Below are 55,630 nucleotides of genomic sequence, written 5' to 3' on the forward strand. Positions count from 1 at the left end.
GCCGCCGACCAGGGCAAGGGCGGCGGCAACCGCCAGCAGGCGTCGGGAAGGGAGCGTGCGCGTCACTATGGAAATCCGGCGGCCGTGAGGCTCGTAAAGCTAGCAGAAAGACTCCAGATCAGGCAGACGCAAGAGCCACAATACGTAAGAGGATCCAGTCATGAACGAACCCGGCATGGTCAGGAGCGAAGCGGAGTGGCGTGCCGGGCTCAGCCCCGAGCAGTACGCGGTGTGCCGCTGCTCGGTCACCGAGCCACCGTTCAGCGGCAAGTGGTACCACCATCATGCCGCCGGTACCTATGTCTGCGCGGCCTGCCGCAGCGTGCTGTTCGGCTCGGACAGCAAGTACGATTCCGGCTTCGGCTGGCCCAGCTTCTGGCAGCCGCTGATTCCTGCCGCGGCGGCCAGCCGCGACGATGACAGCCACGGCATGCGCCGCATCGAGGTGCGCTGCGCGCATTGCGACTCGCACCTGGGTCACGTATTCCCCGATGGTCCCAAGCCCACCGGGCTGCGCTACTGCATCAATTCACTGGCGCTGGATTTCGTGCCGGCGTAGGAGCGGCTTCAGCCGCGACCAGTGTTGCGGAAGGTCGCGGCTGAAGCCGCTCCTACTCCATCAATGCCTCGACGTGCGCTGCCGCGCTGGACGCCAGCGCAGCGAGGTCGTAGCCGCCCTCCAGCGTGGACACCACCCGGCCGGCCGCGTGCTGGTTGGCCACCTCGACCAGCCTGGCAGTGATCCAGGCATAGTCCTCGCTGCCCAGGCACAGGTCGGCCAGGGGATCGTTCTGGTGGGCATCGAAGCCGGCCGAGACTAGCAGCAGCTGCGGCCTGAAGGCGCGGATGCGCGGCAGCAGGTCGCCTTCCCACAGTTCGCGAAACAGGTAGGGGCCGTCGCCGGCCGAAAGCGGCCGGTTGAAGATGTTGCCCGCACCGCGGTCGTCCGGGCTGCCGGTACCCGGATACAGGGGCATCTGGTGGCTGGAGGCGAACAGCACGCGCGGTTCGCGCCAGAAGATGTCCTGGGTGCCGTTGCCGTGGTGCACGTCGAAGTCGGCGATCGCCACGCGCTTCAGGCCATGCGCCGCCAGCGCATGCGCCGCGGCCACCGCCACGTTGTTGAACAGGCAGAAACCCATGGCCTGTTCACGCGTGGCGTGATGGCCGGGCGGCCGCACTGCGCAGAAGGCGCGGCGCACATGGCCGTCGCCGAGCACCGCATCCACCGCCGCCGCCACGGCACCGGCGGCGCGCAGCGCGGCCTCGGCGGAGCCGGGCGACAGCACGGTGTCCTCGTCCAGCCGCCGCATCTCGCCGACCGGCACGGCGGCAAGCATGTTTTCGACATGGGCGACGGTGTGCACGCGCAGCAGTTGCTCGCGACTGGCGCGCGGCGCTTCCACACGGTCCAGCGTGGCGTAGCGGTCATGGTCCAGCGCGCGCAGCACGGCGGCGAGGCGTGCCGCCGATTCGGGATGGCCGGGGCCGTTGTCGTGCCGAAGACAGGCCGGATGGGTGTACAGCCGCAGCATGGGATGCCCTGATCAGTTCAGCGCAGGCATCATGATGCCCGGAAGGCGGCTTCAGCCGGCGGCGGGCTTGCGCCGCCGCTCGTGCTGCCAGAGCACCTCGCCGTGGCCGCCGGCGCGCGCCAGCACGCGGCACAGCACGAACAGCAGGTCGGAGAGGCGGTTGAGGTAGCGCTGCGTCTGCGGCCGCACCTCGGGCTCCGCATGGCGCAGCGTGATGACCTCGCGCTCGGCGCGGCGGCACACGGTGCGCGCCAGATGGCAGCAGGACGCCGCCATGCCGCCGCCGGGCAGGATGAAATCCTTCAGCGGCGGCAGCGGTTCGTTGAAGGTGTCCAGCACGTCTTCCAGCCGGGTGACATCGGCGTCCTCGATCATCGCCATGCCGGGGATGCACAGCTCGCCGCCCAGGTCGAACAGCTCGTGCTGCACCTGGGTCAGCGCTTCGCGCACCGCTTCGTCCACGCCCGCGCAGGCCAGCACCATGCCGATCGCGCTGTTGAGCTCGTCCACGGTGCCGTAGGCGGCTACGCGCGGCGAGTCCTTCGGCACGCGCGAGCCGTCACCGAGGCCGGTCGAGCCGTCATCCCCAGTGCGGGTGTAGATCTTGGAGAGGCGGTTGCCCACGTCCAGGTTCAGTGCTGGGTCTGGCCGCCGCGCTGCGAGGCGCGCGACAGCTGGGTCGCCAGCGCGTGCAGCACCGCACCCAGCGCCACATAGGCGGCGGTGCCGGTCAGGAACGGCAGGTACCAGTCGCCGAGGTTGGCGAACCACGCGGCGAAGCTGCGCGGTGCCGGCACACTGGCGCTGATCCAGTAGAAGCTGCCGTTGGAGATCAGGTAGCACAGGCCTTCGGCGACCAGCAGCGCGGCGACCGCGAGGCCCAGCGTGGCGAGGCTCAGGCCCTGCTGGCGCTTCGCCAGCCAGCTGCCGCCCAGCCACAGCACGCCGTAGGACGGCAGCAGGAACCAGTAGGCGGGCGACACGCAGTAATGGCTCCAGAAGTCGATGCCCTGGCCGGTGATCACCAGGTAATCCATCAGCACCGCCTCGGCCATCAGCAGCGGAAAGGCCCAGCGACCCTGGCCACGCAGCCAGAAGCCGGCGAGGAAGAACACGCCCCACGAGGCATCCCACAGCGCGTGGTGCAGCAGCGAGGGATGAATGCGGGTGACGCCCATCACCAGGGCCAGACCCAGGAAGATGGCCAGGCGTCGGGTCGTTGTCGTTGCCATGTGTGCTCCGTACGGTTCAGCTGGATTCAGACGCCCAGTTTAGCCCAACGTGACGGGCCCGATGCGTCGACGTCACGCTGGCGCGTATCATCCGGCGCATGAATTCCCCTGCACCCCCTGCCCATGCCGGCGTGCTGATCGTCGGCGGCGGCCTGGTCGGCGCCAGTCTTGCCATCGCGCTGGACGCCGCCGGCATCGCCGCCACCCTGGTCGAGGCCGCCGCACCGCGTATCGACGCCCAGCCCAGCTACGACGAGCGCAACCTCGCGCTGGCCCGCGCCACCGTCAACGGCCTGACCGCGATCGGCGTGTGGCCGCATGCGGCCGCGCAGGCCACGCCGATCCGGCATATCCACGTCAGCCGCGCCGGCGAATTCGGCAGCACACGCATCGATGCGGCGAAGCATGGCGTCGACGCGCTGGGCTGGACCCTGCCCGCGCGCGAGCTGGGCGCGGCCTTGCTGCGTCGGCTGGACGCCTGCACCCGGCTGACCCGCTTCGCACCCGCGAGGCTCGAGTCGCTGGAAGCCCTGGCCGATGGCTGGCGCGCCCGTATCCACACCGCCGAGGGCGAGCGAGTGGTGGAAGCCGCGCTGGTGGTGGGTGCGGACGGCACCGAGTCCTTCGTGCGCGGCCAGCTCGGCATCGGTGCCGAGCGCCACGACTACGAACAGACCCTGTTCGTCGCCACGGTGACGCCGGAACGCGGACACGCTGGCCGCGCCTGGGAGCGCTTCTCCGATCAGGGCCCGGTGGCCTTGCTTCCGCTGGCCGAGCGTCGCTGCGGGCTGGTGCTCACCGTGCCCGCGGAAGAGGCCGACGAAGTCGCCGCGCTGGACGATGCCGGCTTCGTCGCGCTGGCGCAGCAGCGTTTCGGCTGGCGGCTGGGCCGTCTTTCGCGGCCCGGCAAGCGCCATCCCTACGCCATCCATCGCGTAGCCGCGCAACGGCTCGCCGGCCCGCGTGCGGTGCTGGTGGGCAACGCGGCGCAGACCGTGCACCCGATCGGCGCGCAGGGCTTCAACCTTGGCCTGCGCGACGCGTTGACGCTCGCCGAACTGGTAGCTGTCGCGGAGGATCCAGGTGCGACCGAATTGTTGGAACGCTACGCCGCGCGCCGCGCCCCCGATCGCGAAGGCACCATGACGATGAGCCACAGCCTGGTGCGCCTCGCCTGTCTCGAACAACCGATGCTTGCACCGCTGCGCTCGCTGGCCTTGCTCGCCCACGACCGCCTGTCGCCGCTGCAACGCAAGCTGGCACGGCACGGCATGGGCTTCCGTGGCGAACCGCCACGCGCAGTGCTGGAGCGCCTGCCATGAGCGGTTCGCGCCACGCGCTGCGCCGCGGCCCCGCGCTGGACGTCGCCGTGGTCGGCGGCGGCATGGTGGGCGCGGCGGCGGCACTGGCGCTGGCCCGGGCCGGCTTCGCCACCGCCTTGCTGGAGGCACGCGCGCCGCAACCATGGCATGCCGTCGACGAGGTGGACCTGCGCGTGGTGGGGTTGGCGCCTTCGTCTGTCGCCTTGCTGCATGACTTGGGTGTCTGGACGTCCATACGGGAATCGCGTTCCGGCCCCTACGCGCACATGCATGTGTGGGATGGCGAAAACGGCGCAGCCCTCGATTTCGATGCCGTCGACGAGGGGCGCGATCTGCTCGGCCATATCGTCGAGAACAATCTGGTGCAGTGGGCGCTGTGGCAGGCGCTGGAAGCTGCCGGCGTGCGCCGGCTTTGTCCGGCTGAAGTGCGCGGGCTGGATGTGCGGGAGGATCGCGTGACACTGGACCTGGCCGATGGCGAAAGCCTGTCCGCGCGCCTCGTGGTGGCCGCCGACGGTGCGGCCTCGCCACTGCGCGCAATGGCCGGCATCGCTGTCCATGGCCGCGACTACGCGCAGCGCGCAGTGGTGGCGCACGTGGTTACCGAGCGGCCGCACGAGCGGACGGCGTGGCAGCGTTTCCTGCCTGATGGCCCATTGGCGTTGCTGCCGCTGGCCGATGGCCGCAGCTCCATCGTCTGGTCGCTGCCCGAGGCCGAAGCGCAGCGCGTGCTGGCGCTGGACGACGCGGCCTTCATGCGTGAGCTTGGCACCGCCAGCGATTTCCGGCTGGGGCGCATCGTGTCCACCACGAAGCGTGCCGCCTTCCCGCTCAGGCTGCAGCTGGCCGAAACCTACCAGGCCGAACGCCTCGTGCTGCTGGGCGATGCCGCGCATGCGGTGCATCCCCTGGCCGGGCAAGGTGTGAACCTTGGATTGCGCGACGTGACCGAGTTGCGCGACGTGCTGGTCGCCGCGCGCGATGCAGGCCGCGATTTTGCCGCCGCCCATGTGCTGCGCCGCTACGCGCGCCGTCGTCGCAGCGCCGACACGCTGGACGCACGCGGTTTCGATGCGCTGGCACGCATCTACGCCTGGCAGGCGCCACCACTGGTCGCAGCGCGCGGCCTCGGCGTGCGCTTGCTCGACAAGCTCGCGCCACTCAAGCGGCGCCTCGCGGAGCACGCATCCGGGCTTTGAATCTCGTTCCCCTGCCAGGCAGGGGAGCATCCATCGGGAGGGTCAGTCATGCGCATCGTTCGATTCTGCAGTGCCGTGTTGCTTTCGGCGTTCGCCTTCGCCGCCCAGGCGAAGATGGTGCATCGTCCGGTCGAATGGACGCTGGGCGGCACGCGCTTCCACAGCGTGCTGGTGTACGACGACGCGAGCAGCGCGAAGCGCCCGGGCCTGGTGATGGTGCCGAACTGGTTCGGCGTGAACGACGAGGCGATCAAGAAGGCCGAGATGATCGCGGGCAAGGACTACGTGATCCTGCTTACCGACATGTACGGCGCCAACGTGCGTCCGCAGCTGGACAACGCCGACCAGGCACAGGCGGCCGTCAAGCCGCTGTACGCAAGCCGTGCGTTGATGCGGTCACGCATCAACGCAGCGTTGGCACAGCTCAAGGCGCAGGCGAAGGATGCGCCGATCGACACCGCGAGACTCGCCGCGATCGGCTTCTGCTTTGGCGGCGCGGCGGTGCTCGACCTCGCCCGCAGTGGTGCGGATGTCGCGGCCGTGGTGTCCTTCCATGGCGACCTGTCCACTGACGATGCATCGATGGCGAAGCACATCAAGGCCCGCGTGCTGGCGATGAACGGCGCCGACGACACGTGGACGATGAAGGATGCCGACAAGTTCATGGATGAGATGCGCCAGAGCCCGGCCGACTGGCAATTCGTGGTGCTGGGCCACGCGGTGCATTGCTTCACCGAGGTGGGTGAGAACTCGCCGGGCTGCAAGTACGACGCAAAGGTGGCCGCACGCTCCTACGCGTTGATGCATGCGTGGTTGCGGGAGGCGTTTGCGGGACGCGATTGATCGCGCACGATTTCCCCTCTCCCACTTGCGGACGCGGGGAAGGGCCATGGATGGCCCTGCTTTGAGGAGCGAGGAAGAGGGGTAGGGGTACAGGGTTCTTTGCTCTTCACTCGTGAGTTTCAAAGCGATTTCGCACCGCTGTCGCGGCGCGAGTTACTTCTCCTTTGCTTGTCCAAAGGAGAGGTAACCAAGAGGAAACGACACCCCGGTTGGCGCTTGCCGTCCATCCATGGACGGCAAGTCCGTGAGTCGGGTCCGGGCTTTTCGAGCGGGCTCCTGCCCGCGCGAAAAGGCGAGCCCATCCATGGGCTCGCCCGCTACGCGGCCTATTCGTCCCCCCTCACCGCCGCCCAGGGGCCCCGGAAGAGAGCAGGCGCGCATCGTGCGCGCCAGAAGCAACAGCAGATCGCCGCGCATTGCGCGGCGATCTTTTCGAGAAGTGGCGTATTGACAGGCGCTCGAAACTGTCTTGGAGCAGTGTGGTCAAGCGGGCTGACCGTGTTGCCGCGAGGGCTCAGCGTCCGCTGACGCGCTCCGCCGCAAACTCATCCGGCGGCACCACCGGTGCATCCGGACGTGCGTGGGCCTCCAGCTCGGCCGCTTCCACCGACGGCGTGCGCCAGCCCGACTTCACGCCCCATAGGTAGAACACGAAGCCGATCACCGCGACCACCACCAGATCCCAGCCGTAGGGCAGGTAGCCCTTGCCGCCGAAGGTGGTGCTGCCGGCCCAGGAGACGAGGGCGATCGAGGGCAGGTAGGCGACCAGCCACCAGGCGCCTTTCATCTGGCGGCCGAAGTCGTGCCAGCCGGACTTGGCCTGGTAGTAGAAGTAGATCGGCAGCGCGACGACCATCAGCAGGATGATCTCGCCGGTCAGCGGCCACTTGGCCCAGTACAGCAGCTCGGTGGACATCACGAAGGCGATGCCGGCGACCACCGGCAGGCCGGCGAGGCGCAGCGGGCGGTGCAGGCCGGGCGCGGTGCGGCGCAGCGTCATCACGCTGACCGGGCCGGTGAGGTAGGAGATGATCGTGGCCACCGAGATCACCGCGGCCAGCGTGCCCCAGCCGCGGAAGAAGAACAGGAACAGGAAGGACACCGCGAGGTTCACCCACATCGCCGGGCGCGGCACGCCCCACTTCGGGTGGACGTGGCCGAGGATCTTCGGCAGCGTGCCGTTGCGCTCCATGCCGTAGAGCATGCGCGCGGTGGTGGCGGTATAGGTCATGCCGGTACCGCTGGGGCTGATCACCGCGTCGACGAACAGCAGCGTGGCCAGCCATTGCAGGCCGAGGATGATCGCGAGGTCGGCGAACGGCGAGCTGAAGTTGATGCCGTGCCAGCCCACGTTGGCCAGCATCTCGCGTGGCACCGCGCCGATGAAGGACACCTGCAGCAGCACGTAGATCGCCGTGGCCAGCACGATCGAGCAGACGATCGCGAACGGGATGCTCTTGCCGGGGTTGTGCGCCTCGCCGGCGAGGTTCACCGGGCTCTGGAAGCCGTTGAAGCTGAACACGATGCCGGCGATCGCCACCGCCGTGAGCACCGACGCGAAGTCGATCGCATGCACCTCGCCGTGGATGCCGACGCTGAAGTTCTCGGGATGGAAGCCGCTGGCGATCAGCAGCACCGCGGTGAGCGCGGGGATCACCAGCTTGAACAGCGTGATCGCGGTGTTCGAGCGCGCGAACAGCTTCACGCTCCAGAAGTTCAGCAGGAAGTACGCGATCACCAGCGCGGCGGCGATGGCGAGGCCGGCCGCGCTCAGCTCGCCGTGGCCGCCTGGCGCCTGGTGGTAGAGGTCCTTCGCCCACGCCCATTTCCACGAGGACATGTACTGCGCCGAGGCTTCCGCTTCCACCGAGATCACCGAGACGATCGCGATCCAGTTGGCCCATGCCGCGATGAAGCCCACCAGCGAACCGTGCGAGTAGTGCCCGTAGCGCACCATGCCGCCGGATTCGGGGAACATCGCACCCAGTTCCGCATAGGTCAGCGCGATGAACAGGATGATCACCGCGCCGATCACCCAGGCCCAGATCGCGCCGGGACCGGCGATCTGCGCCGAGCGCCAGGCGCCGAACAGCCAGCCGGAACCGATGATCGAGCCCAGGCCGGTAAGCATCAGGGCGAACGGGCCGACGTCGCGGCGGATCGGAGATTGAGACATGCAGGTCCCCAGGTCAGTAGAACGACGGGCCGCCTCTCTGGGCGACACAAGGAGTTGATGATGACAGACCGATCAAGGGACTGTCAGCCCGCTTGAAGTCGCGATCCGTGGCGCAGCGCAACACCCAGGTCGTTGAATCGATGATCGAAGCGGCCTGTCGGCCATCCAAAGCCGATCTGCCGCCCGGCCGAGCCACGTGCCCCAGGATTCTGCACATGACGTGGTGCCAGAGCGCATCGGATCGTCGTTGAATCGTTGATCGTCCGCGTTTAGCATCGGCCCCTACCGGGGGCAAGGAGTACGTCATCATGCATCGTCATTGCACGATCCTGGCATGGTCCGTCCTGATGGGCGTTGCGATCACTGCGCACGCCACCGCAGGCAAACCGGTTCCCGACGAGCTTCGGCAACGCGCTGCCAATGGCGATGTCGCCGCACAGGTGGCACTGGGACATGCCCTGCTGGACGACGGCAAACCGGAAGACCGGGCAGCGGCCAACGACTGGTTTCGCAAGGCCGCCGAGCAAGGCAGTGCGGATGGTGCATGGATGTTCGGGTCGGGCTACATGGCGAGCAATCCGCTGACCCGGAAGACGAATTTCGCCACGGCCATCGAGTGGATGAAGAAGAGTGTCCAGATCGACCACAACGCCGATCACATGGCTGCGTTGGCCTTCGCCTGCATGATCGCCGGCAACGCGCAGGAGGGGATGGCCTGGGCTCAAAAAGCCGCCGGCGGCGGCTCCCCCAAAGGCATGCAGATGCTGGCGATGGCATATGCGTTCGGCCAGATGGGCGCGCAGAAGGATCCGGCGGCCGCCAGGCACTGGCTGCTGCTGGCGGCGCGGAAGGGCGATCCTGAATCCGAAGCCATGCTCGGCCAATTTTATCTGACCAATCTGCTGGGTCACGTCGATACCAAGGCAGGCATCGACTGGATGCAGAAGGCGGCCGCCGCGGGCAACGCGAAAGCGGCGGGCACGTTGGCCACGCTGTACCTCACTGGCAAAATGAATGTGCCAAAGGACCCGGCGCGGGCCATGCCGCTGGCTCGCCAGGCGCTGGCGGCCAATGACAAATTGGGCCACTACGCGATGGGCATCGCCTACGCAAACGGCAGCGGCGTAGCCAAGGATCCGCGGCAAGCGTGGTATCAGCTCGCCATCGCCAGCCGCATGGACGCAAACCACCAGCTCGAGGGTGCCGCCGACTATATGTCCCAAGTGGCCACGCAGCTTTCACCCGGGCAACTGCAGACGCTCGAGGCGAAAGTGGATGCCGAAATGGCGTCACGCCAAAAAAACACGCAATCAAAGGCGCCGTAGCCGACGCCGCCGCGCTGCGAGGCAGGTCCGCCGTCGTTCTCGGCGCCTGCTCCCGTGCAGGGAGAAGACAGGTGCATCATCGGAGTGCGATCGGCATTCGATGGCGTTCACGGCAAGCCGCCGCGCGAAGTCGGAACGGTCACGGGATGCGTCGAAGCGCATGCCGCGGACGTGCAAGGCGAGCCGTGAACCGGCGAGCGGGAGGTGGCGATAGCAGCCTTGCGCGCCTCAGCACTCGATGACGTTCACCGCGAGGCCGCCGCGGCTGGTTTCCTTGTACTTGTCCTTCATGTCGCGGCCGGTGTCGCGCATGGTCTTGATGACCTTGTCGAGCGAGACGCGGTGCTTGCCGTCGCTCTTCAGCGCCATGCGGCTGGCGTTGATCGCCTTCACCGAGCCCATTGCGTTGCGCTCGATGCAGGGAATCTGCACCAGGCCGCCGATCGGGTCGCAGGTGAGGCCGAGGTTGTGCTCCATGCCGATCTCGGCGGCGTTCTCCACCTGGTGGATGCTGCCGCCCAGCGCGGCGGTGAGGCCGCCGGCGGCCATCGAGCAGGCCACGCCGACCTCGCCCTGGCAGCCCACTTCGGCGCCGGAGATCGAGGCGTTTTCCTTGTACAGGATGCCGATCGCGGCGGCAGTGAGCAGGTAGTCGAGGATGCCGTTCTCGTCGGCCTTGGGGCAGAAGCGCAGGTAGTAGTGGCCCACGGCGGGCACGATGCCGGCGGCACCATTGGTGGGTGCGGTGACCACGCGGCCGCCTGCGGCATTCTCCTCGTTCACCGCCAGCGCGTAGAGGTTGACCCAGTCGAGGATGGTCAACGGATCCTTCAGCGCGGCCTCGGGCTGGTTGCGCAGCTCCTCGGCCATCGCCGGCGCGCGGCGCGCCACGTGCAGGCCACCGGGCAGGGTACCGGGCGAGCGCAGGCCGCGCGTGACGCAGTCCTGCATCGCTTTCCAGATGGTCAGCAGGCCGGCGCGGGTTTCCGCCGCGGGTCGCCACACGGCTTCGTTCGCCAGCATCAGCTGGGCGATGGTCAGGTGATGTTTCTCGCACAGCGCCAGCAGCTGGTCGCCGGTGGAGAACGGGTAGGGCTGCTCGGTGGTGTCGGCGACGATGCGGTCTTCCGCGGCCTCGTCCTGGTTCACCACGAAACCGCCGCCGACCGAGTAGTAGTCGCGCGTGGCCAGCTCGTTGCCGTCGGCGTCGTAGGCGCTGAAGCGCATGCCGTTGGTGTGGAACGGCAGCTTCTGGCGCTTGTTGAACACCAGGTCGGCTTTTTCGTCGAAGGCGATCTCGTGCCTGCCGAGCAGGCGGATGCGGCCGCTGCCGCGGATGCGTTCGAGGATGCCGGGAATCGCGTCGGCGTCGACCGTGTCCGGATGCTGGCCTTCGAAGCCCAGCAGCACGGCCTTGTCGGTGCCGTGGCCGCGGCCGGTCATCGCCAGCGAGCCGTACAGCTCGGCACGCACGCGCGCCACGCGGTCCAGCACGCCCTTTTCCTCCAGCCAGCGTTCGGCGAAGCGCGCCGCGGCGCGCATCGGGCCCACCGTGTGCGAGGAGGACGGCCCGATGCCGATCTTGAACAGGTCGAATACGCTGACGGCCATGGTGCGCTGCGAGTGGGAAAGGGATAACCGCTATTCTACGCGGGCACCTTCCGTTTGGCAGTCCGTCCGCACCCGCATGTCCGATCTCGTCCTCTACCAGCGCGACTACTGCCACCTGTGCGACTTGGCGCTGGCGGTGCTGGCCGATGCACAGGTGCCGGAGTTCGACAGCGTGTGGGTGGACGATGCGCCGGAGCTGGAAGCGCGCTACGGCACGCGCGTGCCTGTGCTGCGTGACGCGCGCGACGGCCGCGAACTGGACTGGCCGTTCGATGCTGCGGCGGTGCGCGCCTTTCTCCTCGAAGCCCGGTAGGAGCGGCCGTAGGAGCGGCTTCAGCCGCGACTCTGCCACCGTGAGGCAATCGCGGCTGAAGCCGCTCCTACGGGTGCCGGCGGCATCGCGCACGGGCGGCGCTCTGCCGGAGAATCATTTCGCCGCCAGCACCAGGTGCGCGTGCACCTTCACGTCGGCGCCGATCACCGAGGTGTCGGCGTAGTCACCGCCGCCCACGCCGAAGTCCAGCCGCTTGAGCGTGCCGTTCACGTCGAGGATGGCGTTCTTCCCTTGCGGCTTGAAGTCCACCGCGAGGCTCACCGGCCTGGTGATGCCGCGCAGGGTGAGCTTGCCATCGGCGATCACCTTGCCACCCGCCTGGCGGAAGCCGGTGGTGACGAAGTGCGCGGTGGGGTACTGCGCCACGTCGAAGAAATCCTTGCCCGGCAGTGCACCCTGCTGGTCCTTGTCGCTCACCGCGACGCTGGCCATGGTCACGTCGACATCGAACTTCGACCGCGCGAGCTGGGCGGGGTCGTAGCTGATTGCGGCATGCCACTGCTTGAAGCTGCCGTCGAAGCTGGCGCCCTGGAAGCTTCCGGTGAAGCCCAGCACGCTGGCGGGCTGCATGGTGTAGTCGGCGGCCAGCGCGGCGCCGGGCAGGGTGAGCGCCAGCAACAGGCCGGCGCCGAGGCGATGGATCTTCTTCATGAGCGTTCTCCTGCTTGCGTCTTGTCGTTGCGCAGCCTGCCGAACGGCAGCATGCGCCGTAGCACGTCGTCCCCATCGAACACATGGTGCTTCAGCGCGGCGCCCACGTGCGCCACCAGCACCAGCACCAGGAACCAGAACAGGTATTCGTGCACCGCATGCGAGAAATGGCGCAGCGCGTCGTTCTTCGCAGCAAGGCCCGGCAGGTTGAACAGCTTGAACCATTGCAGCGGCTTGCCGGTCACCGAGTTGTACCACCAGCCGCTCAGGGGCAGCGCCAGCGCCAGCAGGTACAGCACGACATGAGTGGCACGCGCGGCGACCAGTTGCCAGCGTGGTGCCGGCTCCTCGCGCGGGCGGCCGTCGGGCCAGCGCCAGGCCAGGCGCAGCAGCATCAGCGCCAGCACGGTGAGGCCGATCGACTTGTGCAGCGCCAGCCAGTTGATCTTCTGCATCGGGTTGCTGGCCAGGTCCATGCACAGGCCGAACACGCCATTGCCGAGAATGGCCAGCGCCACGATCCAGTGGAAGGATTTGGCAATCGCGCCCCAGTGGTTGACGTCGCTGCGCAGTTTCATGGAGAGCCTTTGGTGGTGGAGGCGCTGGTGGGGGCATGATCGTCGCGGATCGCTTCCAGTTCCATCCACACGGATACGCGGTGGCCGATGGAGTCGGGGAAGGCCGTGATGCCGAAGTCGGTGCGGTCGAGGCTGGCGGTGGCCGAAAAGCCGGCGACGGTATGCAGGCCGTACAGCGTGCGGGCCACGCGGTTGAGGCGGAACGGGATGGCCAGCGGGCGGCTCACGCCGTGCAGGGTGAGCGTGCCGTGCAGCACGCCGTGGCTGGAGTCGGTGCGTTCGACTGAACGGCTGACGAAATGCGCTTCGCGATATTGCGCGCAATCCAGCAGGGCGTGTCCGCAGACCGCCGCATTCCAGCCGGCGTCGCCCATGTCCACGCCAGCCAGGTCGATGTCGAGCTCCGTGCCTGCGTGGCTCAGGTCGTCCGGATCCAGGCGCAGCCAGCCGCGGGCGATGTGCAGCCGCCCGAACGGCCGCGAGTAGCCGTTGTGGTCGATGCTGAAGACGATCTGGCTGTGCACGGTGTCATAGCGATACTCGTGCGTGCCGGCGAACGCGGCCATGGCCGGTACAGCCAGCAACAGCGACAACCAGCGTGTGGGATGCGCACGGGGCATGCGGCGAAGTCTGGATGATTGCCGATCCGGGTGCCAGCATCGGGGCTGAAACGCAGTGTTCGTGCCGGGAGGCCGATGCCGTCGTCACGGCGATGCGGGCGCGCTCGCGCGGGCATCACGGTTTTGGCATGATGGAACCGAGGTGCAGGGGATACACCATGTTCGCTTCACTCGTGCTGGGGGCTGTCCTGTCCGCTGCCGCGCCCGCCACCGGTGGCGCGGGACGTGCGGACGTCGCGATGCCGGTCGTCGCCCCGGCCGCGGCCACCGGACTGCTGCCCACGCCGCAGTTCAGGCATTTCGACATGGGCGATGGCCTGCCCAGTTCGGCCATCAACGCGGTGGTGCAGGACCAGGATGGCTTCATGTGGTTCGGCGGCTCCGGCGGGCTGGTGCGCTACGACGGCGTGGAGTTCAAGACCTGGGCCTATGTGCCGGGCGAGGCGAATGCGCTGTCGTCCAACGACATCACCCAGCTGGTGTGCGCGACCGACGGCAAGCTGTGGATAGCCACCGGCGACGCCGGGCTGGACCGGTTCGATCCGGCCACGGGCCGTTTCGAGCACTGGCGGCACGACCCGAAGAACCCGGCGAGCCTGTCCAGCGACGTGGTGACCTCGCTGGCGCGAGACAGTGACGGCAGCCTGTGGGTGGGTACCCGCAATGGTCTGGACCATCTGTCGCCGGATGGCAGCCGGCTGGAGCATGTGCTTTATCTGCAGGCCATCGTCGGCGGCAGCAGCAACAGGCAGAAGGACAGGGACAAGATGGTTGGTGCGCTGAAGGTCGACAGCGATGGCACGCTGTGGATCGGCACCTGGTCCGGCCTGCTGTTGAAGCGAGTGCCGGATGGCAGCATCCATCAGGTCGAGGTGGTGCACGGCGAGGACAAGCCCGATCAGATCTGGCGCATCAACGGCAGCGGCAAGGACCTGCGCATCGGCACGCGGCTCGGCCTGCTGCACCTCGACAGTGACGGCGTGGCGCGGCCGATGTTCTCCGCGGCGGAGATGGCGCCGGAGTACGTCTTCGACAGCGCGCGTGATCGTTCCGGCCGCCTGTGGATGGTGACGCTGCACGGCGTGGTCATGGTCGACCCGCGCACTGGCATCCATCGCTTCCACAGCCAGCCGCTGGTGCTGGGCGGCCTGCCCGGCGAATGGACCTGGCGCGTCATCACGGACCGCGAAGGCGGATTGTGGTTCACGTTCTACGATGGCGGCATTGCGTATCTGGCGCCGGGCTGGGAGGAGTTTTCGCGCTATACGCACATCCCCGACGATCCCGACAGCCTGCGCGACACGCTGGCCTCGGTGGTGACGCCCAGCGCGGACGGCAAACTCTGGGTCGGCGAGCGCGGCAAGATCGACAAGCTGGATCCGGCTACCGGCAAGGTCGAACACGTGCTCGACGGCCTGAAGACCGAAGTGATCGCGATGGCCGAGGACGGCCGCAGCCTGTGGTTCACCGTGCGCGGTTCGCTGCATTGCTACCAGGACGGAAAGGATACGGTCATAGACGGGGACCACAAGCAGTTCGCCCGGCCCGAGATCCTGGTGAAGGGGAGCGATGGCGCGATCTACGTCACCGTGGCAAAGGATGGCCTGGTCCGGGTCGACACGAAAACGCTGCAGATCACCCCGGTACCGATGCCGGTCGATGCGAAGGACGTCGACATCCGGCCGTCGGGTCTGGACGTGCAGGACGGCAAGCTCCTGTACGCGAACCATGAGGGATTGATGCGCTGGAATCCTGCCACCCGGCGCATGGAATTCGTCCCCGGAGTGCCGCGGGGCGAGGACATCCTCTCCTTCACGCAGATCGGGGCGACGTTCTGGTTGCTGCGCGACGACGGGCTGGAGCACTACCACTGGCAGGATGGCCGCGCCGTCCGTGACCGCGTGGTGGGGGCCGCGCAAGGGTGGACCAGTCCGGTGGTGCTGGGCATGGAAACGGATCGCACGGGGCGCCTGTGGATCTTCAGCCAGACCGGGCTGTGGAGCTATGACCCGGTCGCCGGCAAGTTCAAGCGCTACGGGGTGCAGGACGGGCTGATCAACAGCGAATTCATCAATGGCGCCGTGCAGCTGACGCCTGACGGCCCGTTCTATGCACCTACGCAAGGTGGCGTGATCGGCTTCAACCCGCTGCGACTTCACGGCAAGGCGATGGCTCCCCTCCTGGCCGTGGTCGGCATCGACGTGCGCGACAACCGGGGCGTACATGCCTTGCCCACCAGCCAGCAGAATGTCGCGCTGGCCTGGGAGGATCGCGACCTGCGCGTCAGCGTCCGGGCGCTTTCCTACATCAATCCGCTGGCGAACCGCTACCGCTTCCGCATGGACGGCATGGACGACGGATGGGTGGATACCGGTGACCGCGGCGACCGCGAATTCGTCGGATTGCGTGCCGGCGACTACACCCTGCATGCGGAGGCGGCCGGCGCCGGTGGAGCGTGGGGCCAGCTGGCGACGCCGTTGCGCATCCATGTGCAGGCGCCGCCGTGGCTGCGCTGGTGGGCCTGGCTGCTGTACGTGCTGGCGCTGGTGGCGGTGGTGGGCTGGATCATGCGATCGTGGCGGCGACGGCTGGCGCAGCGCCACCGCATCGAGCTGATCGAGCAGCGGCGCGCGCTGGCCGAGCAGGCCAGCGCGGCGAAGACGCAGTTCCTGGCCACGCTCAGCCACGAGATCCGCACGCCGATGACCGGCGTGATGGGCATGGCCGAGCTGCTCCTGAATACGCCGCTCGACAGTCGGCAGCAGGACTACACCAAGGCCATGCAGCGCTCCGGCGGCATGCTGCTGAAGCTGCTCAACGATGCGCTGGACCTGGTGCGCATCGATGCTGGCCGGCTGGAGCTGGAGCCGGCGCCATTCGATCCGCGCCAGCTGGTGGAGGACGTGGCGCAACTGGAGCAGGGCCTGGCCTGGAGCAAGGGGCTGCGTTTCGTGGTGGAGATTGCCGACGAGTTGCCCGCGCAGGCGGTGGGCGATGCGGTACGCATCAAGCAGGTGTTGTTGAACCTCGCCAACAACGCGTTGAAGTTCACCGAGCACGGCAGTGTCACGTTGCGCGCCACACACGGCGGCGACAGCCTGTTGTTCAGCGTCAGCGACACCGGTCCGGGCATTCCCGAAGGCAGCCAGGCGCGCCTGTTCCAGCGCTTCGAACAGGAGGAAAGCCCGCAGCGCCGCGCCGGCAGTGGCCTGGGCCTGGCGATCTGCCGCGAGCTGGTGGAGATGATGGGCGGCAGCATCGAGCTGCAGTCACGCCTCGGCCATGGCAGCACCTTCCTGGTGCGCCTGCCGCTGATCGAGGTGGGCCACGCATCGAACGAGCAGGTTTCGCCGCCGCCAGGTGGCGAACGCGGCCTTCGGCTGCTGCTGGTGGAGGACGATCCCATCGTGGCGGCCGTCATCACGGGCCTGCTGCAGCAACAGGGCCACACGGCCTGCCACGTGGCGAACGGTCTGCTGGCGCTGGCCGAGCTGGAGCGGAACCCCTGCGACGCCGTGCTGCTGGACCTGGACCTGCCGGGAGTGGACGGCTTCCAGGTGGCGCGGCTGATTCGCCAGCGCGAGACGGGCAAGCGTACGCCGATCGTGGCCGTGACCGCACGCTCGGGCGGCGCGGACGAGGCACAGGCGCGCGCGGCCGGCATGGACGGGTTCCTGCGCAAGCCGCTGAGCGGCGAGCAGCTGGCGGCAATGCTGGCGCAGGTGCTGCGGGGGGCGGACGAGCGGGCCGACGTCGCGGCAGACTGAGTGCCGCAGTGTGCAGCGTTACATGTCGTTCTTGTGCAGTTCGAAGCCGCGGCGCTGATACTCGCGCCAGCGCAGGCGCGAACCGTCGCGCTCGGCCGGGTCGGCGGCCACCACTTCCAGCACGCGTTCGCAGCGGCCGTCGGGACAGCTCTCGCGCAGGTTGATCAGCAGCGGCCGGTCGGGCGTGTCCACGCCGGGCGGCACGATCAGCACGGCAGTGTCCGCGTCGTCGTCGTCGCCGGCCAGCTGGTGCGGGATGAACGCATCCTCGTCGAATGCCCACAGCCATTCATCGAGCGCTTCGGCCTGTGCGTGGTCGCGCGCGAGGATCAGGGTGGATTGCTGTGCCGTGAACGCACGCTTCGCCAGTTCACACACCAGCAGCAGCGGCTGCTCGCGGAAGCGTGGCTTGTCGATCAGGTAGAAATCGGCGCGTGGCATGGCGACAGCCTTTCGGTGTGCGTCGTTCCGGCCTGCGCCGGAACGACGGCGTTGTCATGGCGTGATCCCAGTCAGCCGGCGCGATCGATCAGCCACTGCGCCAGCAGTGCCACCGGTCGGCCGGTGGCCAGGCCCTTGCGGCCTTCGTCCCATGCCGTGCCGGCGATGTCCATGTGCGCCCAGCGCTGGCCTTCGGCAAAGCGCGACAGGAAGCAGGCGGCAGTGATCGCGCCGGCGCTCTTGCCGCCGATGTTGGCGACGTCGGCGAAACCGGAGTCGAGCTGCACCTGGTAGTCGTCCCACAGCGGCATGCGCCAGGCGCGGTCCAGCGTATGCTCGCCCGCGGCGAGCAGTTCGGCGGCGAGGTCGTCGTGCTTGCTGAACAGGCCGCTGGCGTGCTTGCCCAGCGCGATCACGCAGGCGCCGGTGAGCGTGGCGGCGTCGACCATCGCCTGCGGCTGGAAGGTGCGTGCGGTGTAGGTCAGCGCGTCGCACAGGATCAGGCGACCCTCGGCGTCGGTGTTGAGCACCTCGATGGTCTGGCCGGACAGGCTGGTGAGCACGTCGCCCGGACGGTAGCTGTCGCCATCGGGCATGTTCTCGGCCGAAGGCACCACGCAGACCAGGTTGAGCCTGAGGCCCATCTTCACCGCGGCGACGAAGGCGCCGAGCACGCCGGCCGCGCCGCCCATGTCGAACTTCATCTCCTCCATGCCGGGACCGGGCTTCAGGCTGATGCCGCCGGTGTCGAAGGTGATGCCCTTGCCGACGAAGGCGTAGGGCGCTTCACCCTCGGCACCGCCGCGGTACTGCAGCGCGATCAGCTTCGGCTTGTTCGCCGAACCGCGGCCCACCGCGAGCAGCGAGCCGAAACCCAGCTTTTCCATCTCGACGTGGTCGAGCACCGTGCAGCTCACCTGCCCATGCGCCTCGGCAAAGGCCTCGGCCTGGCCGGCGATGTAGGCAGGGGTGCAGATGTTCGGCGGCAGGTTGGCCAGTTCGCGCGCGAAGCGCACGCCCTCGGCGATAGCGCCGGCTTGCTCCAGGCCAGCCTGCGCCTCGATGCCGGCGGCGAAGGCCAGCGCGGCCAGTTCCGGCTGCGTGCTCTTCTCGCGCGGCTTGAAGGTGGCGGTGTAACGGTAGGCGGCGTGGTCGGCGGCCAGCGCCGCGGTGCGCACGCGCCAGGCGGCGTCGCAGCCGGGCACATCCACCTCGGCGAGGTACGACACCGCTTCGGTGAGCGGCAGCTTGCCCAGCGCGCGTGCAGCCTCGATGGCCACCTTCTGGTAACGGGCTGCGTCGAAACCCTTCTGCGCACCCAGGCCCACCACCAGCACGCGCTTCGCCGTGATGCCGGCCGGTGCGTAGATCAGGGTGGTGCTGCCGGCCTTGCCGCTGATGTCGCCGCTTTCCACCTGGCGCTTGATCGCACCGCCGATGGCGCCGTCCACGCGGGCAGCCGCACTGGTCAGTACGCCCTGTTCGTACACGCCCACCAGCACGCAGGCGGTGTCGGCGGCTTCGGGGGCGACGGTGGCGAGGCTGAACTGGAGGGTCATGGGACATTCCTGCGTGGGCGCGTCGGGCTGCGAACCGGCTAAACTGGCGGTTCGCCGGCCGGATCGGCGTTGACGGTAGCCCACAAGTTTATCGCATGCTGAGCATTCTCGACCGCTATTTCCTGCGCGAGCTGGCGCAGACCGTGGCCGCCACCGTGGTGGTGCTGGTGGTGATCGTGGCCGGTACCGCGTTCGCCGGTGTATTGCAGCAGGTGGCCAAGGGCAGCTTCCCGGCCAGCGTGATGTTCCAGGTGCTGGGCCTGCGCACGCTGCAGCAGCTCACCAGCATGCTGCCACTGGCTTGCATGATCGGCGTGCTGATGGGGCTGGGGCGGATGTACCGCGAGAGCGAGATGCATGTGCTGATGTCGTCAGGCATGGGCCCGCGTGGGCTGGTGCGGCCGACCTCGATCCTCGCCGTGGTGCTGGTGCTGCTCACCGCGGTGGTGTCGCTGTGGCTGGGTCCGCGGGCCTCGGCCACCAGCGACAACCTGGTGGCCGTGGCGAACCGCTCGGTGATCGCCGCCGGCCTCGACGCCGGGCGCTTCACCGAACTGCCGGGCAAGGGCGGCATCATCTTCACCGATGCGCTGAGCCAGGACGGCACCAAGCTCGGGCGCAGCTTCGTGTCCACCCAGCGTCCCAGCAAGGGCGGCCCCGACCACGTCAAGGTGGTCACCGCCAGCAACGGCGAGTTGTACCAGGAGAGCAACGGCTCCAACCGCTTCATCGCGTTCCACACCGGCTGGCAGTACGACATCCCGCTGGGTGCGGACAACTGGCGGCGCATGCAGTACGAGCGCAATGACAGCTCGCTTTCCACCGTGACCGACAGCGACGACAACGAGGACCCGGCCGAGAGCATGACCACGCTGCAACTGCTGCATGCCACCACACCGGATGCGCGCGCCGAGTTGGCCTGGCGCACCAATGCCCCGGCGTTGACCCTGGTGATGCTGATGCTGGCCCTCCCCCTGTCGCGGCAGAGTCCGCGCGAGCCGCGCTATGGCCGCCTGATGCTGGCGATGGCCACCTTCTACCTCTACTACCTGCTGCTGGCGCTGGGGCGCGCGCAGATCGACAAAGGACACTGGCATCACCAGACCGCACTCTGGCTGTTGCACGTGGTGATGATCGCCCTCGCCGGCTGGCTGTGGTGGAAGCAATATGCACCGCGCAAATCCGGCGACAACAAGCCGCGCAACGACAAGGCGCTGCCCGCATGAGCCTCAGCCTCAAGCGCGTGGACAAGCTGGTGGCGCTCAGTGTGCTCGGTTCGGTGATCGGCGTGTGGCTGGTGCTCACTGGCTTTGATGCGGTGACGCAGTTCGTGCGCCAGCTCGCCAACATCGGCAAGAACGGCTACACGCTGACCGACGCGGCGGTATACGTGCTGGTGACCACGCCGCGCCGCGCCTATGAAATGTTCGGCAACGGGGCGCTGATCGGCAGCCTGCTGGGTCTGGGCGGACTGGCCGCCACCAGCGAGCTCACCGCCCTGCGCGCCTCCGGCATGTCGCGGCTGCGCATCGCTGTGTCGGCCACCGGCGTGATCGCCGCGCTGATCGTGGGCGTGGTGATCCTGGGCGAGACCGTCGCACCGTGGGGCGACCAGCTCGGCAATGCCATGCAGTTGCGCCTGAAGGCCAACAACATCGGCAGTACCGGCAGCGGCATGTGGGCACGCGACGGCGACCACATCATCAACGCGCGTGGCGGCGCCGTGGCGATCCGCAGCGGCGACCACGACACCGTGCAGTTGATCGACGTGCGCGTGTTCACCCTCACCAAGGACGGCCAGCTCAGCCGCTTCGACTGGGCCAAGACCGCCGACCACAACGGCCACACCTGGGTTCTGCACGACGTGCGCAGCACCACGCTGGACGACACCGGCGTGCACAGCCGCGCCGCGGCCAGCGAACAGTGGAATTCCAGCCTCAACCCGCAGGTACTGGCGCAGTCGGCGATCCAGCCGCAATACCTGTCGATGCGCGACCTGCGCCGCAACATGCGCTACCTGGAAGCCAACGGCGAACGCCCCGGCGTCTACGCGGTGGAGTTCTGGACGCGCGCGCTGTACGCGCTCAACGTGCTGGTGCTGGTGCTGTGCGCGATGCCGTTCGCGTTCGGCACGATGCGTTCCGGCGGCCTGGGCAAGCGCATTTTCATCGGCATGCTGCTGGCGATCACCTGGTACTTCCTGCAGAAGGCGATAGTGAACTTCGGCACCGTCTACGGCATACCGCCGCTGATCGCCAACCTGCTGCCCGCGACCTTGCTGGCGCTGGCGGCGTGGCTGCATTTCCGCAAGCATGCCTGATCAAGAGCAGGCCTGACCAACGAGGAGCGCCCGCGATGAACCTGGTCGACCTGCGCAGCGATACCGTCACTCGCCCCACGCCGGCGATGCGTGCCGCGATGCTGGACGCCGAGGTGGGCGACGACGTCTACGGCGAGGATCCCACCGTCAACGCGTTGCAGCGGCGGCTGGCCGGGGATCTCGGGTTCGAGGACGCGCTGTTCGTGCCCAGCGGCACGCAGAGCAACCTGCTGGCGCTGATGAGCCATTGCGAGCGCGGCGACGAATACCTGGTCGGCGCCGATGCGCACACCTACAAGTTCGAGGGTGGTGGTGCGGCGGTGCTGGGCTCGATCCAACCCCAGCCCATCGTGCAGGCCGAAGACGGCAGCTTGCCGCTGGAACGTATTGCCGCGGCGATCAAGCCGGTCGACCCGCATTTCGCGCGTACCCGCCTGCTGGCGCTGGAAAACACCTGGCACGGCCGCGTGTTGCCGCTGGATTACCTGCACGCCGCGCACGATTTCGCCCGCGAGCGCGGGCTGGCGCTGCACCTGGACGGGGCGCGCCTGTACAACGCGGCCGTGGCGGACGGCGTCGGCGCGCGCGCCATCGCGCAGCATTTCGACAGCGTGTCGATCTGCCTGTCCAAGGGCCTCGGTGCGCCGGTGGGTTCGGTGTTGGTGGGGTCCGCACCGCTGATCGAGAAGGCGCGGCGCTGGCGCAAGGTCGCCGGTGGCGGCTGGCGCCAGGCCGGCATGCTTGCGGCCGCGTGCCTGCACGCGCTGGACCATCATGTGTCGCGGCTGGCCGACGATCATCGCCGTGCGGCGTATCTTGCCGGCTGCCTGCGTGAAATCGCTGGCGTGAACCTGCTCGGCCAGCACACCAACATGGTGTTCGTCGACGTTCCCGCCGACCGCCTGCAGGCACTGGATGTCCATCTGCGCGCAGCCGGCGTCCGCATCAGCATCGGCTACCTGCCCACCTTGCGGCTGGTGACGCATCTGGACGTGGACGATGCGGGCATCGAGCGGGTGGTGCGCGCGTTCCGCGATTTCTTCGGCAAAACCTGACACGGTTCCGCTGCCTCCGCGCCGTCCGGCCTGCGGCGCCGGTTTGCTAGGATGCGTGCGATGATTTCCAGCGCGCTCGACATCCTCCACAGCGTTTTCGGCTACCCCGCTTTCCGCGGCCAGCAGCAGGCCATCGTCGAGCACGTGGCCGAAGGCGGCGACGCGCTGGTGCTGATGCCCACCGGCGGCGGCAAGTCGCTGTGCTACCAGATTCCGGCGCTGCTGCGGCAGGGCACCGGCATCGTGGTGTCGCCGCTGATCGCGCTGATGCAGGACCAGGTGGATGCGCTGCGCACGGCGGGCGTGGCGGCGGCGTACCTCAATTCCAGCCTCGATGCGCAGGCGCAGCGCGAGGTGGAGCGGCAATTGCTGGCGGGCGAGCTGAACCTGCTCTACGTGGCGCCGGAGCGCCTGCTCACCGGGCGTTTCCTCGGTCTGCTCGAACAGACGGAAATCGCGCTGTTCGCCATCGACGAGGCGCACTGCGTGTCGCAGTGGGGCCACGACTTCCGCCCCGAGTACCGCGAACTCACCATCCTGCACGAGCGCTTTCCGCAGGTGCCGCGCATTGCGCTCACCGCCACCGCCGACCCGCGTACGCGCGAGGAGATCGTGGAGCGCCTCGCGCTGGGCAATGCGCGCCAGTTCGTCTCCAGCTTCGACCGGCCGAACATCGGCTACCGCGTGATGCTGAAGCACAACCCGCGCACGCAGCTGATGCAGTTCCTCGACGGCCATCGCGGCGAGGCCGGCATCGTCTACGCGCTCAGCCGCAAGAAGGTGGACGACACCGCCGCGTGGCTGGCCGAGGCCGGCATCGAGGCCTTGCCGTACCACGCCGGCCTCGACGCGGCCACGCGCGCGAGGAACCAGCAGCGCTTCCTGCGCGAGGACGCCGTGGTGATGGTGGCCACGGTCGCGTTCGGCATGGGCATCGACAAGCCCGACGTGCGTTTCGTGGCGCACCTCGACCTGCCGCGCAGCATGGAAGGCTATTACCAGGAGACCGGCCGCGGCGGCCGCGACGGCCTGCCCGCCGAGGCATGGATGATCTACGGCCTCGCCGACGTGGTGACGATGAGCCAGATGATCGCGCAGTCCGAATCGGCGGACGAGCGCAAGCGCATCGAGCGGCAGAAGCTGGAATCGCTGCTGGCCTACGCCGAGGCCACGCGCTGCCGGCGCGAATTGCTGCTGGGCGCGTTCGGCGAGGACTACCACGGCCCCTGCGGCCATTGCGACAACTGCGTCGAGCCGCCGAAGACTTGGGACGCCACGGTGCCTGCGCAGAAAGCGTTGTCGGCGGTGTACCGCAGCGGCCAGCGCTTCGGTGCCGGCCACGTCATCGACATCCTGCGCGGCATCGACAACGAGCGGATGAGCCAGCTCGACCACGACAAGCTCAGCACCTTCGGCATCGGCGCCGACATGGACGAGAAGGGTTGGCGCTCGGTGTTCCGCCAGTTGCTCGCCGCCGGCCTGCTCGCCACCGATGCGGAAGGCTACGGCACGCTTCGGCTCACCGCGGCCAGCCGCGACGTGCTGCTGGGCAAGCGGGAGGTGCACCTGCGCGAGGATGCCAAACCGGTACGTTCCGCGCGCCGTCGGCGCGACAGCCAGCTGGTCACCGGTGCCAACCTCGGCATCGAGGCCTACGAGCAGCCGCTGTGGGATGCGCTGCGCGCGTTGCGCACCCAGCTCGCGCGTCAGCAGGGCGTGCCGCCCTACGTGGTGTTCCATGACGCCACGCTGCTGGCGATGCTGCGCGCGATGCCCGCGAACGAGGACGAACTGGCCCAGGTCAGCGGCGTGGGCGCGGCCAAGCTGCAGCGTTACGGGCGCGATTTCCTCGCGGTGATCAACGCGGCCGAGTGAGTTGCGGCGGCGGCGCGCTTGTGCCCGTCGCCGGATCTGCTTACAACGGAAGTCGTTGCGCGCCTGCCAAGGACTCTCCATGCACGAAGCCCCGCTCATCGCCACCCTCGTCAGCGGCATCGTGCTGGCCTTCGTGTTCGCCGCGCTGGCGCATCGGCTGAAGTTGCCCGCGCTGGCCGGCTACCTGCTGGCCGGCGTGGTGGTGGGGCCCTTCACGCCGGGCTACGTGGCGGACGGCCACATCGCGCACGAGCTGGCCGAGGTCGGCGTGGTCCTGCTGATGTTCGGCGTGGGCCTGCACTTCTCGCTGAAGGACTTGCTGTCGGTGAAGTCCATCGCGATCCCCGGCGCACTGGGGCAGATGGCGGTGGCCACCGTGCTGGGCGTGTTGCTGGGCTGGGCGCTGGGCTGGCCGTTCGCACAGGGCTTCGTATTCGGCCTGGCGCTGTCGGTGGCCAGCACCGTGGTGCTGCTGCGTGCGATGGAAGAGCGCCGGCTGATGGAGACCGAGCGTGGCCGCATCGCGGTGGGCTGGCTGATCGTCGAGGACCTGGCGATGGTGCTGGCGCTGGTGCTGCTGCCCGCGGTGGGTGGCGCGCTGGCCGCGGGGCAGGGTATCTCGTTCGCCGCGCTGGCCGGCACCGTAGGCCTGGCGATCGGCAAGGTGGCGCTGTTCGTGGCGCTGATGCTGCTGGTTGGCAAGCGGCTGATCCCGTGGATCCTGGCGCGGGTGGCGATCAGCGGTTCGCGCGAACTGTTCCGCCTCGCGGTGCTGGCGATCGCGCTGGGCGTGGCGTTCGGCGTGGCCGGGGTGTTCGGCGTGTCGTTCGAGCTGGGCGCGTTCTTCGCCGGCATGATGATGGGCGAGTCGAAGCTGGCGCATGACGCGGCGGAGGAAACATTGCCGTTGCGCGACGCCTTCGCGGTGCTGTTCTTCGTCTCGATCGGCATGCTGTTCAACTACCGCGTGGTGCTCACCGAGCCGCTGGTGGTGCTGGCGGCGCTGGCGATCATCGTGCTGGGCAAGTCGCTGGCGGCACTGCTCATCGTGCTGGCCTCGCGGCGGCCGCTGCGCACCGCGCTCACCATCGCGGTGAGCCTGGCGCAGATCGGCGAGTTCTCCTTCATCCTGATCGGCGTGGGCGTGGCCCAGCAGATGGTGTCGAAGGAAGCGCAGGACGTGCTGCTGGCCGCGGCGATCGTGTCGATCCTGCTCAATCCGCTGCTGTTCAAGCTGTTCGACCGTGCCAAGCCGTGGCTGGACGCGCGCGAGGCGAGGCAGGCCGCCGCGGATGCCGTGGTCGCCTTGCCCGACGAGCCGTCGCCCGAGCGGGCCGATGACCTGGCCGGCCACGTGGTGGTGGTGGGTTATGGCCGGGTGGGGCACCTGCTGTGCGACGAGCTGCTGCGCCAGGGCAGCACCCTGCTGGTGATGGAAATGGAGGCCGAGCGCGTCGACGAGCTGCGTGCGCAGGGCATCCGCACGGTGTCCGGCCATGCCGCGCGCGACGAAGCGCTGGCCGCCGCCAATCTCGGTGCCGCCAGGGCGCTGCTGGTGACCGCACCGGATGCGTTCGAGGCCGGCGAGATCGTGCGCGTGGCGCGCCAGCTCAATCCACGCTTGCCGATCTACGTCCGCGCCGGTTCGGGCGCCGCCGCCGTCCATCTGCGCGATCAGGGCGCCAACCTGGTGGTGTCGGGCGAGCACGAGATGGCGCGCGGCATGCTCGATCGCTTGGCCGTGGACGGAGCTGGGGCGACGCCGGCAACGGCTGCCTGAGCCGGGGCGGTTCAGCCGACCAGCAGCCAGTCCCCGTCGTTGACGCAAGCCTGCGCCAGTCGTGCCGGCGGTCCTGCCAGATAACGCCAATGCTCCAGCGTCAGCGGCAGGCGGGCACGCGGGCAGCTCGCGTGCAAGTACGCCAGCGCAGCAGTCGCGTCGTCATGCCGTGCCAGTTCGCAATCCTCCAGCAGGCTGCGCCAGCGTCGTCCGTGCCGCACGATGCGGAACAGGCCGAACTTCGAGGGAGTGACGTACTGCGCCGGCATGGCCGCGGTCCTTGGAGGGGATGCGTGCAGTCTGGTCCGCATGCGTGGCTCGCCGATGATCCGCGGGTGGCGGCGCGATGACAGGGCGAGCGCCGTGAAACCTCCTTCGTCGGGCGCCTGAATTCGAAATTGGTGCGTTCTTTGCATGAGATATGGCTTGGGGCCGCCCTCAAGTGGAAGCAGCCGGCTCAAGCCTTGCAGGAGGTGCTCTCCAGAGCACAGATTTGATCGTGCGAAGCGATAAGCTCGGCCACATGAGGAGGCTTGGCCGATACCTGGTCGGACAGTTTCTTTTCCATGATCGGGCGGGTTGGCCGCGATGCATTGTCCGATGCCGTGCCCGGGGTCGTTCAGGGACTGGCAAGCTTCGCAATCCGGTTCTATGCTTCCTAGGGCACAGATGTCTGACAACGAGTTTGCGCAACTTTTACAGTGGGACGGTGTGATCTAGTCTTTGGCTTGGGATCAGGGATCGAGTCTGGGGGCGCCATGCGTGTTGGGTCATGGGTGGGGGCCATGTTGCGGCAGGCTTTGGTGGCCATTGTCTACCTGGCTGCGCTGTTCCTGTTTCGCGCGGTGTCCATCCAGCACTGGTTCATCCTGACCGGTTTCCACCTTGCGGCATTGCTGCTCGTGCCGTACCGCTACTGGCCGGCGCTCTTCATCGCGGACACGGCCTACCTGGCCTATGTCAGCTACGACCATCTTGACCAATTCGGCCTGTCCTGGGCCGTGCTCAACACGATTCCGTCGCTCGCCTACGAGGCTCCCGTGGTGTGGTGGTTCCGCGAGCGCTGGCAGCTGTTTCCGACCCGTGGAACGGTCAACATGCCGATCTTCGTGCTGTGTGTGTTGATCATCGCCATCATTTCGACGGCTGAAACCATCGTGGAACTGCAGTTTGCAACGCTTCCACCCGGCTACGTCATCCACTACAGCGAAGCGACTGCTCGCCTGATGCTCGGCAATTTCATGGGCGTGCTCACGGTGGCGCCGGTTACGCTGGTGGTCTACCAGAGTCTTGTGACCGGGAATCTTCAGTGGCGGCGCTGGTTCCGAACGCTGCTGGAAAGCCGTTTCCTGGCGGAGAGTGCGCTGGGAGTGTTCCCGCTCATCGCGTTCCTGGTATGGCTGGGCACACACAACCCCCAGGTTCGTACCATGGTGCAGATGGCCATGTTCCTGCCGGTCGTCTTCATGGCCTTCCGTTATGGTTGGCAGGGAGCGGCGGTAGCCGGCACCCTGGCCAGCCTGGGTGTCGTGACGTTGATGCCCGCCACCGACGATCCCGTCACCATGCAGGCCGAGACCCTGGTGGCCATGGCCGTTTCGACCATGCTGCTGGTGGGCGCGCGCATGAGCACCCTGACCCGGCGGGTCGAACAGGAACGCTTCGATTCGCGCATGGCCATGGCCCTGGCGCATCGCAATGTGGCCTTGGGCGAGGCTCAGCTGCAGATCACGGCGCAGGCTCTGGAACAGTTTCGCAGTCTGTCCCATGATGTTTTCAGCCTAATGCTTCGAAGGGAGCGCCAGGTGCTGCATGCGGTGGACGACACGGGTTATCGCCGGCACGTCGAGAGCGCCCAGGAACAGCTTTTCCTGCTGACCGACAGTCTGGATCCCTCCATGCTGCGCGAGCGCGGCCTGCCGGGAGCCTTGGCCCAGGGAGCCCTGGCCCGGATTCTCCATGAGGCAGGCATCAAATATTGGTGCGACCTGCGCGGGACGCTGGGTGTCCTTCCGCAGAGCATGAACCTGGCCGTTTACCGCGTGGTATGCGAGGCCATCGCGGAGGCCTGCCTGAAGCACGAGCCGTCGGATGTCCTGGTGAAAGTCCGTTGCGGCGCCCGGGGCCGTGCCTGGGTGGTGGTGGCGATCGAGGCCCGGTGGGACCTGGCGCGATCACGGCACGTGGACTGGATGGCCTTGCGGCAGCGCCTCCGGATCAGCACCACGGGACTGGGGCGCAAGGCCATCGAGGACCGTGCCGCCACCTTTGACGGTCAGGCGCGCGAACGTGCCATCCGCGACGGTTGGCGGCTGCTGGTCTCGTTCCTGGAGCCAAACCATCCCCGCGTCTGACGCGGGGATGGTTGCGCGCCTCACTGGCCGGTAATTCCCTTCATGCTGCAGTCGATCGGGTCCGTGCAGGGCTGGGCGGCTGCGGCGTTGAGGCGCATGGTGCCATCGTTCAGCGGCGTGGCCGTCACCGTCGTGGTGCCGTCGTTGTAGACCGTGGCGGCAGCGGCGACGGGAGTGGCGCTCGTGGACGCGCTGGCCGGCTGGCTGGGTGTGACGACCTGCTGGGCATAGCGCCCGATCGGCAGCGTGATGAACTGGCCGCCGGCGGTGCCGACGCTGCCGAGCACGTTGCCATTGATATCGTTGACCTGGATGTATTCGACGCCACCCATGGCAAACACGTACACATGGAAGTTCGGATTGGTGCTGACGTCACTTGCGTTCGGCCATGACTGACCGAGACCGGTGGCTGGCGTGGCTGCCAAAGCGGCCCCGGTGGCGACGGCGATCGATGCTGCGAAAACTGCACGAGTCAACAAGCGCATGATGTTCCCCTTGATTGGTGTGAGGGCAATGCCTGCCCGGCCGAAAATCTACCATCCCCGAAAACAGGCAACCGCAAAACGAAGAGGGCATCCGTGCTTGCCGTCACGCTTCGGCGAAGATTTTCCCTTGTGGCTGGTCTGCGCCGTGTGCGCCGGACCGCGCATGGCAGAAAGGGCAGCGACCTTGTGAGTCGCTGCCCTTTGGCGTACTGCGTCTATTCGATGGTGGCCGGGGACGGAATCGAACCGCCTACACGGGGATTTTCAATCCCCTTTTTTGTATCCAGGGCTGTCCAATGATGGTCACTATAGGGGACTTATAAGACATAAATCATTGTTTTATCGTTCATGCCTGTCTATCCTAATCCAAGGCTAGCCAGAGACAAACGGTCACCAAACGGTCACCAGAATGGCAAGGGGATAAGGCATGGGCATTAGTTCCGATCTATTGACCGTACGCGGCATCGCTGCGATGAAGCCCGGCGAATCAGCTGCTGATCCGGCAGCCCGGGGAGCTGGTCGCCTGGAGGTTCGCAAGCTCGCCAGCGGCGAGCTCACCTGGTATTACCGATACACCGCGCCCGGTGGTGATCGTGTGCGCCTGCCTTTGGGGGCAGGCCTGCCGCTGGCTGATGCACGTAAGGCGGCCGCCGACCTCTCCAAGCGCTACCAGAGCGGAGAGCGTGACTTGCGCGGTGCACTGGAGGATGAACAGAGGCGGGCGGAGCAGGCGAGGCGTGCAGCAGAAAAGGCTGCTGCAGCGCAGCTGGAGCGTGCCGGAGCGACGCTTGGGTCGCTGCTGGCGGCATACGCTGAACACCTTAAGGCGGCGGGTAAGCCGTCATGGCGTGAGGTGGAGACGTCTGTAGAGCGGAACATCACCAAGCCCTATCCAAAGATCGCGGCGCTTCTTGCCGATGAAGTGACGGTCGACGATGTGATGCCGGTTTTTCATCGGCTAGCCAAGGCAGGGAAGTTGCGTGCGGCGGAGAAGCTGCGTGCTCACCTGCGCGCTACCTATACAGCGGCACGGCGTGCCCGCAACGACGCGACCATGCATGCTTTCAGCGGATTCAGGATCACCAGCAATCCATTGGTGGACCTTGAGGTGACACGCCCCAAGGAGGCCGTGGAGAAGGCCATCCATGCCGCCAAGGAACGCAAGTGGGCCTTGACCGAAGAGCAATTGCGTCATTACTGGCGGCGCATCTGCGCGCTTCCGGAGCCGGACAGCGCGCTACTGCGCTTCCACCTGTTGACCGGTGGACAGCGTGTTGAGCAATTAGGCCGATTGACCAAGCACGATTACGACCCTGACCGCCAGACCGTCACGCTGCTGGATACGAAGGGGCGACGCAAAGTGGCTTATGAGCATGTCGTGCCGTTGATCCCGGACGCAGTGAAGGCGATGGTAGCCATGCGTGGAGATTTGGGTGACTGCCTTTTCACTATCACCCAAGGTGCGCAGCCGGCGGGCTACCACAACGTCTGGGAGCGCGTGCAGGCAGTGGCTTCGGCAATGGTGGCGGAAGGTGAGATTGACCGTGAATTCTCTCCGGGCACTATCCGCAAGACCGTGGAAACCCGGCTACAGGCTGCAGGCGGTTCACGTGAAATGCGCGGACATCTGTTGTCGCATGGCCTCGGAGGCGTGCAGGCGCGACACTATGAGGCGCACGAATACGACGAGGAAAAACGGCAGGCTTTACTCGGACTCCGTCGATCACTCGACCCGCAGGCGAAGAAGATTGCATCGAAGGGCAAGGTTGGCACCGTGACCGCGATCAAACACCGGCGCGGCGCGAAGTGACGGCTTGTGTTCATTTTGAAGTGTAGCTTTTAGGCTACTATGTCGAACATAGAGATTCGTCAATACCAGACTGCGGACGGGCACATCCCGTTTGCCGAGTGGCTGGCCGCGTTGCGCGACCGCCGCGCCAATCAAGCCATCGCGGCTCGCATCCTGCGGATGCAGGCCGGCAACCGGGGAGATTGGAAAGCGGTCGGGGGCGGTGTGTTCGAGTTGCGCATAGATACTGGCTCCGGATATCGCGTGTATTGCGGACAGGATGGCGCAACGCTGGTGCTGCTGTTGTGCGCGGGCGACAAGCGCACTCAACCGAAGGACATTGAACGTGCCCATGACTACTGGAAAGACTACCAAGCACGCCGCTAGTGTTGCTTTCGACGCGGCAAGCCTGCTGGCGCCCGACGATCTGCCCGGCTTTCTTGCCGAGGTCATGCATGATGGCGACACGCACGCGCTACCGCTGGCGCTACGCACGGCTGCCGACGTGCTGGGTATGACCGAATTGGCACGGCGCACTGGCCTTAGCCGCGAATCGTTGTACCGCACGCTTTCGGACAAGGGCAATCCACGTCTGGACACGCTGTCCGCGATCCTGTCCGCGTTCGGTCTGCGCTTGTCTGTAGCGCCGGCAGCGGCGAAGCCGAAGACACGCCGCGCTTCGCATGCGGCACACGCAGCATGAAAACCGACCGTTACAACCCGGTTCCTTTTGACGTGGGTGCCACGCACAAAAGGTGGATGAAGCGTCCGGGTTATGCGGCGGCCTATGAGGCACTCGCCGATGGGTTCGCCGCATTGGGCGAACTGCTGCGTGCGCGCCAGCATGCAGGCATGACACAGGCCGACGTAGCCGAGAGCATGGGTGTTGCACAAAGCGTGGCGCAATGACATGACTGGCTAGGTTGCGATAATTCTTCGTGGCCTGTCGGTAGTCCTCAGTATCGAGGTGCTTTCCATGCTTCTTGCTCATCGAAGTGTTCTAGCACCTCTGCCCTGAGGGGGAGGTGCGCACACCAAGCGGGCATGGACCGGCACATCGAAGCATCCAGCGCTGACACTCGAGAACGTTGCTTATAAGCTGTACTGTCGCCTGATGTGGTCTGCTGCGAGCGCGAGTGAAAACAGCCATGAATCGTGGCCCCTCACGATTCAGCTTCATTCTTTTCCGAATTCACGCCGGACAGGTTATGAATATCCCAGCTGCCAAATTGACCGACATCACGTTCCATCTGATGGTCGAGTCGTCTCCCAGCGCCGTACTCCTTGTCAACAATGACGGTCGGATCGCCTACGTCAATCGGCAGAGCGAAATACTCTTTGGCTACAGTGGGCCAGAGCTGATTGGCCAGTTCGTTGAAATGCTGATACCTGAGCGGTATCGCGCGGGGCATCCGGCGTTACGCACCGGTTATGGCAAGGCCCCCACGCTGCGAGCGATGGGGGCGGGAAGAGAACTTTTTGCATTGCACAAGGACGGCTCCGAGTTCCCTGTCGAAATCGGACTGAACCCCCTGGTTCTCGTCGATGGCATCTGGGTGCTGGCGACTGTCGTGGATATCAGCGAGCGCAAGCACAGCGAAGACCGGTTTCGCCAGGTGGTCCAATCGGCCCCCAATGCGATGCTGCTCATCGACCGCAAGGGGCTCATTACGCTCGCGAACCGGCAGGCCGCCGTCCTCTTTGGCTATACGGAACATGAGTTGGTGGGGGCGCAGATGGAAATGCTGATCCCAGAACGATTCCGACCACAGCATGGCGGCCTGCGCGACGGTTTCTTTGCCCACCCGCAGACGCGCTACATGGGTTCAGGGCAGGATCTGGTTGGACTGCGTAAGGACGGTACCGAAATGCCCATCGAGGTGGGCTTGAACCCCATCCATACTAAAGACGATCTGATGGTCCTCGCTTCGATCGTGGACATTTCCGAACGCAAGGCCCAGGAAGAGTTGAGGGCAAAAAAGGAAGCGGCGGAAGCGGCTTACAGGGCCAAGGGCGAGTTGCTGGCGATCGCAAGCCATGACCTCAAAAATCCCCTGTCGTCCATTGCCGGACTTGCCCAGATCATGCTCGACATGAAAATGGGCGAGCCGGGGGCCTCAGAACAGGACATCGAGTTCCTGAAGAGCATTCACGAGGCTTCCAGCCACATGTTCGAGGTGGTCAAGGGCATTCTGAACAATGAAGGGCTTGAGCAACAAGGGCTGACGATCACCGGGAAAAACGTCGACCTCAGTGCGCTAGCCACCGACCTTGCGCAATTTGCATGCCCCTCGGCGGCGCGAAAGAGCATTGAACTGGTCGCCGTGATTACCCCTAACATCGGCTTCCTAGGGGACAAAACCCGCTTGCGTGAAGCCTTCGACAACTACATCAGCAATGCCATCAAGTATTCCCCGTCGGGTAAAACCATTACGGTATCGCTCACTTTTAGCGCCGATGGCCGTTGGATCGAGTTTGGGGTGCGTGATCAGGGACCCGGGCTCACTGACGAGGACAAGTCCAAGCTGTTCGGCAAGTTCAAGAAGCTAAGCGCCCGACCCACTGGCGGGGAATCCTCCACCGGTTTGGGCTTGTCGATCGTGAAGGCCATCATCGAGCTGCATGGCGGCCACGTCGGCTGCGACAGCACGCCAGGGCAAGGCGCGTATTTCTGGGCCCAACTGCCCGTGCTGGCAGCGGGTCCCCCGGCTATTCCTGTGGCCTGACGACCGTCGTTACGCGGTCCACTTCGTCCAGCGTGGTCAGACCCTGCAGAACCTTCAATATCCCGTCGTAACGCATGGACGTGAAGCCATGCCGCACGGCCTCCCGCGTGATCTCCGTGATGGAGGCACGCCTGGTGATCATGTCGCGTATATCATCGGTCATCACGAAGATTTCATGGATCGCTATTCGGCCGGCATACCCCGAATTCCTGCAGGCTTCGCATCCACGCCCGCGATAAAAATGTACTTCTTCGTTGTTCCAATCCTTAAATAGGGCGTTGAGCAGTTCCGACGACGGTGCATATTTCTCTTTGCAGTGCTTGCAGATCCTTCGCACCAACCGTTGCGCCATCACCCCGATGACAGACGGAGCCACCATGTACGGATCCAGGCCGATATCCATCAGACGGGTGATCGCCTGGAACGAGTTGTTGGTGTGCAGGGTGGTCATGACCAGATGCCCCGTCAGAGCCGCCTGGGAAGCGATGTGAGCCGTCTCCAGATCACGGATCTCACCAACCAGCACCACCTCGGGATCTTGTCGCAGAATGGCTCGCAGCGCCTTGGCGAAATCCAGCTCGACAGCCGAGTTCACCTGAATCTGCGATAGCCCATCGATGCGCAGTTCGACGGGATCCTCCACCGTGACGATATTGACGTCAGGCGTGTTCAAGCTGGACAGGGCCGAATAGAGTGTCGTCGTCTTGCCTGATCCGGTAGGACCCGTGACATACAGAACGCCATGCGGAACCTTGATCAAATCATCCAGCAGTTTACGGTTGCGCCTCGAGAGACCCAGTTCGTCCAGTGACTTCACTATCTGATCTGACGAGCCGATGGCACGAAGCACCGCCTTTTCGCCAAACGTTGTCGGCACTGTCGATAACCGGAAATCGTAGCTCCGGTCTTTCAATTCGAGAGTGACACGGCCATCCTGCGGTTTGCGCTTTTCGACGACATTGAGACTGGACAGCACCTTCAGGCGCACAAGGACGGGCTCTTTCAAGGCCTGGCTGAGGGTCAATAGGGTTCGCAATTGGCCATCGATACGAAACCGGACCGCGAGGAATTTGGCCGTCGGTTGTATGTGGATATCGCTGGCGTTGTTTTTTATGCAGTAGAGCAGCAAACCCCGCACCAGATTCACCACGCCGGCGGAGGATGCGAACAGCTTCAATTGTTCTGGAGTGATCTCATCCGGACGCTTGACTTGATCCGATAGTTCATCGCACATCCGTTGCAGTTCGCCCGCATTCCCATACTGGATCTCAATGCAGTTCGCAATTTCCTGAGGGAAGGCGAACACAGGGCTAACCGGGCCGCCGACTAGTTTGGCAAGCGATGCTATCGCTGCCGCATCCTCCGGATGTGGCGTGGCGTAGGTCAGTACATTGCCCAGGTAGTAGATGGGTACGCACTGCAGTTTGAGGGCCATGTCGCGAACAATCCGGTCCAGTGCCTCCGGCTGGAACAGGGTTTTCGCCAGCGGCACATAGGCCTTGCCAATACTCGTGCCGTACAGGTGCCCCAGAAGTTCACGGTCCTCTGGCAGGGAAAGCGAGCTGTAGAGGCCCGAGGCAATCTCAAAATCCCTGCTACCGTAACGCTGCGGCAGCTCCTCGATTTCCGATTCATGGATGACGCCATGCTCCGCCAAACCTTGAACGAAGTCGGACCTAGCCATGAGGGTCTCGCTTCTTTCTGTTCTTGATGAGATCCTGAATCTCAGACTGTTTGACAGGAGCCTGCGGCTTCTCTCTGGCCTCGGCTTCGATTTCCCGCAGCATTCGCTGCAGCTCGAACCGATCATCCAACTCATCCTGTACTGGCTTGTCGCTCATGTGGGCGCGGCCTATAAGGTCAGGTGCTCTTTCCACACCTCGGAAAGCAGCTCCCGCATTTCCGCCGGGGGCGTGTCCTTCCGGATGTAGTGCGATGCGCCCTCGTCAAGGCTGCCCTGGATCGTGGCGAGATCCGACATGGACGTCAGCATGACGACCACGGCATGAGGGTCGAATGCGATGATTTCGCGCAAGGCCGCCCGACCATCCTTGCCCGGCATATTGATGTCGAGAAGCACCACGTCCGGGCGAGCCTCCTTGTAAAAGGTCACCGCCTGTTCGCCATTCTCTGCCTCGGCGACAACCTCGCAATTCAAGGGGATGAGGACGGCCTTCAGGAGTTGCCGTACGTGCTTCGCGTCATCCGCCAGCAGAACCCTTGCTTTCCTTGATTCAGACATCAATGCACCTGACGGTCATTGGGCAAGATTCGAATGGATACTGCATCGCTGGAGCCAATTCATCAAGGGGAATGAGCATGTCGAGCAGTATCACGTGGTTTTGAGATTCGGAGGGCTATCGTACGCTTCGCCATTGACGAATGTGCAAGGTGGCCTATAACGTCTCAACCACGCACAAGGCATGGGTCTTTCATGTTGCGCCCCTCTCCACGGTCCACCCGTGCAACTCTTGGGCGGCGACGCTCATGGGGGTTTACGTTGCTTGAGCTGATGATGGTCGTCGCCATCGTGGCTATTCTGGCGACCTTGGCGGTCAGCACCTATCGGGTTTACATACTGAAAGCCGAAGCGGTGCAGGCGCTGGTGAATTACGGCCATCTGCGAACCGTCATCTCCGTGAAGACATACGCGGACCAGATGACGAACCTGCAGGAAAACAGCGCACCAGGTGCGGTGCCGCCCGCCCTGATCGGTTCCATGGCAGCGCAGGAATTCAACGGCCCGGATGGCGTGACCTTTCAACTCATCCGCGCACCGGCAGGCACCTTTGCTTCCTATCCGTCGGAAGACACCTACGCACTCGTTGCCACCGCCAACAATCCAGCCGCTGTTCTTCGACTGCGTGTACTCCGTACCGTGCTGCCGCAGGCGGACGGTGACAAGATCTGGGTGCTGGCCTCCGCTGACGCGAGTAGCGCACAACTGATTTACCCTGTCGAAGTCGGACCGGGAGGCGCCTTGCAGGACGCCGTAGGCACGAGTGACGAAGGCTCGACGGTTAGCGACACATCTGCCATAAGCGGCGGGTCTACGAGCGTCTCGGCAGGCTCCAACTCTGGTGCAACCACCGGGTCAACCGGCACATCGACTGGCTCCGTAGGCACCGGTGGCACATCGACAGGCTCCAATTCCAGCCCTGCCGGCGCAACCTCGAGCGCAAGCAGCGGTACTTCCCTCGGTAGCGGTACGTCAGGGAGTGGCAGCCAAACAGCCAACACGAACAATCCAACGTCGCCTGCAGCTGGAAGCTCTACCATCACCGGCAGCGGTGCGATCAACGGCAATACTTGGACCGCCTCCGCACAGATATGTCCCGCCAGTACGAGCGGCGGCCCGCTGACCGGCCAGACCAACACATCCGTGATCTTCCAGGTGGTTACCCAGTACGCCAGTTTCCAGGTAAACCAGGCGATCAGTCCTACGACCGGCTGTACGAGTTACAGCTATGGGGGGTTGCCGCTTAGCTCCGATGCTCAGATAAGCGTCGTACAAGTTGTGGACTATAACCCGCCCAACAGCGGTGGCACCTCCACGCTCTGGGATGGCGCTAAGCCCACATTGACCATAACGCCATGACCGATTCGATCCAAAGTGAATGGGACAAACTGGTGAAACAGAGCCGAAAGGCTCCTGGCCAGCCCCCTGTAGAGCCGATACCCAAGCCGCCTGGCAAACGGCGCGGCAAATGGGGACTGCCGGTGTTGTTCATTTTTAGCTTGGCGGCACTTGTGCTGCATTTTCAGGGAACACTCGATCCGTGGCCCGCTAAACCTACACAGGATGAGATCGAGAACGGGCAAAAGGCCTCGTTGCTAGTGGTATCAAAAGCTATCCATGATTACGCTGCATTCCATGGAAAATACCCTCAACGGATTGCCGAAGTGCTGCCCCTCACCCTCAATGTCGACTATCGGTTGACGCCTGATGGTTTTGAACTGAAGACGCTCAGTGCCGATGGCGTGCCCATCGTACTTCGAGGGAAATAAGATTGGACTGTTGCCGGTTTCACGGACACCGAGTTTAGGTGTGATGATGAAGCCGGAGGTGGTTCATGGCGACAAGACGGACATTCAGTGGTGAGCTCAAGCGCGAGGCTGTGCGGCTGGTCAAGGAGCGCGGCGTAACGGTTGCCCAGGCGGCACGCGATCTGGATCTGCGCGAGAACGTGCTGCGCAAATGGGTGCGGAAGCTGAGGGGCGATCCGGAGCATGCGTTCTCCGATCAAGGCCAGACCTGATTAGCGACGACGCTCAGCCAGCCATCGCGTGATGTGAGACATGCGCGGCGCAGCCTTGGAGCCATGTTACGAGGCGGAGAGACGTCATGGCCATGCACCTGCTGACCGTCAGCAAGACCAATATGTCGGCGCTGGAGCTAGCGGCATCTGGGCGTGTGCTACGACACCGCGTGGAAGCTCAAGCACAAGATCATGCAGGTCATGACCGAGCGCGAGGAACCGCGCCAGCTCGCGGGTTTCGTGCAGGTCGACGACGCCTATCTCGGCGGCGAGCGCAACGGCGGCAAGCCGGGGCGCGGCTCGGAGAACAAACAACCGTTCGTGGTGGCCGTGGCTACGGATGAAACACTGGAGCATCCCACCTTTGCCGTCATCGAGCCCGTGCGCAGTTTCGACAACGCCTCGCTCACCGACTGAGCCCAACGCCGTCTGGCACCCGACGCCGAGGTCTTCAGCGACGGACTGGGCTGTTTCCGCTGCGTCATCGAGTTGGATCATGCGCACACCGTGCTGGAGACCGAAGGCGGTCGCGCCGCGACCGAGGTCAAGGGCGCGCGCTGGGTCAACGTGGTGCTCGGCAACGTCAAACGGGCGATCAGCGGCTGCTACCACGCCATGCGTCAGGCCAAGTACGCCCGGCGCTATCTGGCCGAGGCCGCCTACCGCTTCAACCGTCGGTTTCGTCTTGCCGACCTGCTGCCGCGACTGGCGCGGGCCATGACCCTGTGCAAGCCTTGGCCTGAGCCGAAATTGCGCGCCGTCGACAACTTTCATGGCTGAGCGTCGTCGCTAATCAGGAGGCCGGATGGATGCATTGCAGGCTGGTGCGGGGTCTGCGCTCGCAGCTCTTGCATAGGCGTCTGCGTGCTTCTCCAGTCAAGCGAAGGAACGTTCCACTACCCAGCGCCGTGGCATGACCTTGAAGGTGTGCAACCCGCTGCGCTTGCGATCCGCACCGTGACGTGTTCGCCCAGACCTCCCTTACACCTTGGACGAAGGGTTGCTCCACATGGCCGCTGTCGACCAGTACGCCTTGGCCTTGCGGCGCTCGAACGCCTGCAAGGTGCCCCTGCGATCCGTCACCTCCGCCGTGGTCGTGGGCGATGGCGTGCTACAAGCTGCGCCCCTGTCTCGCGCGGGCCGTGCCAACCCGATTTTTGCGTGCCTGCTCCAGCAGGCTCACGCCGCCCTTGTCCTCTTCGCTCCAGATCTGGAAGTGCACATGCACCGTGCGCCACTTTTTCATGGGCCCTTGAACAGGCTTCAGGTGCGCTGCACCTGCACGCCAGCTGCGCGGCTGGCGACTTGGAGGCTCGGGACGATTGCCGTCATCACTTGGCCTGCTACATTGCGCGCTTCGTCGGTGAGTTTGCGATGACGGTCACCACAAGGTACAGCGGTACCTGATGCACCAGACGATGGAGCAGGAGTCACGCGCTGCGGATGCTTGCCCCTCGATCAATCACCATGCAACCGGGAAACAATCAAGTGATGCGCAAGCGCCAACGTTCGATGTTCCGCCGACTGGGATTGTCCTGCCTGCTGATCTGGCCGCTGTTCGCGATGGCGGCCACGGCGAATAATGCTGCGCCGACGCCGCCGATGGGCTGGAACAGCTGGAATCACTTCGGCGCCAAGGTCACTGCGGACGATGTGCGTCATGCCGCCGACGAACTGGTCGCCAGCGGCATGGCTGCGGCCGGTTATCGCTACGTCATCATCGACGATGGCTGGCAGGGTAGTCGCGACGCGAACGGCGTGCTGCATCCCAACGCCAAGTTTCCCGATATGAAGGCATTGGCCGACTACGTGCATGGCAAGGGGCTGAAGTTCGGTATCTACTCTTCGCCAGGCGAACACACCTGTGGTGGTTTCACCGGCAGCTACGGCCACGAGGCACAGGACGCCAAGACGTTCGCCGGGTGGGGGGTCGACTACCTGAAGTACGACCTGTGCAGCTTCCGCACGCGCCTGAAGGGCAAGTCACTGGCCGATCAGACCGCGATGATGCAGGCGGCCTACCGCAAGATGCATGAAGCCCTTGAGGCCACCGGCCGACCGGTGGTCTATGCACTGTGCAGCTACGGATGGGGCCGCGTGTGGGAGTGGGGTGCCGAGGTGGGCGCCAACCTGTGGCGCAGCACCATCGACATCGAGCCGGGCTACCAGAGCATGATGTTCAACGCACAGGCCCAGCAAGGACTGGAGCGCTGGGCCGGCCCCGGTCACTGGAATGATCCGGACATGCTGGAGATCGGCAACCAAGGCATGGATAACCCCGACATGGAACGCACCCACATGAGCTTGTGGGCACTGCTGGCCGCGCCGCTGATCGCAGGCAACGACCTTGCCGCCATGAGCGGCGACACTCGATCGGTGTTGACCAATCCCGAGGTGCTGGCAGTAGACCAGGATTCGCGTGGCGCGCAGGGTCGACGTGTGTGGCAGGAGGGGCCAGTGCAGTTGTGGGCAAAACCGCTGGCCGACGGCACATTGGCGGTGGGCCTGGTCAACACGTTGGACCATCCGCTGGATGCCACGTTGGACTTCAAGGCACTTGGCTTGGCCGGTGCGGTACCGGCGCGCGATCTGTGGCAGCGGCGCGATCTCGGCCTGATCGATGCCACGCATACCTTCGACGTGCCAGCCTTCGGCGTGGTGCTGCTGAAAATGGGGAAATCCGCTACGCACTAAACGCGGGCTACGTGGCTCACCCTTACCACGTAGCTCTTAACCGTCACCGATCTTGCCGGTTCGGGTGCAGCCTGCGCTTGCCGCAATGCGCCAGGCGGTCCTCTTTCGATGCGTATTCTGGACGCAGGCCAGACTGCCTGGAAAGCCGCCCAGGCTGGCGATGTTGATGCCGCGTGCAGCCCCCCGGAAAGAATGGCGGGCGAACACCAACCTGCCGCACGAACAAAAAAACGCCCCGGCAGAGCCGGAGCGCGGGGAAAAGCTCAATCTGAGAGGGGTTAGTCTCTGTTCGCCCGATCCGGGTGCGCCACCGTCAATGGTGATACAAGGGGCGAAGAGGACGTCACTTACCAGTCGTATTTGACGCTGAGCTGGCCGTAGCGCGGTGCTTCAATGCCCACCGGCAACTTGTAGCTGGTGTTCGGCGAAGCCGTCGATCCATAGCCGTCGCTGTAAGCCGTCACAGCCTGCTCATTGAACACGTTGAAGATCTGCAGCTGGATGGTCAGGTGTTTGCCAGCCCATGCCGGGATGTAGTTCAGCGCCAAGTTGAGCTGGTGGGTCCACGGCGTGTTGCCCGCATCCCCCGGACGCGACGGCTGGCCATCGCACCACTGGTACCCGCCATAGCCGATCGGGTCGGTCTGGTTCGGGCCGTAGAGGCCCGAACAGCTGAACGGCGCGCCCGACTGGATGATGTACATGCCGCTGAGCAGCCATTCCGGCGTGATCGCATAGGTGCCGTAGCCCTTCAGCGTGTGCTTGTGCATGTTCGGCAGGTCGCCGTTGGCGTACTCCATCACCTCGGGATAGTCCCAGGCCACGGAGATCGAGCCGGACTGGTGGCCGCCGGACGCGGCCGAAGCGTTGGAGATCTGGCCGGCCGCCGAGTTGGCCGGGCCTTCCGTGGTGCCGTAGCTGCGGGCGAACACGTAGTCGATCTTGGCCATCCACTTGCCGTCCCACGGATGCTCCAGCGACTCTTCCAGGCTGTAGTAGTGGCGGAACGCTGCCGGGAAGCCGACCAGGCCGTCGTTGGGGTTGCCCACGGCGGTGGCCGGGTTCCAGGTGTAGGTGCCGTACTTGGTGCAGGTGGGGTTGAGCGCGCCGTTGTCCGCCAAACAGTAGCGCAGGGTGTTGCTGCGGCCCGGGTTGACCAGCACATCCGTCTCCGCGGGGTAGATCAGCGGATTCATGTCGGCATTGGCGGGCAGCTGGATCGCGCCGGTGTCGTCCACGATGTCGTTCATCTTCGACCAGGTCGCCTGCGAGGTCCACACCAGCGACTGGCCGAACGCATTGAACAGTTTCTGGAAGCCCAGTACGTACTCGTCCTGGTACATCGGCTTCAGGTTGGTCGCGGCGATGACCTTGGGGTCCTTCGCGATGCCGGTTTCGCCGTCAGGCGAGTACGCCGTACTCGTCGGGATCTGGGTCAGGCCCTGCGGGATGCCGTTCGCATCGATGGATGTATAGGTATAGAACTGCTCGAGGTAGGCATTGTCGCCCGCCATGCGCGTCCCCAGGCCCGAGGGCAGGGCGAGGTAGTAGCGTCCCGCATTGCCGTACAGCTTGGCGCTGCTGTCGCCGAAGATGTCCCAGCTGAAGCCGATGCGCGGCGCCCACTGCGGCTTGGTCATCCGGATATAGGGCTGCATGTCCGGGTTGTAGTTGGTGAACTGGTCGTTGCGCAGGCCGAGGTTCAACATCAGGTTCGGCGTGACCTGCCAGTTGTCCTCGATGTACTGCGCCTTCTGCTCCACCGTGAACGAGGCCGTGCCGCCGTAGGTCAACTTGCCGACGTAGTAGCCCTGCGGGTTGCTGGTGGATACCACGCTGGGGACGCATACGCCTTGGCCGTTGCAAGCCAAGGTCGGCGAGGTAAGGTTCCCCTGCTTGCCATAACCCCAGAAGTAACCCGGGCCGGCGGTCACGGTACCGTCGTCGACGTCCGTGCTGCGCTGGTTGTCGATGCCGAACTTCAGGTCGTGGCTGCCCAGCTTCCAGTCCAGGTCGAGGCGGAAGTTGTTCGAGGTCGACTGGTGACCCGGGGAAGGCGTGGTGGTGGGATTGAGGTTGTAGTTGCCGTAGCCCGGGGCTGCCGGGTTCTGGCCGCCGATGGCACCCTGGCCACCCATGCCCGCCAGCGCCGGATCGAAACCGGGGTAAGGCAGCGACTGGTCGAAGTAGGTGCTCTTCATCTTGCCGCCCAGCACGCTCAGCGTGAGGTTGTCGGTGATGTACGAGGTGTACTTCAGGATGCCGATGTCGAACTTGCTCGAGTACAGCGGGTTGTTGACTTTCTCGTAACTGCCCACCGTGTTGGTGTTGTAGTTGTAGCTGTAAAGATTGTTCGCGGTGTCCTCGACCTTGCTCGAGGCATAGGTGGCCTCCAGCGTATTGCTGTCGTTGATGTTCCAGTCCAGCTTGCCGTAGAACTTCGGCGAAGACTGGCCATGCGAGTTCCAGGTCGTTTGGCCTGTCGAAGAGGCCAGGCCGGCGCTCGTGCTGTTGGCCTGCTCGGTCTCGGCGGTGAGGTAGAAGAACAGCGTGTCCTTGATCAGCGGGCCCGACACGTAGGCGTCGTAGACCTGGGACCAGGACTCGTTCTGCGAGCGCGGTTGCCGGAGGTCGCCATACTGCTGGCCCGTCTGGCTCGGCAGCGCGTTCGGGTTGGAATAGTAGTAGTTGACGTAACTGCTCTGCGCCCAGCTCGGCGCAAAGGTGGCGTAGACGCCGGCGTGGAATTCGTTGCCGCCGCGCTGGCCCACCTGGCTGATCACGCCGCCGGTGGAGCGGCCGTATTCGGCGCCGTAGCCGGAGGTGATGGTCTGCTGCTCGGCGATGGCGAAGTACGGCAGCGCGATGCCGCCCGCGTTGCCCACCGGGTCGGTGGTGTTGAAGCCGTTGATGTAGTACGCGTTCTCCACCACCGAATCGCCGCCAAAGGAGATCAGCGGGGTGCCGGCCGGGCCACTGCCGAGGCCGGCGTTACCTTGGGCCACGCCGGGCGCCAGCAGCGCGATGGATTCGGCATTCATCGCCAACGGCAAGGTCTTCAGATCCCTCGCGGTGATCACCGAGGTCTGGCGGGTGGAGGACACGTCGATCGCCGGGATCGAGTTGGCCGTGACCGTGACGCTGGAGAGGTTCTTCACGTTCTTGCCGGCTTCCGCAGCCGAGAACGGCACTTGGGCGCCACCGCTCACGCTTACCTGCACGTGGTCGTGCGAGGCGATCACGGCACCGTTCTGCACCAGCGACACAGTGTAGTCGCCTACCGGCAGGTTACCGGCACTGAAGTGGCCGGTGCTGTCGACCGGTACTTCACGGGTGAGCCCGGTCTGATTGTTGAGGACCCGGACCGTTTCGCCAGCGGATACCGGCGCGGTACCAAACACGGAGCCAGTCGTCGCCTGGGCGAATGCCTGCCCGGACAAGCCGGCCCCCATCGCGATGGCGGTGGCCAATACGGTGCGGCGGATGTACCGCGATGGTGCTTGCTGCTTGCTATTCATGTGATGTCTCCCCCCACAGCGAGAACTGTTGTCTGGTTCGATTGCGATGGTCGGATCGCTATCCGATCAAACGCACCTCCCCGGCGTTAAAAAAGCCAGACCGGTGGATTCAGTCCCCCGATCTTTCAGATCGCCCGGGAGCATTCGCCTTGTTGCAAGGCGCCCCTAGATGCTCCTCAGGCAAATCGAATCTATAAAATATCGAAAGTAAAAGTGAAATAATAAAATAGTATAAAAGTATAGTAGGGTTTCAACTGTTGCACTTTGCCTTTCGATTCATGCGGTGCCGACTGGCATCGAGGGTGCGTCTGCCGAAGCTGCAGACGCCGCCCTCTGGGAGCCCATGTGCGGGACGGCCGCAACGCCGGCAGCCCGCGTCAGCATGGAAACTGGCCGGGCACCGACACCGGTGTCGACAGAAGGAACAGGAGGAATGGCCGGTTTCGGCTTGCTGCTGGGTGGCAACAAGCGGTACCAAAGCAAGCAATTCGTGCACGCCACGCCCTGGTACCACCGGCGCGCCTCTTCCATCGACAGGTTGCCGCCAACACGGCACGAACGAAAACGCGAATGGCCTGCTGAAACCGTACTTTCCGAAAGGAAACGAACTCAACGCTCACCGGCCAGGCAACCGGCAAACCGTGGCACTTGCTCTGAACACTCGACCTAGAAAGATCTTGGGCTATCACCCGGGAACTGAAAGAGGCCTTGGACTTGGTGGGAGTGCGCGTCCTTGATCACATCGTGATCGGTGAGACGTGCGTCAGCCTGGCCAGTCGCGGTTTCATTTGACCTTCCAGTTGCGCACTGGAGTGGGCGGCCGCTCTAGCGGCTCGCTCCCTTGGCGGGGCTCAGACGGCGTTCAAGCTTGTCGACATAGGCCGCCAGCGTGGTACCGCACGCGAGGCACCCGTCACGAAGCTGGGAACCAGACGAATGGCCCCGCGCTCGGCCATCGATACGTACGACTGCGACCGCCCAAGTTTCTTGCCTGGCTCGGATTGGAGAAGGTCGGCGTCCTCGCGCATCTCAAGCAATGTCGCCAGGACGGCTTTGTACTCCGGGCGATGCAAGCTTTTGGGTGCTGCTAGCACCTTGGGCCGTGACTTCTTGAGCTTGGGCATCGGGCCACCTCATCGCAACGAGGGGGAACCTAAAACGCAAATTCTTATAAGCTGACATTTGATAGCAAATTTTTTGATGTTCTGGATGCGCGCAGGTGCACCCGACAGAGATGGATGGAGGCCATGCTCGACACGAGCGCGGATCAGCGCGGCAACAGGACTCAGCCAGTATGTGCGTTCGGTACGACGGATCACGCCAAGGGGACGTTGTTCCAGTCATCTGTCGATTGAAAAATCCTTCAACCGCATATCACCCGCGTGAGTCAGGGAAAGCCTTGACTCGCGTCTGGGTGCTTCCGCCTTGAAGCACCGATTGGGATGGACTCGCATGATCCCTGAGAAGCATGACGTCGTGACCTGCGTCCTCGTCGTGACGGCAGCCCTGCTGTTGGGCTTTATCCGCTGCAGCGGCTGCCTCACGAAATCGGACTGATCCATCCACCCCTGCGACAGACACCGAAGGCCCGGCAACCCCGGGCCTTCGGCGTTTATGCCGCCTCATCCACGAGGAAATTCACATGCACCTGGTCGAAACGATGGCCTATGCCGGCGAGACGCCGTGGCATGGCCTGGGCAAGAAGCTGTCACCGCAACAGCCCATCGAGGTCTGGAAGGCCAACGCGGGCATGGACTGGCAGATCGAGGCCTCCGAAGTCCGCTACATCACCGGCAACAACGCCGTCGGCGTCATCAATGCCTTCCCGGAACAGAAGGTGCTCTATCGCTCCGACACCAAGGCCCCGCTGGCGGTGGTCAGCAAGCGCTTCCAGGTCGTCCAGCCGGGCGAGATCCTGGAGTTCTACCGCGACCTCACCGCCATCGGCGGTTTCGAGCTGGAAACGGCGGGCGTGCTCCGCGAGGGCCGCAAGTTCTGGGCGCTGGCGCGTACCGGGCAGAGCGTCAGCCTGAAAGGTCGTGACCGGGTGGAAGGCTACCTGCTGCTCGCTACGGCCTGCGATGGCTCGCTGGCGACGACGGCGCAGTTCACCAGCGTCCGTGTCGTGTGCAACAACACCTTGCAGATTGCACTGGGGAATGCCAGCGGGGCCATCAAGGTGCCGCACCGCAGCCAGTTCGATCCGGAGGCGGTGAAGCGCCAGCTCGGCATCACGGTGGCGTCGTGGGACGGCTTCGTGGCGCGCATGAAGGCGCTGGTGGATCGTCCGCTCGATCCGGATTCGGTCGAAGGCCTTCTACGCCGTGTGCTGACCTACGCCGGGCAGGACGGCAAGGTATCCGTGGTTAACGAGCAGGCCGTGGCCAATGTCCGGGCCTTGTACGAAGGCGGTGGCCGCGGTGCCTTGATGGCGTCCAGCCGCGGTACGGCGTGGGGCTTGTTGAACGGTGTCACCGAGTTCATCGACCACCATCGCCGGGCACGCAGCGACGATCACCGTCGCGATGCCGCGTGGTTCGGGCAGGGTGCCCAGATCAAGCAGCGAGCGTGGGATGAAGTGATGAAGCTGGTCGCCTGAAGGGAGGTACGCCATGGGACTCGACATGTACCTGGAGGCGAAGCTCCACCTGCCGCCCTACGACAAGGCGCTTGATCCCGTTCGTCAGGCTATAGGGCGTGCCATTGGTTATACCCCGCCCTCGGAGAAGCCCGACAACGACGCCACCCTGATGGAGATCACGGGCGTGACCGTGCGGGTGGGCTACTGGCGGAAGTTCGATCCTCTGCACCAGTGGTTCGTGAGCAACGTGCAGGAAGGCCACGACGACTGCCGGCCCGCTTACGTATCGCCGGAGGTCTTGAGCGAGTTGGAAGAGCAGCTCGATCAGGTCAACGACGATCCGGAGAGCGCCGGCGAGCACTTTGTCAGCGAGGACGACGAGCCGATGACGGAAGGTGACATCGACACCACCCTGCGCATCGTGGTGCAGGCGAAGCAGTTGCAGGAACGGGGTTGGGATATCTACTACCGTGCGAGCTGGTAGCTGGTACGCCACATCACGCGCGCCAAGGACGGCGAAACCTGCCGGCGCCATCCCTCTGCCTTGTTGATGGTGCCAAACGCCGCTACTGCGGCCTACGTCGAACGGGCGATGCAGGGCTCTTGGGCGGAGCCTTCCGCTTCATCAACGCTGCTGCCGGCTTCATGCCCGCGGCAATGCGTCGGTCAAGTTCCACGATGACGGCGGGCCAGTCGGCGCCGTAAACCAAGGCGAGATCGCGCACCACCAGAAGATCCAGGCCGCGCACACCCTTTTCCAGCTCTGAGATACCCGCCTGTGTCAGACCGACATGGGCGGATGCTTCGGCCTGGGTCAGGCCCGAGGCCAGTCTCAGTTCCCGCAGCAATTGGGCGGCGACCGCGTGCTCTGGGCGATGGACGGAGGTGGGCTTGGGTCGGGGCTTCGAGGTCGGCTTGGCCATGACGGCCAAGGTAGGAGAAGCACGTAAGTATTCGTATTTACTTTCAATATTTGCATTTCGTATACTTCGGGCGAGATGCCAAACACATCACAAAGGGGAATCCATGAAACGACTCACAGGCTTGGTACTGCTCGTATCCGCCGCGCTGCTTGGCGGGTGTGGCGGGGAAAAACTGGATGCACGGCAGTTGGATTGGAGCAATGGACTTGCCTACAAGCACGGTGACACCGAGCCCTTTACCGGGACGGTGGCCTTCAATGATGAGCTTCCCAACAACGCGATCGCCTTCTGGCGCGCCCACGCCATGCCGACCACGCACATGCAGGCACAGGATGCACTCACCGGTTGCACCGAGACGTTCGTCAAAGGGCTGGCTGAGGGCGATGTGCACTGCGAGGGGGTGACCGGCAAACAGGCGTTGACCTTCCGTATCAAGAATGAGGCGGTGGAGGGTGAGGCGGAGATCGATTACCCCAATTCTGGGGATCGAGCCCTTGAGCTAAATTTCTCTGCCGGTGTTCTCGATGGTCGCCAACGCATATGGTCTTCTCACGGCGAGAAGATCATGGATGCAACCTACGCCAATAACGCACCGGTTGATGGCCAGGTCTACGGTGGAGACGGATCGGTTGTCCATTACAAGGACGGCAAGTTGAATGGGCCAGCCGTGTACTTTGATCGCTACAACAAGGGGCCGCAGTCAGAGGGCCAATACGTCGATGGTGCACGCGATGGGGAGTGGCAGGATGCCAATTCAAGCGGTAACCGAATTTTCCAGGCGATCATCACCAGTCAGCCAACGCCTGCGCTTCCCGACAACTACCGATGGGGTGTCTACAGCCTGAAGTCCCACTGGGATCACGGCTCGCCAAGGGGGGAAGTGCAGGGGTTCGACAAGGACGGCCAGCTCATTTTTGACTGGACGTTGACGGACAAGGGGCTTGAGGGCGACTACATGGATATCCCCGAGGGTTCAAGCCAACCGAGAAAGCTGGTCTATAAAGACAATCGCCTCGTCTCCGGGATGGCTTCGCCCTGACCGCTTCAGTCGCTAAGACAGAGTCCATGGCACCGTCTTCAACGACGACGCCCCGATCAATCCCGAGGCAAGCTCCTCAGCCTCGGGCGCTCGTGCAGGCTCCGGCAACTACGCAGGAACCTGGCGTATTTCATCGCCTGGTCAGTCTGCTTCGTCATCACGTTGATGGCATGACGTACTGACGTCACCTCCATGTTCGTGCCGCTGCATGCAGCGGCTTCCTGCATCACCTCTTCCAGCCCGGCCTTGCGCCGGGCTTTTTATTTCCCGGGAGCGATCCTCATGAAGAAACAGCAAGCCTTGCGCCTGGTGGACACCAAGCGCCTCGATCGCAAGCAATGGCTGGATGTCCGGCAAGGAGGCATTGGCAGTTCCGATGCCGCTGCCGCCGTGGGCCTGTGCCCGTACAAGAGCCAGCTTGAACTGTGGATGGAGAAGACCGGCCGGACGCCACCGGCCGAGGATCAGCCCGGCCAGGACGACCCCCGCTACTGGGGCACCTTGCTGGAGCCGATGGTGGCCACGGCGTACCAGGAGCGCACGGGGCACAAGGTGCGCAAGCTCAACGCCGTGCTCCAGCACCCGGCATTCCCCTACATGCTGGCGAACATCGACCGGGAAATCGTCGGCGTGCCCGGTGTGCAGGTGCTGGAGTGCAAGACGGCCGGCGAGTTCGGTGCGCGCCTGTGGAAAGACGGTGTCCCCGAATACGTCCAACTGCAGGTTCAGCACCAACTGGCGGTCACCGGCAAGGCTGCCGCCGACGTGGCCGTACTCCTTTGCGGTCAGCAACTGGAGATCCACCGGGTCGAACGGGACGACGAAGTGATCGCCCGCTTGGTCGTGTTGGAAACCCGGTTCTGGGAGTACGTGGAGAAGGACATCGAGCCACCGGCCGATGGCAGCGCATCGGCGGCCAAGGCCTTGCGGAAATTGTATCGCGGTAACGACACCCGTCTGGACTTCACGGGCGACGAAGACCTCAGCCGCGCCTTCGATGCACTGGCAACGCTCAGGGACGAACTGGAAGTGATGGAAGACGAGGCCGAATCGCTCAAGCAGGTGATCCAGCAAGCCATGGGGGATGCCAGCAAGGCGGTCTTCGCCCATGGTGAAGTGACCTTCAAGCGGGCCAGGGACAGCACCCTGCTGGATACGAAGCGACTGATGGCCGAATGCCCGGATATCGCCGCCATGTATGCCGTGACCCGTCCCGGTGCACGCCGGTTCGTGCTGTCGCGGACTTCCGATAACGATGCGAGGACAACGACATGCTGAAAGGCCTGGTGATTACCCCGCCCGTGATCGGGCGGATTTCCATTGGCCGGGTGGTCGAGCGCAACGGCAAGCGCCTGCCCGAGAAGGACGACCAGTTCACCCTGACCAGCCAGGTACAGGGATGCGACGGCTGGCTGCTGCATCCGTTGGACGAGAAGCTGCGCAAGGAGGCAGAAGGACAGAAGCTGCGCGCGATCCCCGTGCGGTTGCTGTTCAACGATCCCGCACTCAACTTGCGCGCGGACTACTCGCTGTTCGACCGCACGACCGGGCGACCGGTGTGTGTGGGCAACGGTGAGACCTGCCGCCGCATGAGTAAGGAAGGGGTGGCGAACCTGCCGTGTCCGGGGCCGGGTGCCTGCGCGTTCGCGCAAGGGGCGTGCAAGGCCTACGCCCGGCTCAATGTGGTGGTAGGCGACGGTGACGAAGACGCGCTGGGCAGCTTCGTGCTGCGCACCACGTCGTACAACACCATCCGCACCCTGGCAGCTCGGCTGGCCTATTTCAGCGCGTCGTCGGGTGGATTGCTGGCCTGCCTGCCACTGGAACTGAAACTGCGTGGCAAGTCCACCACGATGAGCTACGGGACGCCGATCTACTACGTGGACCTCGTGGTGCGTTCGGGTTTGACACTGGAGCAAGCCGTCACCCAGGCGCGGGAATTGGACGAGCAACGGCGGGCGAGTGGATTCAACCAGGTAGCCTTGGATAAGGCGGCTAACGATGGCTTCGCGAACGGGGCGTTCGAGGAACTGGAAGAGGACGTACCTGCGGTGGTCGAGGAGTTCTATCCCGTGGCCACCCAGGAGGCGGCTGTGGACACGCCAGAGGCGCCGCCAAGCAGCTTGCGAGGAAAGCTCAAGGGCAAGGTTGAACGATTGGTGTCTGCGTAAAGGGAGGGGAGCTTCGGCTCCCTTCCCGCGCCATGCGTTTGTTTTTCTTTGAAAAGACAGTGGATATGCGTCCCGTGACAGAGCAGGCTCGTACGTAGAACGGGCCATGACCACAACGTCTATGCCCGGGGATGGATACGTCGAGGGAGAGGCGTTGCCAAAACGTTGAATTTTTCCCCGAAGCCGTAGAGCGATCCGATGAATATTTTGCGTGGGCACTGGGGAAACCCGGTCGCTCCGGTCAGATGACTGCCCGGACCGCTTCACTACAAAAGGTACGAGAAATGGCACAGCGCAGCACAAAAAAAACCGTCCGACAGGAGTCGGCGACGGACATGCGGACCAAAGATTTGGATCTGCGCAAAAAGTCCCGAAAAAAAGAAATGAAACCAGTGGATCTGGATCAGCCGATCACGATCAAGTTGAAAGAATTCCTGAAACTGACCGGCATCGCGCGCAGCACGGCGTTCGAGATGTGGAACCCGCGCAGCAAGCGGTACGACGAAGCGATGCCGGTCGGCTTCAGGCTTTCCGACTCGAAGAACGCGCCGCGTTTCTTCTTCTACTGGGACGTGGTCGAGTGGTTGCAATACCGCGCGGAGCTGTGGCGTTCCAGGCATGCCGGCAAGCGTGGGGTACTGGCAGCATGAACGCGAACGGTGTAGCCAGCATGGCGCCGGTGAAGGCGGCTAATTCGAGTTTGGAAAAATTCCAACTCGCGCTTCAGTCGGTCGAGCCCAGCAAGCGCCAGCGCCGCGAGGAAGCGCTGGCGGAGGCCTTCGACACCATCAAACAGCACGTCGAGCGCAAGGTCCCGTGGAAAACGATCGTTGCGAAGTTCAACGAGGCGTACGCACTCGGGATGCATCCAGCACGTCTGCGCAAGGAGTTCGACGAAGAGCGCAAGCGGCGCGAGGACGTTTACGGCATTGCCGGATTCGACCATGGAAGCCATGGGGAAGGTGGGGCGACGAAACAGGTCGATGAGGAGATCAGCGCATGAATATGCTGGCGATCCCAACGATGCAGTCGTACCACTGGGAGTTCCCGGTCGAGGCCCTTCCGGAGCTTGCGCGTGCCGCGTGCCAGGAATTGTCCTGGAGGGTCAAGGTGGCCCTCTCGATGACGGGGAGTTGCATGATTCCGGCACTGGCGCTCGCTGTGCAGGACAAGGCCGTAGTGAAGTTGCCGAATGGTAAGCGCTGCCCGCTCATGGTGTACTCGTGGACTAGCGCGGAAAGCGGGTCAGGCAAGACGCCGGTGGACAATGCGATCTTCGAGCCATTCCGCGAGCATGATCGCGAGGCAACGCTGGCATTCGAAGAAGCTCGTGTCGCATATCAGGCGCAAATGCGTGCCTGGCATGCCGAGGACAAAGCATTGCAGAAGAAGCTCCGCATTCGCATCGAGCGTGGTGGTTCTGCCGAAGATGTTCGACGCGAACTTCAAGAGCACGCCAGTCGCATGCCCTCCAAGCCGCGATTGCGTCAGGTTCTGTACCAGAACGTGAGCGAAGCAGGGCTGTATGAGGCCTTGGCGGGTCAAGGCGAATCGGTGGCCATCGTGTGTGATGAGGCGAGTGACATCATGAAGAGTGAGGTGATGGTCAATGCGGCCCTTCAAAACTCGATCTGGAGTGGCGCTGACAGCTTGCCGGTGAATCGTGCCTATGGGCGGTACATCCAGATCAGCCAGCCTCGTATGACGTTGAGCTTGATGATGCAGCCGGACATGTTCGAGAAGCTGGTGAGCAAGAAAGGTGACGCGCTGCGTGCGAGTGGATATTTCGCGCGCTTCCTCTTTGCCAGGCCGATGTCGACGAAGGGATATCGCCAGCTTGGTTACGCGGAGGACGGTTACGAGCCGGTGCATCTGGCTGCGCTGCATGAGCGTTTCAGGGTACTGCTGCGTCAACGTGATGAACGTTACGCGAGCGGTGATGTCGAGCCCCAGGTACTCGAGCTGTCGGGCGAAGCCAAGAGCCTGTGGCTTGATCTCCACAATGCGAACGAGACCGCCATGCTTCCCGGCGGCTACCTGGAGACGGTCAGCGATTTCGGCTCCAAGGTGATGGAGAACCTGGGGCGTATCGCCGCCATCCTGCACTTGTTCGAGGGGCAAACTGGGCTGATCTCGCGCGACACGCTTCAGCGTGCATCAGTGATCATGAATTGGTACATGGGTCAATTCATGACATTCTTCGGCCCTGGGAGCCGTCGTTCGCAGGTGCAATGTGATGCGGACGAGCTCGTCGCTTACCTGTACCGTGAATGGTGGAGCCGTAACTTGCCGGCTCCTCGTCGTGATGCCGGTCGTCGAAGCAGTTTGGGGCGTACTCGCTTCGAAGCGGCACTCCTCTTGTTGCAGAGCCAGGGCGTGGTGACTGTCAGCATGGCGAGGCGCAAGCGCTGGATCCAATGGATTCAATATGCGAACTACGGTGAGTCATTGAGCACCATGTAGTCGCCAGCTAGCCTTGGAGGCCGCCCTGTTCAGGCAGGGCGGCCTTTTTTTCAGCGACTTTCCTCGAATGACGCGCGCATGTGTGCCATATGGCGCATCTGCGCATGCATTTCGCCCAAGAGAGAGGATCATCAAGGGCCGGCGGCGGCCCTGACGGCGGCGTGGGTAGGAGGGTGATGCTTGCAGCACTCGGTACGTCGCTTCCGGTCGGCCGTGTACTTGGCTTTGTCTTCCGTCGACATCTGGCTGATCCTTTCCTGCCCCAGGTGGCGCTCCGGTTCACGCTTGATGCCGCGTTCCCAGTGGCTACGATGATCCACGCGCGTGGCATGGCCGTGCTCGGCCAGTGCCTCGTTCTGGAGGTCGGCGATCATCTTGCGTGTGGCAATCAGCTCGTCTCGTACCTGTAGCGGTGTACGTCCGCCACTGTCCTTTCTCCGGCCGCCCTGGCTTGGATCCTTGGCGTTGTACCGCATGAACTCCTGCGCTGGCGCGCGTTCGATCCCATCAGGAAGGCGATCGGACACCTGCAGATGCATGTGGGGGTGTACCGCGCTCGCCAGGGACGAGTTGGGGGCATGAATGGCGTACTGATAGGGTTTGTTCCCGGCAAGATTCTGTACCAGCTTGTCCACAAGCGCGTGTTGCTGAGATGCGTCCAGTTCACTGGGAAGCGCTACAACGTGCTCGCGGTAAACGGCGCCGTTGGCCCGCTCGTGTCGATCAGCCGTTTGCCAGTAGCGTTTGGGATTGTCCTCACACCAGGCAGGCAGGTTGCCGAACTCCGTCCAGACGACTTCGTCGCGATCACTGTGATTGCCTTGGCGTGTGATGTAGTTGAATCGATCAACTGCCGTACCTTTCTTTCCGCTCTTGATGCGGTAGTGGAACATGGCCATGTAACTACCCTTTCTATGGGGTGCATAAAAAAAACCGACGAAAGAATTTCGTCGGTCGCTTGTAAAGAGTGTTTTTGTCCGTTTATAGGTGGAAAAGGTATGTGCACGTAGCCTTTTCCACCTATATGTCACTGGGCTTTTATGGAGTGATCATGGATCAGTTCCATCTGACAAATGACTATCTCTCCATACAGTAGGTAGAACTATGTAAAGTAATACATGGAAGCTAAGTGATATAAATGTAAAGTGTTAGAGAATTCGATGGATAGAAGTCATGGCTTTTCATGCTGATGCAGTGTTGCGAGTGCGAAGGAAATTGGCAAAAGCCATAGCTGTTTGTTTAAGGCAGTATCGATCAAATTCAAATATTGACTTAGTGATGACATCAATGTTGTAGGACTGCAAGATTCTTACGTAGGCATTGAGGCGTGATGATTGAAAATCCATCCATGCATTGTTGGATTCTGATTTGCCCATAAACGCAAAGAGATACTGAGCGTATCTTTGGTAGTAAAGATCGAAGACGCCCTGTGGAATGGCGAGTTTTTTATTGTAAAGCCCATCTTCCATAAGTCGTTGAGGTGAGTTTCCCGGTTGCTTGCCTCTTCCGGGCCAGTCAGGCTCGTAGGGAGTTCCAGTCTCTCGTTGGTATCGATAAGAACATAAGGCAGCAATGATGTTGTGCAGGGACAGGAGCTTGGCGTTTGGGTCATCGATTTCATAATTGCGCCATAAGTACTCGATGAGAATCTTCTTTGCACGAATTGCATCTTCAATGACTTGCATATCCTTGTAGGAGCTGGTTTCCGTCGCCAGCATGACAATGTCTAGGAATTGTTTGCGGAAGATGCTGACAAAATCTGGTGTTTCGTAGACGGATACGAATGGAGTGTGGGGCTCGATAAGGAAGCTGGACTGTGCATTCAGGGTCTCGCAGAATGCGGCGAGCTCGGCAGTGATCGAGGGAATGGGCTTAAGTATTCGAAAGGATTTGGATTCAGTGTTGTGGTGCAGGGCGAAGTGGATGAAGCCTAGGCTGCGCAGGTAGGTATAGACGATTTCATGGAGAGGGATGGATGCTTCGTTGCATTTCTCTGGTTTGTATTTGTTGGCTTTTTTTGCCAGGTGCTTATACGCACTGGTCAAGCCAATGTTGTTACCTATGTGTTCGGACAGGAAGGCGACGGAATGATAGGTTCCGACCTCGATGCAGTGCATGATGCTCTTGGCATCTTTCAGTATAAGGTTAATCTTTAGGAGCTTTTCTTCATCAATTTCAAGGGCTAGCTTTTCGAGCAGTGAATGGATTAGGGCGGTGGCTTCTTTATCGTGCGCTAGTGATGAAGTCGTAGCGAACTCCATCGTTGCAGGATTATTAAGACCCGGCGGATTGATGATCTTGAAGAGATTTCGTTTTTTGCCAGTGGATGGATTCTTCATCTTGCTGGTCAAAAAGAGGAGTTTGATGGTCTTGAGTGCTGCGACCGGAAGCTGGTCGGTAGAGCT

At 64.1% G+C, this 55,630-nt stretch carries 50 protein-coding genes and 4 pseudogenes (2 of these 54 cut by a window edge); 32 read left to right on the top strand and 22 right to left on the bottom strand.

The window, feature by feature from the left end:
• A protein-coding gene (locus ABQJ54_RS10650) for an LPS-assembly protein LptD (RefSeq protein WP_367854266.1) crosses the window boundary here: on the bottom strand, positions 1-66 show its beginning. It extends 2,379 nt beyond the left edge of the window; only the first 66 of its 2,445 coding nucleotides appear in the window; its start codon is at positions 64-66; its stop codon lies beyond the left edge, outside the window.
• Between the two features lie 94 nt (positions 67-160).
• On the opposite strand from ABQJ54_RS10650, the gene msrB reads away from it, so the two are divergent.
• Positions 161-559, top strand: coding sequence for a peptide-methionine (R)-S-oxide reductase MsrB (gene msrB / locus ABQJ54_RS10655; RefSeq protein WP_367854267.1), 399 nt, complete (start codon positions 161-163; stop codon positions 557-559).
• Between the two features lie 52 nt (positions 560-611).
• Here msrB and ABQJ54_RS10660 read toward each other — a convergent pair whose 3' ends face one another.
• From ABQJ54_RS10660 to ABQJ54_RS10670, 3 genes are read right to left on the bottom strand one after another with little or no spacing between them, the layout of a single operon-like run.
• The gene (locus ABQJ54_RS10660; protein WP_367854430.1) at positions 612-1,532 is read right to left on the bottom strand and encodes a histone deacetylase family protein; all 921 of its coding nucleotides are present in this window, start codon (positions 1,530-1,532) and stop codon (positions 612-614) included.
• A gap of 54 nt (positions 1,533-1,586) precedes the next feature.
• Entirely contained in the window at positions 1,587-2,159 is a 573-nt protein-coding gene (locus ABQJ54_RS10665; RefSeq protein ID WP_367854268.1) for a cob(I)yrinic acid a,c-diamide adenosyltransferase, read from the bottom strand.
• A gap of 8 nt (positions 2,160-2,167) precedes the next feature.
• Positions 2,168-2,767, bottom strand: coding sequence for a hypothetical protein (locus ABQJ54_RS10670; RefSeq protein ID WP_367854269.1), 600 nt, complete (start codon positions 2,765-2,767; stop codon positions 2,168-2,170).
• 98 nt (positions 2,768-2,865) lie between these two features.
• Here ABQJ54_RS10670 and ubiH point away from each other — a divergent pair, with 98 nt between their 5' ends.
• Genes ubiH through ABQJ54_RS10685 form a run of 3 tightly spaced genes read left to right on the top strand, consistent with a single transcriptional unit; the run spans position 2,866 to position 6,131 of the window.
• Complete coding sequence (ubiH, locus tag ABQJ54_RS10675) at positions 2,866-4,089, top strand: 2-octaprenyl-6-methoxyphenyl hydroxylase (RefSeq protein ID WP_367854270.1); 1,224 nt, start codon at positions 2,866-2,868, stop codon at positions 4,087-4,089.
• Positions 4,086-5,288: a UbiH/UbiF/VisC/COQ6 family ubiquinone biosynthesis hydroxylase gene (locus ABQJ54_RS10680; RefSeq protein ID WP_367854271.1), complete on the top strand. Its 1,203-nt coding sequence runs from the start codon at positions 4,086-4,088 to the stop codon at positions 5,286-5,288. The genes ubiH and ABQJ54_RS10680 overlap by 4 nt, the downstream gene beginning before the upstream one ends.
• 48 nt (positions 5,289-5,336) lie before the next feature.
• Positions 5,337-6,131, top strand: a complete 795-nt coding sequence (locus ABQJ54_RS10685; RefSeq protein ID WP_367854272.1) for a dienelactone hydrolase family protein — start codon at positions 5,337-5,339, stop codon at positions 6,129-6,131.
• A 514-nt stretch (positions 6,132-6,645) separates the two neighbouring features.
• Here the strand turns inward: ABQJ54_RS10685 and ABQJ54_RS10690 are convergent.
• A complete protein-coding gene (locus tag ABQJ54_RS10690) occupies positions 6,646-8,307 on the bottom strand; it encodes an APC family permease (RefSeq protein ID WP_367854273.1) in 1,662 nt (553 codons plus the stop codon).
• Between the two features lie 308 nt (positions 8,308-8,615).
• Between ABQJ54_RS10690 and ABQJ54_RS10695 the strand changes: the two genes are divergently transcribed.
• Positions 8,616-9,632, top strand: coding sequence for a tetratricopeptide repeat protein (locus ABQJ54_RS10695; RefSeq protein WP_367854274.1), 1,017 nt, complete (start codon positions 8,616-8,618; stop codon positions 9,630-9,632).
• 228 nt (positions 9,633-9,860) lie between these two features.
• Here the strand turns inward: ABQJ54_RS10695 and ABQJ54_RS10700 are convergent, their stop codons facing one another.
• Positions 9,861-11,243, bottom strand: a complete 1,383-nt coding sequence (locus ABQJ54_RS10700; protein ID WP_367854275.1) for an L-serine ammonia-lyase — start codon at positions 11,241-11,243, stop codon at positions 9,861-9,863.
• A gap of 76 nt (positions 11,244-11,319) precedes the next feature.
• Here ABQJ54_RS10700 and ABQJ54_RS10705 point away from each other — a divergent pair, with 76 nt between their 5' ends.
• Entirely contained in the window at positions 11,320-11,556 is a 237-nt protein-coding gene (locus ABQJ54_RS10705; RefSeq protein ID WP_367854276.1) for a glutaredoxin family protein, read from the top strand.
• Positions 11,557-11,670: 114 nt separating this feature from the next.
• Here the strand turns inward: ABQJ54_RS10705 and ABQJ54_RS10710 are convergent, their stop codons facing one another.
• From ABQJ54_RS10710 to ABQJ54_RS10720, 3 genes are read right to left on the bottom strand one after another with little or no spacing between them, the layout of a single operon-like run.
• Positions 11,671-12,228, bottom strand: a complete 558-nt coding sequence (locus tag ABQJ54_RS10710) for a YceI family protein (protein ID WP_367854277.1) — start codon at positions 12,226-12,228, stop codon at positions 11,671-11,673.
• Positions 12,225-12,806 carry a cytochrome b gene (locus ABQJ54_RS10715; protein WP_367854278.1) on the bottom strand — a complete coding sequence of 194 codons (582 nt, stop codon included), beginning with the start codon at positions 12,804-12,806 and terminating at the stop codon, positions 12,225-12,227. Before ABQJ54_RS10715 ends, ABQJ54_RS10710 begins: the two co-directional genes overlap by 4 nt.
• Positions 12,803-13,426: a YceI family protein gene (locus ABQJ54_RS10720; RefSeq protein ID WP_367854279.1), complete on the bottom strand. Its 624-nt coding sequence runs from the start codon at positions 13,424-13,426 to the stop codon at positions 12,803-12,805. Before ABQJ54_RS10720 ends, ABQJ54_RS10715 begins: the two co-directional genes overlap by 4 nt.
• A gap of 158 nt (positions 13,427-13,584) precedes the next feature.
• Between ABQJ54_RS10720 and ABQJ54_RS10725 the strand changes: the two genes are divergently transcribed.
• Positions 13,585-17,193, top strand: coding sequence for a hybrid sensor histidine kinase/response regulator (locus ABQJ54_RS10725; RefSeq protein ID WP_367854280.1), 3,609 nt, complete (start codon positions 13,585-13,587; stop codon positions 17,191-17,193).
• An 18-nt stretch (positions 17,194-17,211) separates the two neighbouring features.
• Here the strand turns inward: ABQJ54_RS10725 and ABQJ54_RS10730 are convergent, their stop codons facing one another.
• The gene (locus ABQJ54_RS10730) at positions 17,212-17,634 is read right to left on the bottom strand and encodes a DNA polymerase III subunit chi (RefSeq protein WP_367854281.1); all 423 of its coding nucleotides are present in this window, start codon (positions 17,632-17,634) and stop codon (positions 17,212-17,214) included.
• A gap of 71 nt (positions 17,635-17,705) precedes the next feature.
• Positions 17,706-19,193 carry a leucyl aminopeptidase gene (locus ABQJ54_RS10735; RefSeq protein WP_367854282.1) on the bottom strand — a complete coding sequence of 496 codons (1,488 nt, stop codon included), beginning with the start codon at positions 19,191-19,193 and terminating at the stop codon, positions 17,706-17,708.
• 95 nt (positions 19,194-19,288) lie between these two features.
• On the opposite strand from ABQJ54_RS10735, the gene lptF reads away from it, so the two are divergent.
• The 5 genes from lptF to ABQJ54_RS10760 all read left to right on the top strand — a co-directional run bounded on the left by lptF (position 19,289) and on the right by ABQJ54_RS10760 (position 26,223).
• Complete coding sequence (lptF, locus tag ABQJ54_RS10740; RefSeq protein ID WP_367854283.1) at positions 19,289-20,419, top strand: LPS export ABC transporter permease LptF; 1,131 nt, start codon at positions 19,289-19,291, stop codon at positions 20,417-20,419.
• A complete protein-coding gene (lptG, locus tag ABQJ54_RS10745) occupies positions 20,416-21,513 on the top strand; it encodes an LPS export ABC transporter permease LptG (protein WP_367854284.1) in 1,098 nt (365 codons plus the stop codon). The genes lptF and lptG overlap by 4 nt, the downstream gene beginning before the upstream one ends.
• A gap of 35 nt (positions 21,514-21,548) precedes the next feature.
• Complete coding sequence (gene ltaE / locus ABQJ54_RS10750) at positions 21,549-22,568, top strand: low-specificity L-threonine aldolase (RefSeq protein ID WP_367854285.1); 1,020 nt, start codon at positions 21,549-21,551, stop codon at positions 22,566-22,568.
• A 60-nt stretch (positions 22,569-22,628) separates the two neighbouring features.
• Positions 22,629-24,443, top strand: coding sequence for a DNA helicase RecQ (gene recQ, locus ABQJ54_RS10755; protein ID WP_367854286.1), 1,815 nt, complete (start codon positions 22,629-22,631; stop codon positions 24,441-24,443).
• Between the two features lie 79 nt (positions 24,444-24,522).
• Positions 24,523-26,223 carry a cation:proton antiporter domain-containing protein gene (locus tag ABQJ54_RS10760; protein ID WP_367854287.1) on the top strand — a complete coding sequence of 567 codons (1,701 nt, stop codon included), beginning with the start codon at positions 24,523-24,525 and terminating at the stop codon, positions 26,221-26,223.
• Positions 26,224-26,234: 11 nt separating this feature from the next.
• Here ABQJ54_RS10760 and ABQJ54_RS10765 read toward each other — a convergent pair whose 3' ends face one another.
• Positions 26,235-26,492 (bottom strand): hypothetical protein, encoded by a 258-nt coding sequence (locus ABQJ54_RS10765; RefSeq protein WP_367854288.1) that lies wholly within the window; start codon positions 26,490-26,492, stop codon positions 26,235-26,237.
• A 534-nt stretch (positions 26,493-27,026) separates the two neighbouring features.
• Between ABQJ54_RS10765 and ABQJ54_RS10770 the strand changes: the two genes are divergently transcribed.
• Positions 27,027-28,577, top strand: a complete 1,551-nt coding sequence (locus ABQJ54_RS10770) for an MASE1 domain-containing protein (protein WP_367854289.1) — start codon at positions 27,027-27,029, stop codon at positions 28,575-28,577.
• A gap of 20 nt (positions 28,578-28,597) precedes the next feature.
• On the opposite strand, the gene ABQJ54_RS10775 is transcribed toward ABQJ54_RS10770, so the two are convergent.
• On the bottom strand, positions 28,598-29,062 hold the full coding sequence (locus ABQJ54_RS10775) for a hypothetical protein (RefSeq protein ID WP_367854290.1): 465 nt from the start codon (positions 29,060-29,062) through the stop codon (positions 28,598-28,600).
• Positions 29,063-29,489: 427 nt separating this feature from the next.
• Here ABQJ54_RS10775 and ABQJ54_RS10780 point away from each other — a divergent pair, with 427 nt between their 5' ends.
• The 5 genes from ABQJ54_RS10780 (at position 29,490) to ABQJ54_RS10800 (ending at position 33,577) form a co-directional block, all read left to right on the top strand.
• Positions 29,490-30,872 (top strand): tyrosine-type recombinase/integrase, encoded by a 1,383-nt coding sequence (locus tag ABQJ54_RS10780; protein ID WP_367854291.1) that lies wholly within the window; start codon positions 29,490-29,492, stop codon positions 30,870-30,872.
• 39 nt (positions 30,873-30,911) lie between these two features.
• Positions 30,912-31,238, top strand: a complete 327-nt coding sequence (locus tag ABQJ54_RS10785; RefSeq protein WP_367854292.1) for a type II toxin-antitoxin system RelE/ParE family toxin — start codon at positions 30,912-30,914, stop codon at positions 31,236-31,238.
• Positions 31,204-31,554 carry an addiction module antidote protein gene (locus ABQJ54_RS10790; protein WP_367854431.1) on the top strand — a complete coding sequence of 117 codons (351 nt, stop codon included), beginning with the start codon at positions 31,204-31,206 and terminating at the stop codon, positions 31,552-31,554. The genes ABQJ54_RS10785 and ABQJ54_RS10790 overlap by 35 nt, the downstream gene beginning before the upstream one ends.
• Complete coding sequence (locus ABQJ54_RS10795; RefSeq protein ID WP_367854293.1) at positions 31,551-31,760, top strand: helix-turn-helix domain-containing protein; 210 nt, start codon at positions 31,551-31,553, stop codon at positions 31,758-31,760. Before ABQJ54_RS10790 ends, ABQJ54_RS10795 begins: the two co-directional genes overlap by 4 nt.
• 239 nt (positions 31,761-31,999) lie before the next feature.
• Positions 32,000-33,577 carry a PAS domain-containing sensor histidine kinase gene (locus ABQJ54_RS10800; protein ID WP_367854294.1) on the top strand — a complete coding sequence of 526 codons (1,578 nt, stop codon included), beginning with the start codon at positions 32,000-32,002 and terminating at the stop codon, positions 33,575-33,577.
• Here the strand turns inward: ABQJ54_RS10800 and ABQJ54_RS10805 are convergent.
• Genes ABQJ54_RS10805 through ABQJ54_RS10815 form a run of 3 tightly spaced genes read right to left on the bottom strand, consistent with a single transcriptional unit; the run spans position 33,561 to position 35,819 of the window.
• Positions 33,561-35,261, bottom strand: a complete 1,701-nt coding sequence (locus ABQJ54_RS10805; protein ID WP_367854295.1) for a GspE/PulE family protein — start codon at positions 35,259-35,261, stop codon at positions 33,561-33,563. The genes ABQJ54_RS10800 and ABQJ54_RS10805 overlap by 17 nt on opposite strands.
• Positions 35,254-35,418: a hypothetical protein gene (locus tag ABQJ54_RS10810; RefSeq protein WP_367854296.1), complete on the bottom strand. Its 165-nt coding sequence runs from the start codon at positions 35,416-35,418 to the stop codon at positions 35,254-35,256. Before ABQJ54_RS10810 ends, ABQJ54_RS10805 begins: the two co-directional genes overlap by 8 nt.
• Positions 35,419-35,429: 11 nt before the next feature.
• Complete coding sequence (locus ABQJ54_RS10815) at positions 35,430-35,819, bottom strand: response regulator transcription factor (RefSeq protein WP_367854297.1); 390 nt, start codon at positions 35,817-35,819, stop codon at positions 35,430-35,432.
• Positions 35,820-36,011: 192 nt separating this feature from the next.
• Here ABQJ54_RS10815 and ABQJ54_RS10820 point away from each other — a divergent pair, with 192 nt between their 5' ends.
• From ABQJ54_RS10820 to ABQJ54_RS10835, 4 genes and pseudogenes are all read left to right on the top strand, one after another.
• Positions 36,012-37,175 carry a type IV pilin protein gene (locus ABQJ54_RS10820; protein WP_367854298.1) on the top strand — a complete coding sequence of 388 codons (1,164 nt, stop codon included), beginning with the start codon at positions 36,012-36,014 and terminating at the stop codon, positions 37,173-37,175.
• Positions 37,172-37,585 carry a hypothetical protein gene (locus tag ABQJ54_RS10825; RefSeq protein ID WP_367854299.1) on the top strand — a complete coding sequence of 138 codons (414 nt, stop codon included), beginning with the start codon at positions 37,172-37,174 and terminating at the stop codon, positions 37,583-37,585. The genes ABQJ54_RS10820 and ABQJ54_RS10825 overlap by 4 nt, the downstream gene beginning before the upstream one ends.
• Positions 37,586-37,650: 65 nt before the next feature.
• A pseudogene (locus ABQJ54_RS10830) lies at positions 37,651-37,830 on the top strand (transposase); the annotation flags it as partial.
• A gap of 95 nt (positions 37,831-37,925) precedes the next feature.
• Positions 37,926-38,616, top strand: a pseudogene (locus ABQJ54_RS10835) (IS1595 family transposase); the annotation flags it as partial.
• 13 nt (positions 38,617-38,629) lie between these two features.
• Here ABQJ54_RS10835 and ABQJ54_RS10840 read toward each other — a convergent pair.
• Positions 38,630-39,076 (bottom strand): annotated as a pseudogene (locus ABQJ54_RS10840) (transposase); the annotation flags it as partial.
• A gap of 251 nt (positions 39,077-39,327) precedes the next feature.
• Between ABQJ54_RS10840 and ABQJ54_RS10845 the strand changes: the two are divergent.
• Entirely contained in the window at positions 39,328-40,530 is a 1,203-nt protein-coding gene (locus ABQJ54_RS10845) for a glycoside hydrolase family 27 protein (protein ID WP_367854300.1), read from the top strand.
• Positions 40,531-40,877: 347 nt separating this feature from the next.
• Here the strand turns inward: ABQJ54_RS10845 and ABQJ54_RS10850 are convergent, their stop codons facing one another.
• Entirely contained in the window at positions 40,878-44,048 is a 3,171-nt protein-coding gene (locus ABQJ54_RS10850; RefSeq protein WP_367854301.1) for a TonB-dependent receptor, read from the bottom strand.
• Positions 44,049-44,729: 681 nt separating this feature from the next.
• Between ABQJ54_RS10850 and ABQJ54_RS10855 the strand changes: the two are divergent.
• A pseudogene (locus ABQJ54_RS10855) lies at positions 44,730-44,840 on the top strand (JAB domain-containing protein); the annotation flags it as partial.
• Between the two features lie 59 nt (positions 44,841-44,899).
• Here the strand turns inward: ABQJ54_RS10855 and ABQJ54_RS10860 are convergent.
• Positions 44,900-45,172, bottom strand: a complete 273-nt coding sequence (locus ABQJ54_RS10860; RefSeq protein ID WP_367854302.1) for a hypothetical protein — start codon at positions 45,170-45,172, stop codon at positions 44,900-44,902.
• Between the two features lie 518 nt (positions 45,173-45,690).
• Between ABQJ54_RS10860 and ABQJ54_RS10865 the strand changes: the two genes are divergently transcribed.
• Positions 45,691-46,647 (top strand): DUF932 domain-containing protein, encoded by a 957-nt coding sequence (locus ABQJ54_RS10865; protein WP_367854303.1) that lies wholly within the window; start codon positions 45,691-45,693, stop codon positions 46,645-46,647.
• Positions 46,648-46,660: 13 nt separating this feature from the next.
• Positions 46,661-47,113, top strand: coding sequence for a hypothetical protein (locus ABQJ54_RS10870; protein ID WP_367854304.1), 453 nt, complete (start codon positions 46,661-46,663; stop codon positions 47,111-47,113).
• Positions 47,114-47,195: 82 nt separating this feature from the next.
• On the opposite strand, the gene ABQJ54_RS10875 is transcribed toward ABQJ54_RS10870, so the two are convergent.
• On the bottom strand, positions 47,196-47,552 hold the full coding sequence (locus ABQJ54_RS10875) for a helix-turn-helix domain-containing protein (RefSeq protein ID WP_367854305.1): 357 nt from the start codon (positions 47,550-47,552) through the stop codon (positions 47,196-47,198).
• 103 nt (positions 47,553-47,655) lie between these two features.
• Between ABQJ54_RS10875 and ABQJ54_RS10880 the strand changes: the two genes are divergently transcribed.
• From ABQJ54_RS10880 to ABQJ54_RS10905, 6 genes are all read left to right on the top strand, one after another.
• Positions 47,656-48,591: a toxin-antitoxin system YwqK family antitoxin gene (locus ABQJ54_RS10880; RefSeq protein ID WP_367854306.1), complete on the top strand. Its 936-nt coding sequence runs from the start codon at positions 47,656-47,658 to the stop codon at positions 48,589-48,591.
• Positions 48,592-48,783: 192 nt separating this feature from the next.
• On the top strand, positions 48,784-49,869 hold the full coding sequence (locus ABQJ54_RS10885) for a YqaJ viral recombinase family nuclease (protein WP_367854307.1): 1,086 nt from the start codon (positions 48,784-48,786) through the stop codon (positions 49,867-49,869).
• Positions 49,863-50,762, top strand: coding sequence for a recombination directionality factor (locus ABQJ54_RS10890; protein ID WP_367854308.1), 900 nt, complete (start codon positions 49,863-49,865; stop codon positions 50,760-50,762). The genes ABQJ54_RS10885 and ABQJ54_RS10890 overlap by 7 nt, the downstream gene beginning before the upstream one ends.
• A gap of 284 nt (positions 50,763-51,046) precedes the next feature.
• The gene (locus ABQJ54_RS10895) at positions 51,047-51,412 is read left to right on the top strand and encodes a hypothetical protein (RefSeq protein ID WP_367854309.1); all 366 of its coding nucleotides are present in this window, start codon (positions 51,047-51,049) and stop codon (positions 51,410-51,412) included.
• On the top strand, positions 51,409-51,765 hold the full coding sequence (locus ABQJ54_RS10900) for a hypothetical protein (protein ID WP_367854310.1): 357 nt from the start codon (positions 51,409-51,411) through the stop codon (positions 51,763-51,765). Before ABQJ54_RS10895 ends, ABQJ54_RS10900 begins: the two co-directional genes overlap by 4 nt.
• On the top strand, positions 51,762-53,225 hold the full coding sequence (locus ABQJ54_RS10905) for a YfjI family protein (RefSeq protein ID WP_367854311.1): 1,464 nt from the start codon (positions 51,762-51,764) through the stop codon (positions 53,223-53,225). The genes ABQJ54_RS10900 and ABQJ54_RS10905 overlap by 4 nt, the downstream gene beginning before the upstream one ends.
• 131 nt (positions 53,226-53,356) lie before the next feature.
• Here the strand turns inward: ABQJ54_RS10905 and ABQJ54_RS10910 are convergent, their stop codons facing one another.
• Both ABQJ54_RS10910 and ABQJ54_RS10915 read right to left on the bottom strand, forming a co-directional pair.
• Positions 53,357-54,124, bottom strand: coding sequence for a MobA/MobL family protein (locus ABQJ54_RS10910; protein ID WP_367854312.1), 768 nt, complete (start codon positions 54,122-54,124; stop codon positions 53,357-53,359).
• Positions 54,125-54,406: 282 nt separating this feature from the next.
• A protein-coding gene (locus tag ABQJ54_RS10915; protein WP_367854313.1) for a hypothetical protein crosses the window boundary here: on the bottom strand, positions 54,407-55,630 show its 3' portion. It continues 204 nt past the right edge of the window; only the last 1,224 of its 1,428 coding nucleotides appear in the window; its start codon lies off the right edge, out of view — the gene reads right to left on this strand; its stop codon occupies positions 54,407-54,409.

This window comes from Rhodanobacter lycopersici (genome assembly GCF_040812335.1).
GTDB lineage: Bacteria > Pseudomonadota > Gammaproteobacteria > Xanthomonadales > Rhodanobacteraceae > Rhodanobacter_A > Rhodanobacter_A lycopersici.

Bases quoted from the DNA above. Each gene is read 5' to 3' on its own strand.
- ABQJ54_RS10865 (WP_367854303.1), top strand. From the start codon at position 45,691: ATGCACCTGGTCGAAACGATGGCCTATGCCGGCGAGACGCCGTGGCAT.
- ABQJ54_RS10800 (WP_367854294.1), top strand. From the start codon at position 32,000: ATGAATCGTGGCCCCTCACGATTCAGCTTCATTCTTTTCCGAATTCAC.
- ABQJ54_RS10870 (WP_367854304.1), top strand. From the start codon at position 46,661: ATGGGACTCGACATGTACCTGGAGGCGAAGCTCCACCTGCCGCCCTAC.
- ABQJ54_RS10780 (WP_367854291.1), top strand. From the start codon at position 29,490: ATGGGCATTAGTTCCGATCTATTGACCGTACGCGGCATCGCTGCGATG.
- lptF (WP_367854283.1), top strand. From the start codon at position 19,289: ATGCTGAGCATTCTCGACCGCTATTTCCTGCGCGAGCTGGCGCAGACC.
- ABQJ54_RS10725 (WP_367854280.1), top strand. From the start codon at position 13,585: ATGTTCGCTTCACTCGTGCTGGGGGCTGTCCTGTCCGCTGCCGCGCCC.
- ABQJ54_RS10685 (WP_367854272.1), top strand. From the start codon at position 5,337: ATGCGCATCGTTCGATTCTGCAGTGCCGTGTTGCTTTCGGCGTTCGCC.
- ABQJ54_RS10795 (WP_367854293.1), top strand. From the start codon at position 31,551: ATGAAAACCGACCGTTACAACCCGGTTCCTTTTGACGTGGGTGCCACG.
- ABQJ54_RS10825 (WP_367854299.1), top strand. From the start codon at position 37,172: ATGACCGATTCGATCCAAAGTGAATGGGACAAACTGGTGAAACAGAGC.
- ABQJ54_RS10875 (WP_367854305.1), bottom strand. From the start codon at position 47,552: ATGGCCAAGCCGACCTCGAAGCCCCGACCCAAGCCCACCTCCGTCCAT.
- ABQJ54_RS10820 (WP_367854298.1), top strand. From the start codon at position 36,012: ATGTTGCGCCCCTCTCCACGGTCCACCCGTGCAACTCTTGGGCGGCGA.
- ABQJ54_RS10710 (WP_367854277.1), bottom strand. From the start codon at position 12,228: ATGAAGAAGATCCATCGCCTCGGCGCCGGCCTGTTGCTGGCGCTCACC.
- ubiH (WP_367854270.1), top strand. From the start codon at position 2,866: ATGAATTCCCCTGCACCCCCTGCCCATGCCGGCGTGCTGATCGTCGGC.
- ABQJ54_RS10730 (WP_367854281.1), bottom strand. From the start codon at position 17,634: ATGCCACGCGCCGATTTCTACCTGATCGACAAGCCACGCTTCCGCGAG.
- ABQJ54_RS10680 (WP_367854271.1), top strand. From the start codon at position 4,086: ATGAGCGGTTCGCGCCACGCGCTGCGCCGCGGCCCCGCGCTGGACGTC.
- ABQJ54_RS10765 (WP_367854288.1), bottom strand. From the start codon at position 26,492: ATGCCGGCGCAGTACGTCACTCCCTCGAAGTTCGGCCTGTTCCGCATC.
- ABQJ54_RS10715 (WP_367854278.1), bottom strand. From the start codon at position 12,806: ATGAAACTGCGCAGCGACGTCAACCACTGGGGCGCGATTGCCAAATCC.
- ABQJ54_RS10695 (WP_367854274.1), top strand. From the start codon at position 8,616: ATGCATCGTCATTGCACGATCCTGGCATGGTCCGTCCTGATGGGCGTT.
- lptG (WP_367854284.1), top strand. From the start codon at position 20,416: ATGAGCCTCAGCCTCAAGCGCGTGGACAAGCTGGTGGCGCTCAGTGTG.
- ABQJ54_RS10735 (WP_367854282.1), bottom strand. From the start codon at position 19,193: ATGACCCTCCAGTTCAGCCTCGCCACCGTCGCCCCCGAAGCCGCCGAC.
- ABQJ54_RS10860 (WP_367854302.1), bottom strand. From the start codon at position 45,172: ATGCCCAAGCTCAAGAAGTCACGGCCCAAGGTGCTAGCAGCACCCAAA.
- ABQJ54_RS10905 (WP_367854311.1), top strand. From the start codon at position 51,762: ATGAATATGCTGGCGATCCCAACGATGCAGTCGTACCACTGGGAGTTC.
- ABQJ54_RS10880 (WP_367854306.1), top strand. From the start codon at position 47,656: ATGAAACGACTCACAGGCTTGGTACTGCTCGTATCCGCCGCGCTGCTT.
- ABQJ54_RS10790 (WP_367854431.1), top strand. From the start codon at position 31,204: ATGACTACTGGAAAGACTACCAAGCACGCCGCTAGTGTTGCTTTCGAC.
- recQ (WP_367854286.1), top strand. From the start codon at position 22,629: ATGATTTCCAGCGCGCTCGACATCCTCCACAGCGTTTTCGGCTACCCC.
- ABQJ54_RS10890 (WP_367854308.1), top strand. From the start codon at position 49,863: ATGCTGAAAGGCCTGGTGATTACCCCGCCCGTGATCGGGCGGATTTCC.
- ltaE (WP_367854285.1), top strand. From the start codon at position 21,549: ATGAACCTGGTCGACCTGCGCAGCGATACCGTCACTCGCCCCACGCCG.
- ABQJ54_RS10895 (WP_367854309.1), top strand. From the start codon at position 51,047: ATGGCACAGCGCAGCACAAAAAAAACCGTCCGACAGGAGTCGGCGACG.
- ABQJ54_RS10845 (WP_367854300.1), top strand. From the start codon at position 39,328: ATGCGCAAGCGCCAACGTTCGATGTTCCGCCGACTGGGATTGTCCTGC.
- msrB (WP_367854267.1), top strand. From the start codon at position 161: ATGAACGAACCCGGCATGGTCAGGAGCGAAGCGGAGTGGCGTGCCGGG.
- ABQJ54_RS10705 (WP_367854276.1), top strand. From the start codon at position 11,320: ATGTCCGATCTCGTCCTCTACCAGCGCGACTACTGCCACCTGTGCGAC.
- ABQJ54_RS10910 (WP_367854312.1), bottom strand. From the start codon at position 54,124: ATGGCCATGTTCCACTACCGCATCAAGAGCGGAAAGAAAGGTACGGCA.
- ABQJ54_RS10850 (WP_367854301.1), bottom strand. From the start codon at position 44,048: ATGAATAGCAAGCAGCAAGCACCATCGCGGTACATCCGCCGCACCGTA.
- ABQJ54_RS10785 (WP_367854292.1), top strand. From the start codon at position 30,912: ATGTCGAACATAGAGATTCGTCAATACCAGACTGCGGACGGGCACATC.
- ABQJ54_RS10700 (WP_367854275.1), bottom strand. From the start codon at position 11,243: ATGGCCGTCAGCGTATTCGACCTGTTCAAGATCGGCATCGGGCCGTCC.
- ABQJ54_RS10810 (WP_367854296.1), bottom strand. From the start codon at position 35,418: ATGAGCGACAAGCCAGTACAGGATGAGTTGGATGATCGGTTCGAGCTG.
- ABQJ54_RS10775 (WP_367854290.1), bottom strand. From the start codon at position 29,062: ATGCGCTTGTTGACTCGTGCAGTTTTCGCAGCATCGATCGCCGTCGCC.
- ABQJ54_RS10760 (WP_367854287.1), top strand. From the start codon at position 24,523: ATGCACGAAGCCCCGCTCATCGCCACCCTCGTCAGCGGCATCGTGCTG.
- ABQJ54_RS10885 (WP_367854307.1), top strand. From the start codon at position 48,784: ATGTTCGTGCCGCTGCATGCAGCGGCTTCCTGCATCACCTCTTCCAGC.
- ABQJ54_RS10805 (WP_367854295.1), bottom strand. From the start codon at position 35,261: ATGGCTAGGTCCGACTTCGTTCAAGGTTTGGCGGAGCATGGCGTCATC.
- ABQJ54_RS10720 (WP_367854279.1), bottom strand. From the start codon at position 13,426: ATGCCCCGTGCGCATCCCACACGCTGGTTGTCGCTGTTGCTGGCTGTA.
- ABQJ54_RS10900 (WP_367854310.1), top strand. From the start codon at position 51,409: ATGAACGCGAACGGTGTAGCCAGCATGGCGCCGGTGAAGGCGGCTAAT.
- ABQJ54_RS10815 (WP_367854297.1), bottom strand. From the start codon at position 35,819: ATGTCTGAATCAAGGAAAGCAAGGGTTCTGCTGGCGGATGACGCGAAG.
- ABQJ54_RS10690 (WP_367854273.1), bottom strand. From the start codon at position 8,307: ATGTCTCAATCTCCGATCCGCCGCGACGTCGGCCCGTTCGCCCTGATG.
- ABQJ54_RS10670 (WP_367854269.1), bottom strand. From the start codon at position 2,767: ATGGCAACGACAACGACCCGACGCCTGGCCATCTTCCTGGGTCTGGCC.